The organism is Xenorhabdus sp. PR6a, assembly GCF_028599065.1.
Taxonomy (GTDB): domain Bacteria; phylum Pseudomonadota; class Gammaproteobacteria; order Enterobacterales; family Enterobacteriaceae; genus Xenorhabdus; species Xenorhabdus doucetiae.
Window position 1 is genome coordinate 1 of the sequence record NZ_JAQRFJ010000021.1, and the last position, 49874, is coordinate 49874.

42 protein-coding genes, 1 tRNA gene and 1 rRNA gene are annotated in these 49874 nt (G+C 44.8%); 25 read left to right on the top strand and 19 right to left on the bottom strand.

Translation table 11 applies throughout. The annotated features are described in order from the left end of the window. Nucleotides 1-191: 191 nt before the first annotated feature. A tRNA-Sec gene (locus PSI15_RS07855) sits at nucleotides 192-285 on the bottom strand. A 225-nt stretch (nucleotides 286-510) separates the two neighbouring features. On the opposite strand from PSI15_RS07855, the gene prlC reads away from it, so the two are divergent. Both prlC and rsmJ read left to right on the top strand, forming a co-directional pair. Further along, nucleotides 511-2553 carry an oligopeptidase A gene (gene prlC, locus PSI15_RS07860; protein WP_273583036.1) on the top strand — a complete coding sequence of 681 codons (2043 nt, stop codon included), beginning with the start codon at nucleotides 511-513 and terminating at the stop codon, nucleotides 2551-2553. Between the two features lie 6 nt (nucleotides 2554-2559). Then, complete coding sequence (gene rsmJ / locus PSI15_RS07865) at nucleotides 2560-3303, top strand: 16S rRNA (guanine(1516)-N(2))-methyltransferase RsmJ (RefSeq protein WP_273583037.1); 744 nt, start codon at nucleotides 2560-2562, stop codon at nucleotides 3301-3303. Between the two features lie 19 nt (nucleotides 3304-3322). On the opposite strand, the gene gdhA is transcribed toward rsmJ, so the two are convergent. Then, a complete protein-coding gene (gdhA, locus tag PSI15_RS07870; protein WP_273583038.1) occupies nucleotides 3323-4666 on the bottom strand; it encodes an NADP-specific glutamate dehydrogenase in 1344 nt (447 codons plus the stop codon). Nucleotides 4667-4925: 259 nt separating this feature from the next. After that, nucleotides 4926-5357, bottom strand: coding sequence for a universal stress protein UspA (uspA, locus tag PSI15_RS07875; RefSeq protein WP_045967803.1), 432 nt, complete (start codon nucleotides 5355-5357; stop codon nucleotides 4926-4928). A gap of 313 nt (nucleotides 5358-5670) precedes the next feature. Here uspA and uspB point away from each other — a divergent pair, with 313 nt between their 5' ends. Beyond that, entirely contained in the window at nucleotides 5671-6000 is a 330-nt protein-coding gene (gene uspB, locus PSI15_RS07880) for a universal stress protein UspB (protein ID WP_273583039.1), read from the top strand. A gap of 94 nt (nucleotides 6001-6094) precedes the next feature. Here the strand turns inward: uspB and pitA are convergent, their stop codons facing one another. Next, the gene (gene pitA / locus PSI15_RS07885; protein ID WP_273583040.1) at nucleotides 6095-7588 is read right to left on the bottom strand and encodes an inorganic phosphate transporter PitA; all 1494 of its coding nucleotides are present in this window, start codon (nucleotides 7586-7588) and stop codon (nucleotides 6095-6097) included. Between the two features lie 298 nt (nucleotides 7589-7886). Here pitA and PSI15_RS07890 point away from each other — a divergent pair, with 298 nt between their 5' ends. After that, nucleotides 7887-9089 (top strand): NAD(P)/FAD-dependent oxidoreductase, encoded by a 1203-nt coding sequence (locus PSI15_RS07890; RefSeq protein ID WP_273583041.1) that lies wholly within the window; start codon nucleotides 7887-7889, stop codon nucleotides 9087-9089. A gap of 90 nt (nucleotides 9090-9179) precedes the next feature. Here PSI15_RS07890 and PSI15_RS07895 read toward each other — a convergent pair whose 3' ends face one another. Continuing rightward, complete coding sequence (locus PSI15_RS07895) at nucleotides 9180-10121, bottom strand: LysR family transcriptional regulator (protein ID WP_273583042.1); 942 nt, start codon at nucleotides 10119-10121, stop codon at nucleotides 9180-9182. 279 nt (nucleotides 10122-10400) lie between these two features. On the opposite strand from PSI15_RS07895, the gene PSI15_RS07900 reads away from it, so the two are divergent. Continuing rightward, complete coding sequence (locus PSI15_RS07900) at nucleotides 10401-11603, top strand: MFS transporter (RefSeq protein ID WP_273583043.1); 1203 nt, start codon at nucleotides 10401-10403, stop codon at nucleotides 11601-11603. Nucleotides 11604-11805: 202 nt separating this feature from the next. Here PSI15_RS07900 and PSI15_RS07905 read toward each other — a convergent pair whose 3' ends face one another. The 6 genes from PSI15_RS07905 to PSI15_RS07930 form a co-directional block, all read right to left on the bottom strand. After that, nucleotides 11806-12507, bottom strand: coding sequence for a sterol desaturase family protein (locus PSI15_RS07905; RefSeq protein ID WP_273583044.1), 702 nt, complete (start codon nucleotides 12505-12507; stop codon nucleotides 11806-11808). Nucleotides 12508-12818: 311 nt separating this feature from the next. Then, on the bottom strand, nucleotides 12819-13829 hold the full coding sequence (locus PSI15_RS07910) for a Gfo/Idh/MocA family protein (RefSeq protein ID WP_273583045.1): 1011 nt from the start codon (nucleotides 13827-13829) through the stop codon (nucleotides 12819-12821). Next, nucleotides 13822-14115: a pyrimidine/purine nucleoside phosphorylase gene (locus tag PSI15_RS07915; protein ID WP_273583046.1), complete on the bottom strand. Its 294-nt coding sequence runs from the start codon at nucleotides 14113-14115 to the stop codon at nucleotides 13822-13824. Before PSI15_RS07915 ends, PSI15_RS07910 begins: the two co-directional genes overlap by 8 nt. Beyond that, the gene (locus PSI15_RS07920) at nucleotides 14108-14710 is read right to left on the bottom strand and encodes a hypothetical protein (RefSeq protein ID WP_273583047.1); all 603 of its coding nucleotides are present in this window, start codon (nucleotides 14708-14710) and stop codon (nucleotides 14108-14110) included. The genes PSI15_RS07915 and PSI15_RS07920 overlap by 8 nt, the downstream gene beginning before the upstream one ends. After that, nucleotides 14711-15460, bottom strand: a complete 750-nt coding sequence (locus PSI15_RS07925; protein WP_273583048.1) for a ferritin-like domain-containing protein — start codon at nucleotides 15458-15460, stop codon at nucleotides 14711-14713. Between the two features lie 5 nt (nucleotides 15461-15465). After that, nucleotides 15466-16632 (bottom strand): MFS transporter, encoded by a 1167-nt coding sequence (locus PSI15_RS07930; RefSeq protein ID WP_273583049.1) that lies wholly within the window; start codon nucleotides 16630-16632, stop codon nucleotides 15466-15468. A 1038-nt stretch (nucleotides 16633-17670) separates the two neighbouring features. Here PSI15_RS07930 and PSI15_RS07935 point away from each other — a divergent pair. The 5 genes from PSI15_RS07935 to PSI15_RS07955 all read left to right on the top strand — a co-directional run bounded on the left by PSI15_RS07935 (nucleotide 17671) and on the right by PSI15_RS07955 (nucleotide 24456). Beyond that, nucleotides 17671-18801, top strand: a complete 1131-nt coding sequence (locus tag PSI15_RS07935) for a LuxE/PaaK family acyltransferase (RefSeq protein ID WP_273583050.1) — start codon at nucleotides 17671-17673, stop codon at nucleotides 18799-18801. 1 nt (nucleotide 18802) lies between these two features. After that, the gene (locus PSI15_RS07940) at nucleotides 18803-21268 is read left to right on the top strand and encodes an acyl-CoA reductase (protein ID WP_273583051.1); all 2466 of its coding nucleotides are present in this window, start codon (nucleotides 18803-18805) and stop codon (nucleotides 21266-21268) included. A 15-nt stretch (nucleotides 21269-21283) separates the two neighbouring features. Continuing rightward, entirely contained in the window at nucleotides 21284-22525 is a 1242-nt protein-coding gene (locus PSI15_RS07945; protein WP_273583052.1) for a phenylacetate--CoA ligase family protein, read from the top strand. Between the two features lie 11 nt (nucleotides 22526-22536). After that, nucleotides 22537-23466, top strand: coding sequence for a GNAT family N-acetyltransferase (locus PSI15_RS07950; protein WP_273583053.1), 930 nt, complete (start codon nucleotides 22537-22539; stop codon nucleotides 23464-23466). 294 nt (nucleotides 23467-23760) lie between these two features. Continuing rightward, nucleotides 23761-24456: a pirin family protein gene (locus tag PSI15_RS07955; protein ID WP_273583054.1), complete on the top strand. Its 696-nt coding sequence runs from the start codon at nucleotides 23761-23763 to the stop codon at nucleotides 24454-24456. A gap of 60 nt (nucleotides 24457-24516) precedes the next feature. On the opposite strand, the gene pckA is transcribed toward PSI15_RS07955, so the two are convergent. The 4 genes from pckA to PSI15_RS07975 all read right to left on the bottom strand — a co-directional run bounded on the left by pckA (nucleotide 24517) and on the right by PSI15_RS07975 (nucleotide 29832). Then, nucleotides 24517-26136, bottom strand: coding sequence for a phosphoenolpyruvate carboxykinase (ATP) (pckA, locus tag PSI15_RS07960; protein ID WP_273583055.1), 1620 nt, complete (start codon nucleotides 26134-26136; stop codon nucleotides 24517-24519). A gap of 222 nt (nucleotides 26137-26358) precedes the next feature. Next, the gene (hslO, locus tag PSI15_RS07965) at nucleotides 26359-27231 is read right to left on the bottom strand and encodes an Hsp33 family molecular chaperone HslO (protein WP_273583056.1); all 873 of its coding nucleotides are present in this window, start codon (nucleotides 27229-27231) and stop codon (nucleotides 26359-26361) included. After that, nucleotides 27218-27649, bottom strand: a complete 432-nt coding sequence (hslR, locus tag PSI15_RS07970; protein ID WP_273583057.1) for a ribosome-associated heat shock protein Hsp15 — start codon at nucleotides 27647-27649, stop codon at nucleotides 27218-27220. Before hslR ends, hslO begins: the two co-directional genes overlap by 14 nt. An 80-nt stretch (nucleotides 27650-27729) precedes the next feature. Continuing rightward, nucleotides 27730-29832, bottom strand: coding sequence for an IgaA/UmoB family intracellular growth attenuator (locus tag PSI15_RS07975; protein ID WP_273583058.1), 2103 nt, complete (start codon nucleotides 29830-29832; stop codon nucleotides 27730-27732). A gap of 354 nt (nucleotides 29833-30186) precedes the next feature. Here PSI15_RS07975 and nudE point away from each other — a divergent pair, with 354 nt between their 5' ends. After that, nucleotides 30187-30738, top strand: a complete 552-nt coding sequence (gene nudE, locus PSI15_RS07980) for an ADP compounds hydrolase NudE (RefSeq protein WP_273583059.1) — start codon at nucleotides 30187-30189, stop codon at nucleotides 30736-30738. 367 nt (nucleotides 30739-31105) lie between these two features. Here nudE and mrcA read toward each other — a convergent pair whose 3' ends face one another. Then, nucleotides 31106-33637, bottom strand: a complete 2532-nt coding sequence (gene mrcA / locus PSI15_RS07985) for a peptidoglycan glycosyltransferase/peptidoglycan DD-transpeptidase MrcA (RefSeq protein WP_273583060.1) — start codon at nucleotides 33635-33637, stop codon at nucleotides 31106-31108. Nucleotides 33638-33860: 223 nt separating this feature from the next. Between mrcA and pilM the strand changes: the two genes are divergently transcribed. The 11 genes from pilM (at nucleotide 33861) to trpS (ending at nucleotide 43657) form a co-directional block, all read left to right on the top strand. Beyond that, entirely contained in the window at nucleotides 33861-34754 is an 894-nt protein-coding gene (pilM, locus tag PSI15_RS07990; protein ID WP_273583061.1) for a pilus assembly protein PilM, read from the top strand. Beyond that, nucleotides 34751-35302 carry a PilN domain-containing protein gene (locus PSI15_RS07995; protein ID WP_273583062.1) on the top strand — a complete coding sequence of 184 codons (552 nt, stop codon included), beginning with the start codon at nucleotides 34751-34753 and terminating at the stop codon, nucleotides 35300-35302. Before pilM ends, PSI15_RS07995 begins: the two co-directional genes overlap by 4 nt. Further along, on the top strand, nucleotides 35292-35921 hold the full coding sequence (locus PSI15_RS08000; RefSeq protein WP_273583063.1) for a hypothetical protein: 630 nt from the start codon (nucleotides 35292-35294) through the stop codon (nucleotides 35919-35921). Before PSI15_RS07995 ends, PSI15_RS08000 begins: the two co-directional genes overlap by 11 nt. After that, nucleotides 35918-37021 carry a secretin N-terminal domain-containing protein gene (locus PSI15_RS08005; protein WP_273583064.1) on the top strand — a complete coding sequence of 368 codons (1104 nt, stop codon included), beginning with the start codon at nucleotides 35918-35920 and terminating at the stop codon, nucleotides 37019-37021. The genes PSI15_RS08000 and PSI15_RS08005 overlap by 4 nt, the downstream gene beginning before the upstream one ends. A gap of 447 nt (nucleotides 37022-37468) precedes the next feature. Next, nucleotides 37469-37990: a shikimate kinase AroK gene (aroK, locus tag PSI15_RS08010; RefSeq protein WP_038237472.1), complete on the top strand. Its 522-nt coding sequence runs from the start codon at nucleotides 37469-37471 to the stop codon at nucleotides 37988-37990. A 45-nt stretch (nucleotides 37991-38035) separates the two neighbouring features. After that, a complete protein-coding gene (gene aroB / locus PSI15_RS08015; RefSeq protein WP_273583065.1) occupies nucleotides 38036-39130 on the top strand; it encodes a 3-dehydroquinate synthase in 1095 nt (364 codons plus the stop codon). Between the two features lie 143 nt (nucleotides 39131-39273). Next, nucleotides 39274-40260: an SPOR domain-containing protein gene (locus tag PSI15_RS08020; protein WP_273583066.1), complete on the top strand. Its 987-nt coding sequence runs from the start codon at nucleotides 39274-39276 to the stop codon at nucleotides 40258-40260. Between the two features lie 84 nt (nucleotides 40261-40344). Then, on the top strand, nucleotides 40345-41163 hold the full coding sequence (gene dam / locus PSI15_RS08025) for an adenine-specific DNA-methyltransferase (protein ID WP_273583067.1): 819 nt from the start codon (nucleotides 40345-40347) through the stop codon (nucleotides 41161-41163). Between the two features lie 58 nt (nucleotides 41164-41221). Next, on the top strand, nucleotides 41222-41896 hold the full coding sequence (gene rpe / locus PSI15_RS08030) for a ribulose-phosphate 3-epimerase (RefSeq protein WP_273583068.1): 675 nt from the start codon (nucleotides 41222-41224) through the stop codon (nucleotides 41894-41896). After that, complete coding sequence (locus tag PSI15_RS08035) at nucleotides 41896-42618, top strand: phosphoglycolate phosphatase (RefSeq protein ID WP_273583069.1); 723 nt, start codon at nucleotides 41896-41898, stop codon at nucleotides 42616-42618. Before rpe ends, PSI15_RS08035 begins: the two co-directional genes overlap by 1 nt. A 4-nt stretch (nucleotides 42619-42622) precedes the next feature. Beyond that, nucleotides 42623-43657 (top strand): tryptophan--tRNA ligase, encoded by a 1035-nt coding sequence (trpS, locus tag PSI15_RS08040; RefSeq protein WP_273583070.1) that lies wholly within the window; start codon nucleotides 42623-42625, stop codon nucleotides 43655-43657. 36 nt (nucleotides 43658-43693) lie between these two features. On the opposite strand, the gene yiiM is transcribed toward trpS, so the two are convergent. Both yiiM and sodA read right to left on the bottom strand, forming a co-directional pair. Beyond that, the gene (gene yiiM / locus PSI15_RS08045) at nucleotides 43694-44383 is read right to left on the bottom strand and encodes a 6-hydroxyaminopurine reductase (protein WP_273583071.1); all 690 of its coding nucleotides are present in this window, start codon (nucleotides 44381-44383) and stop codon (nucleotides 43694-43696) included. Nucleotides 44384-44511: 128 nt separating this feature from the next. After that, nucleotides 44512-45138, bottom strand: a complete 627-nt coding sequence (gene sodA, locus PSI15_RS08050) for a superoxide dismutase [Mn] (protein WP_273583072.1) — start codon at nucleotides 45136-45138, stop codon at nucleotides 44512-44514. Between the two features lie 373 nt (nucleotides 45139-45511). Between sodA and acs the strand changes: the two genes are divergently transcribed. The 3 genes from acs to actP all read left to right on the top strand — a co-directional run bounded on the left by acs (nucleotide 45512) and on the right by actP (nucleotide 49569). Further along, nucleotides 45512-47467: an acetate--CoA ligase gene (acs, locus tag PSI15_RS08055; RefSeq protein WP_273583073.1), complete on the top strand. Its 1956-nt coding sequence runs from the start codon at nucleotides 45512-45514 to the stop codon at nucleotides 47465-47467. A gap of 132 nt (nucleotides 47468-47599) precedes the next feature. Then, on the top strand, nucleotides 47600-47911 hold the full coding sequence (locus PSI15_RS08060; RefSeq protein ID WP_273583074.1) for a DUF485 domain-containing protein: 312 nt from the start codon (nucleotides 47600-47602) through the stop codon (nucleotides 47909-47911). After that, nucleotides 47908-49569 (top strand): cation/acetate symporter ActP, encoded by a 1662-nt coding sequence (actP, locus tag PSI15_RS08065; protein ID WP_273583075.1) that lies wholly within the window; start codon nucleotides 47908-47910, stop codon nucleotides 49567-49569. The genes PSI15_RS08060 and actP overlap by 4 nt, the downstream gene beginning before the upstream one ends. A gap of 79 nt (nucleotides 49570-49648) precedes the next feature. On the opposite strand, the gene rrf is transcribed toward actP, so the two are convergent. Further along, nucleotides 49649-49764: ribosomal RNA gene (gene rrf / locus PSI15_RS08070) — 5S ribosomal RNA — on the bottom strand. Between the last annotated feature and the right edge of the window lie 110 nt (nucleotides 49765-49874).

A 49874-nucleotide genomic window follows, 5' to 3' on the forward strand; every position in this document is an offset into this window, starting at 1 on the left:
CTACTTGACGGGCTGTTAATTTCATTTGGGGGTATCTCTTATAGGGGTACATTTTATACCCCTATAAGAGATACCCCCAATTGATAGTGGATTTCAATAGATTTAGTTAGACCAAATCAGACTAAAAACCCAATCAATTATCTGAATTTAATAGCTTTTATTGAAAGCAAAAGACTACACAGGACAACAAATGGCGGAGATCACAGGAGTTGAACCTGTCGGAGGTCGCTGGCGGCCCCATCTGGGTTTGAAGCCCAGCCGCCCCACCGGGGACGATGATCTTCCATTAACAACTTAATGATGAGCAGGGATTATAGCTCGTTCCTATGAATATCTAAACTTCCCCCGTGAGTTCACAGATCTCTGACAGAAAAAGAACCTAATGATTCGCATAAAAGAGCGGTATTCGCATTGAACTCACGGTATCTTATCCCCATCTATCGTCAACAACCCATTGGGCTATAGTGCCGGTTTGCGCCTATACCCAACTACACATATAAGGCGCTCATTATGACTAATCCGTTACTGACACCTTCTGCATTGCCCAAGTTCTCTGCAATCGAACCAAAACATGTCGTGCCTGCTGTGAAAGAGACGTTAGCCAATTACCGTCAAGTCATTGAGAAAATTTTATCCGAAAACGCCGCTTTTACTTGGGATAATCTGTGTCAGCCCATTTCAGAAGAGAAAGATAGACTTTCCCGCATGTGGTCGCCCGTCGGACACTTGAATGCGGTCAAGAATAGTCCAGAACTTCGCGAAGCCTATGAGCAAAGCCTGCCTCTGCTCTCCGAATTCGACACCTGGCTGGGGCAGCACAAAGGGTTATATCAAGCTTATAAATCGCTGAAAGAGAGTCAATCCTTCGAAGCCCTTTCCCAGCCACAGCGCAAGGTGGTTGAAGATACGCTGCGTGATTTTGAATTAAGCGGCATTGGTTTGCCAGAAGAGAAACAGCAACGTTACGGTGAAATTACCGCACGTTTGTCTGAGTTGGGTGCAAAGTTCGGCAATAATGTGCTGGATGCCACAATGGGATGGACTAAGCTGATTACCGATGAGTGCGAGCTGGCCGGCCTGCCCGAAAGTGCCAAGGCTGCCGCCAAAGCCGCCGCTGAGGCCAAGGGGCTGGCGGGATGGTTGCTGACGCTGAATATGCCAAGTTATCTGCCCGTCATGACCTATGCCGATGATCGTGAACTGCGCAAGGAAATGTATTACGCCTATACGACCCGCGCTTCCGGGCAAGGCTCCGATGCCGGCAAATGGGATAACAGTGACGTGATGGCGGAAATACTGGCGCTGCGTCATGAACTCGCCCAATTGCTGGGATTCAAAAGCTATGCTGAAAGCTCCCTCGCGACCAAAATGGCGCAAACACCCCAGCAAGTGCTCGATTTCCTGCATGATCTTGCCAAACGCGCCCATCAACAAGGTCTGGATGAGTTGGCCACACTCACCGATTTCGCCAAATCTCACTACGGTGTTGAAGTGCTGGACGCGTGGGATCTGACTTATTATAGCGAGAAGCAAAAACAGCATGACTTCTCTATTGATGATGAACAACTGCGGCCTTATTTCCCTGAACAACGGGCGCTGGAAGGGCTGTTTGAAGTGGTTCACCGCATTTATGGCATCACCGCCAAAGAGCGCCATGATGTGGAGACTTGGCATCCTGATGTGCGTTTCTTTGAGCTGTATGATGATCAACAGGTCTTGCGCGGCAGTTTCTATTTAGATCTTTATGCGCGTGAGCATAAACGCGGTGGTGCATGGATGGACAGCTATGTCGGCAGAATGCGTCACGCCTCTGGCGAACTGCAAAATCCCGTTGCTTATCTGACTTGTAACTTCAACGAGCCAGTCGGTGATCAGCCCGCTCTGTTTACGCACAATGAAGTCATCACGCTGTTCCATGAGTTTGGGCATGGCCTGCATCATATGCTGACCCAGATTGATGCCTTGGATGTGGCCGGTATCAATGGCGTACCGTGGGATGCGGTAGAGTGTCCAAGTCAGTTTATGGAAAACTGGTGTTGGGAACCAGAAGCACTGGCGTTTATCTCCGGCCACTATCAGACTGGGGAGCCTCTGCCAAAAGAGATGCTGGATAATATGCTGGCCGCCAAAAACTATCAGGCCGCCATGAAAATTCTGCGTCAGCTTGAGTTTGGCCTGTTCGATTTTCGCCTGCATGCGGAATATGATCCCACTAAGGGAGCGCAAGTTCTGGAAACGCTGCAAGCCGTGAAAAAACAGGTCTCTGTTGTGCCAACGCCAGATTGGGGACGCTTCCCGCACTCCTTTAGCCATATCTTTAATGGCGGTTATGCAGCGGGTTATTACAGTTATCTGTGGGCGGATGTTCTGGCCGCCGATGCCTATTCTCGCTTCTCAGAAGAGGGGATATTCAATCGCACAACCGGTCAGTCCTTCCTCGACAATATCTTGACCCGTGGCGGCTCAGACGATCCCATGACACTGTTTATCCGCTTCCGTGGCCGTGAACCAGAACTGGATGCTATGTTAGAGAGCTACGGCATCGGCGGATAATCACCTGTGAAGATTTGTTTGATTTGTGAAGAAGGCGCTGACCACAGCGCCTTAACGCGTTTGGCTGAACGTTGGAATTTGATCCACGATGAATCGTCCGTCATGGCGCTGGTATTGACTGCCGAACGGCTGGAATTACACAAGCGCGATGAACCTAAGCTGGGCGGGATTTATGTCGATTTTGTCGGCGGGACGATGGCACATCGCCGCCGCTTTGGAGGCGGTCGTGGCGAAGCCGTCGCGAAAGCCGTCGGCATCAAGAAAGATTATTTACCTGATGTCGTGGATGCCACCGCCGGATTGGGACGTGATGCTTTCGTGCTGGCTTCTGTCGGCTGTCATGTCAGGATGCTGGAACGCCACCCGGTGGTTGCCGCGTTGCTGGATGACGGTCTACAACGTGGCTATCAGGATGCTGAGATTGGTGGCTGGCTGAAAGAGCGTTTGACCCTGATCCACGCTTCAGGCATTACCGCTTTAGCTGATATCACGCCACCGCCGGATGTGGTTTATCTCGACCCAATGTATCCGCATAAACAAAAAAGCGCGCTGGTCAAAAAAGAGATGCGCGTTTTCCAGTCGCTGGTAGGGGCAGATGAAGATGCTGACAGTCTGCTGGCACCTGCCCGCGCACTGGCGAAACGTCGGGTGGTGGTGAAACGGCCGGATTATGCACAACCACTGGCAGACGTTAAGGCGTCAGCCGCCGTGACCACCAAAAACCACCGCTTCGATATTTATCCCTGTTGAGCGCGTTTCTTATCCAGGGCTATACAATGCCCTGTGATAACATCGCATCCGCGACTTTGACAAAGCCGGCGATATTCGCGCCTTGTACGTAGTTGGTTTGTTTCCCTTCTCCGCCATACTCTACGCAAGCCTGATGGATATCGAGCATAATGTGATGCAAGCGAATATCCACTTTTTCCGCTTTCCAGCTCAGGCGCGCTGCGTTCTGCGCCATCTCCAGCCCCGACGTTGCCACGCCCCCCGCATTGGCGGCCTTACCGGGTGCAAATAAAACACCTGCTTCAAGGAAAGCCTCAGTCGCCGCAATCGTCGCCGGCATGTTGGCGCCTTCCGCAACCGCTTTCACTCCGTTTTTAATCAGCGTGTTCGCCGCGTCCAAATCCAGTTCGTTCTGGGTTGCACAAGGCAGGGCAATATCAACAGGAACAGACCACGGATCTTGCCCCTTAAGGAAAGTCAGTCCACGCTCTTTGGCATACTCTTCCACACGGCCGTAACGCTGATTTTTGATCTCTGCAAGATGGGCCAGTTTCTCCGGCGTAAAACCGTCTTCATCCACTACCGTCCCGCCTGAATCCGATGCTGTAACCACTGTCGCCCCCAGTTCCAGACATTTTTCAATGGAATACTGGGCGACATTTCCCGCGCCAGACACAGAGACCCGCATCCCTTCAATCCCCATGCCATGACGCTTAAGCATTTCATGGGTGAAATAAACCAATCCATATCCGGTCGCTTCAGGCCGGATCAAACTGCCACCAAAAGACAACCCTTTACCCGTAAAAACGCACGCCGTATTGTTGGACAGTTTTTTCATCATGCCCGCCATAAAACCCACTTCACGACCACCTACGCCGATATCACCGGCAGGCACGTCGGTATCCGGCCCCAAATAGCGATAAAGTTCGGTCATCAAGGCCTGACAGAATCGCATGATTTCACCGTGGCTTTTCCCTTTGGGATCGAAATCAGAACCGCCTTTCCCGCCGCCCATCGGCAATGTTGTTAGCGCATTTTTCAAGGTCTGCTCAAAGCCTAAGAATTTCAGGATGGAAAGATTCACCGAAGGGTGAAAACGCATCCCTCCTTTAAATGGCCCAATGGCAGAATTGAATTGCACTCGCCACGCACGATTAACCTGTACTTTCCCTTGATCATCCACCCAGCAGACGCGGAATTGGATTACCCGTTCCGGCTCCACCAGACGTTCCAATAATCCCTGCTCACAATATTGCGGGTTTTGTTGCAGAAAAGGCCAGAGAGAGGTCAACACTTCTCGTACTGCCTGTAAGTATTCGACTTGATGCTGATTGCGGGATTGAACCGAATCGAGAAATGAGACTAAAGATGATGATACATTCATTTTGGGCTTCCTTTTTGTCATTCAGAAGTGATGACCCCCAGCCATTTTCCATATTATTCTGTTGTCGAAAATGTGAGGAAATTACGGTTTGCTTTCTGAATATATCACTATTCCATGCTTAAAATTCAACAACTATTTTTTATAGGTTTTCTCAAAAATAACTTTGACAGTTTCTAAAGCAGTTTCATCCTCTTTTCTGACGCCAAAAAAATCGCCTGCATAAGCAGGCGATTTTACGGAATAAAATATCAACCGAAGATTATTCTTCGTCACGCAAAGGTACGATCAACATATCAATATGAACGGTGTTAATAAGCTGGCGGGCAGAAGACATCAACTTGCTCCAAAAATCCTGATGATGACCACATACAACCAAATCCATATCGTACTTTTTAATCGCATCAACAAGGACTTGCCCTAAATCACCGCTGCCACTCAATGTTTCCTGAACGGGATAACCTGCACCAGCAGATAATTCTTTCAGGGAATTGCGCGTTTCATCCGCAATACGTTCCTGCATATCGCCAAGGTTTACGTCAATCAGGCCGGTATAAAGATCAGAGTAGTTAACATCAACATGGATCAGGGACACTTTGGCATTGTACGGTTTCGCCATTGACACTGCTTTTTCCACCAAAATCTGACTTTCTGGAGATAAGTCAACCGCAACAAGAATGTGTTTATAAGCCATAAGAACTCCTTCCATAACGTCGATTAAATGGATTGGCAACATTAAACGCCATGATTCGATGTTTATACTATAACTGCTCAATGTGCCTTTTGAGTGTTGTTTCGATCACAACTTATTGTTTTGCTTCCCGGCAGGCTATCCATAATAAAGAATAATACGCCCTACGATAATACCTAATGGACACTGTATTTTTACCAAAGATTTAATATAGTTATTACTCAAATAAAAACTTTTCCGCTGGGTTTCTTCTTTACGGTCAACATCAGACGGGCAGCCTAAGCAACTGTTGCTGCCGCGATCAGGAGGGGGAAGTATGTTCAATACCACTGCATTATTTTGGGCAGTTTGCCTTATCTGCATGATTAATATCATTCGCTATTTTTCTTCGCTCCGTGTACTTCTGTCAATTTTACGCGAGTCAGATCCCATGCTGTATCAAGCCATTGATGGAAATGGTTTTTTTAAAACTCATGGTCAGTTCAATAAACAGATTAGGCTAGTCCGTTATATCAACTCACAAAGTTATATCAACCATCACGATCCTGATGTCGTCTTGCTGTGCGAAAGGATGAGGAAGCAATTTATATTGATGGAAATGCTCTGTGGCGTTGTTCTGCTATGCCTGATAGCGATTGTGATTTAGCGTAAGTTTGCGAGATGAATATAAACCAAAAACCAATGAAAATAAAAAAGGTTGGCCTGCAATAGCGAGCAGCCAACCTTTTTCTAAAACGTCATCAGATCAGTTTCAAGGCGATCCAATACAGTACGCCTGACAATGCAATGGAAATCGGCAACGTCAACACCCACGCCAGCATGATATTTTTGATGGTCTTGCCTTGCACACCACCACCATCAACCAGCATCGTACCGGCTACCGCAGAAGAGAGCACTTGTGTCGTGGAGACGGGCATCCCCGTATAACTGGCAACACCAATAGAAACCGCAGCAGTAACCTGAGCAGAAACACCTTGCGCATAAGTCATGCCTTTTTTGCCGATCTTCTCACCGATAGTCACAGCAACACGTTTCCAACCCACCATGGTGCCCAACGACAAGGCAAGCGCCACTGCAATAATGATCCATAATGGTGCATATTCCACCGTATTTAGCAGATCTTTACGCAGTTTATTCAGGAAACGCGCATCTTCATGGCTGGTTTCTGGTAACTTAGCCACTGCGTTGGCCGTATCAGTGATACACATCAGCATACGGCGCATGCTGTTGCGTTGCTCCGGGTTCAACTCGCTGAAATGATGGATATTCGCCAGCATATTTTCAGTCTTGTTCAGCACCACTAAAGCGCGTGAGTTATCGCAATGGAACGTCATATCAGGCTGCTCTTCAACCGAAGAAGTCGCGGCTGGATACAGCTCAATGGCATGAGCCAATGCCGGGGCATGTTGCCCATAATACTGTTGCAAGTGGACAACGGCATCATGAGTGCGAGCAATGTCATAACTGGTTGAATTCATATTGACGACAAAACCCGCAGGCGCAACGCCAATCAGAACCAGCATAATCAAACCAATGCCTTTCTGACCATCGTTTGCGCCATGGGAGAAACTCACACCAACAGCCGAGAGGATCAGGGCAGTCCGTGTCCAGAATGGCGGTTTACGTTTACCATCCTGTTTTTCACGCTCAACCGGCGTCATGTGGATACGACGACGTTTTTTTGTACCGCTCCAATAGCGACGCAATAAAAACACCATCGCTCCGGCAATCACCAGACCGACAAGAGGGGACAGGATCAAGGACATGAAAATCTGTATCATCTTCGGAATATTCAAGGCATCAACCACCGAAGAACTGGTCACTATCGCATTGGTCAGGCCGATGCCAATAATAGAGCCAATCAACGTATGGGAACTTGATGCAGGAATACCGAAATACCACGTACCTAAATTCCAGATGATCGCCGCCAGCAGCATGGAAAACACCATCGCCAAGCCGTGAGCCGAACTGACATTGAGCAGAAGATCCGTAGGGAGTAGATGCACAATCGCATAAGCGACACTTAATCCACCAAGAAGCACACCCAAAAAATTAAAAACCCCAGCCATAACAACGGCAAGCTGCGAACGCATCGCCCGGGTATAAATAACAGTTGCTACTGCGTTTGCGGTATCATGAAACCCATTGATGGCTTCATAGAAAAGCACAAACAACAGAGCAAGCACTAACATAAGGCCGGTATAAAATTCCAGGCCAGTAAACAGATGTAGCATAGACGTTAAGCCAGTTAGTAGGACATGAACGCGCGCATTATCAGTGACAAACGTTAGCGGGAAAAGAGAAATATGACCTTTTTTTGATTTAATGCGGGTTAAATAGCATAAAAAACCTTGCATTTATTAAATATATCAAAGAGTTATTTAATTTTACTCTTTTGATATTTTTTTGATGAAAAATAACTTCTTACCGCAGAAAGTTAAACCAAATGTCTATTTTTCTCTGTAGTTCGTGAACAGAGCCCTCACAATGCAGTGAATTCCTACAATTAACTCGGCCGAAAGAGACAAATGAATGGAAAAATTTGATGTAGTGATTATTGGTGCTGGCGCTGCCGGCTTATTTTGTGCTGCGCAGGCAGGGCAAGCCGGATTAAATGTTCTGGTACTGGATAATGGCAAAAAAGCCGGCCGTAAGATTTTGATGTCTGGTGGAGGGCGCTGCAATTTTACCAACCTGTATACCGAACCGGCGGCCTACCTTTCTGCCAATCCCCATTTTTGTAAGTCAGCACTTGCTCGCTATACCCAGTGGGATTTTATTGATCTGGTCCAACGCCATGCCATTCCTTATCACGAAAAAACCTTGGGGCAGCTTTTCTGCGACGACTCAGCGCAACAAATTTTGGATCTGCTGTTGAAAGAGTGCGAAACAGGAAAGGTCACCATTCGGCTACGCAATGAAGTCACCCATGTCGAGAAGAAAGAGCCGGGTTTTGTTATTACCACAGCCGGGAAAGAAGTAAGTACGCACTCACTTGTTGTCGCCTCCGGGGGTTTGTCCATGCCCGGCTTGGGTGCCTCTCCTTTGGGTTACCGCATCGCAGAGCAATTTGGCCTCAATATCCTGCCTACACGCGCGGCACTCGTTCCTTTTACTCTGCATAAACCGCTACTGGAACAACTCCAAACGCTCTCCGGTGTCGCGGTGCCTTCTGTGGTGACCGCAGAAGATGGCACCCTATTCAGGGAAAATGTTTTGTTCACCCATCGCGGTCTTTCCGGCCCGGCTATTTTGCAGATCTCCAGCTATTGGCAGCCCGGTGAATATGTGAGTATTAACTTACTTCCTGATACCGACTTAGACCATTTTCTGGATAAAGAACGGGAATCCCATCCCAACCAGAGTTTAAAAAACACGCTGGCGAAATTACTGCCCAAACGTTTGGTGGAATGTTTGCAATCTCTTGGACAATTACCGGAACTGTCCCTGAAACAACTGAATCCGGCACAGAAAAAAACCTTGCTCACCACCCTGCAAGGCTGGCAGGTTCAACCCAATGGTACGGAAGGCTATCGCACGGCGGAAGTCACGCTTGGCGGCGTGGATACCCATGAGTTGTCATCAAAAACCATGGAAGCCCATAAGGTGAAAGGGCTGTACTTTATTGGCGAAGTGGTTGATGTCACCGGCTGGCTTGGGGGATATAACTTCCAGTGGGCATGGAGCTCGGCATGGGCTTGTGCGCAGGCGTTGGTATCCGGGAACCGGGAATAAAATAGCCGCTTGTTCACTTTGGCAGATGGCGTTGGTTGGCGACTAACACCATCTGTGTGTACGCTGAGAAGAAGACAGATACAGCATCGGTTAATTTTGAGGCTGTATAACAGGCTTCTCATTCAGCAAGCGGTTTAACCCATTGATGACCCCTTCTCGGGTTTCATTTTTCCTGATTGCCGCATAGACATCAATATTCAGGGATTGAGCCACATCATCCACTAATTCCCGGTAACAAAGCCCTTCTTGATTAAAGGTACACATGGAACGGGGCATAAGGGCCATGCCTTTTCCTTTTGCAATAGAGGAAAGCATCACCAGAGAATCATCGGGTTCCTTGCGCCTTTTCAATAAGAAAGGCAAGCGCTGAAAATATTTTTCACATTTGTCATAAAAAACAGGATTTGCATTCCTTGAAAACCAAAAGAGCGGAAGATCTGCAACATCGGTAAGCGAAATTTTTTCCTTCAGACTGCTGGGGTGAGATGATGGAATGGCAAGTAAAAGTGGTTCCCGATAAAGCCAGTGAAATTTAAAATCATGCTCACTATGCAGGCTCTGCTCTCCCGTAATCACAATATCCATTTGTCCTTTCGAAAGAAAATTCAAAAGTTGACTGGAAGTCAAGTGCTGCGTATCAATGTCGTCTTCAAACATGAGTGTTTTTATTTTATACCCAAGTTCTGGTATATTATCGAAATTCAGTGTCCTGGTCAGACCAATCCGTAAATGCGTTCTATCATTTTTAATTTCGCGCATAAACAACGTAAATCCATTGATAAGATATGTTGCTTTTTCAACCAGTATCTGACCAGCATCGGTCAGGTGAACCTCATGAGTATTACGAGCAAAAAGTTCACACCCAAGAATTTCCTCAAGACATTTTATATGTCGAGTCAGGGGGGGTTGCGTCATACGTAACCTCTCTGCGGCTCTTCTAAAATTAAGCTCCTGAGCAACGGCTAAAAAACATTGTAACTGTTTTATGCTGGGTAGCTTATTGTTAATGCTGTCCACAGATTCTCCATTCATTGAGTGACCTATTGGGTGACCAGTACATGGTCATCTTACTTTGTCACCTTATCTCACTCCAATTTTTTTGGCGGGTTATTGGTTTCTATCATTTTGAAACGCGATTTAACCCAGCCAGCGAAAAATGCCTTGATATAAAAAATGAATCACAAAATTAACAATTCTCATGAATTTTTATAATGCTAATTTTATACGCGGAATTCATAACCATTGCGTATTTAATATCTCTGCAAAATAAGTGATGGGATAATATTTAATACTTATTAAAGGTCGTAATTTATGGCTTCAGAAATTAAAAGTCCTGAAATGACATTCAGGACATGGTTAGCTTTATTTATTCTCTCTATCGCAACATTTACTATTGTGACAACGGAATTGGCTCCGGTCGGTCTGCTAACCCCTATTGCAGCAGGGCTTTCCACGTCAGAATCCAGTATTGGCATGACAGTCTCACTTTACGCCTGGGTGGGTGCACTGAGTGCCCTTTTTGCCTCCGTATTTCTGGGTAATTTACCCAAAAAGAGACTGTTGTTAACGCTAACCGTCATTCTATTCGTATCCAATGTCTTGTCTGCAACGGTTGATTCATTTGAAGTACTACTGATTGCCCGCGTCGTTGGTGCTCTGGCACACGGTGCGTTTTGGGCGATGATCGGCGCTACAGCCGTGGCAATGGTGCCACCAAAATATCTGGGTGCAGCGACGTCGATTGTCTTTGGTGGGGTATCCGCCGCCAGCGTATTTGGTGTCCCTCTGTCTAACTATATAGGATTGAATTTTGGTTGGCGTCAGGCATTCTGGTTAATGGCTGTGCTCAGTGTGAGTGCATTTATGGGTATTATGCTGATTGTCCCTAAGATCACCGCCAAAAGCACGATGGGTATTCACGCCTTAAAAAGCGTTCTGGGTTCAGCCACACTGTGGAAAATCTATTCCGCCACACTATTTGCTATCTCCGCACATTTTGCCGCTTTTACTTTTATCGAATCTTGGCTTCATTCACAACCCACACTGTCTAAAAATTTCATTCCTGCAACCCTATTCATTTATGGGATTGCAGGTCTGGCAGGTAATTTCCTCACGGGGATAATTATTGATAAATATTTAAAAGCGACTGTCGTCCTGTCGGCTTTACTTATCGGTATTGTGCTTTTGCTGTTAGGTAATAACCCAGAATCATTATCACGCGTTAATATCCTGATTGCTCTGGTTGTGTGGGGAGTTTCAATCTCAGGTGTCTTCGTTGGTTTTCAAACATGGGTTCTCCGTTTAGCAGGTGATGCAGCTTTTCCGGCATCGGCTGTGTACGTTTCATTTTTTAACGGGGCAATCAGCATTGGTGCTTCAGTGGGAGCCTGGATAGGCTCAGCATTATCACTTCAGGCGTTATTTATAATAGCGGGAATAACAATTGCGTTGTCCATACTTTTCGTCACGATAATCCCCTCAAATAAACCAACTGAAAGCGGGCTTCATCGATAAAATAACCCATCGCCCGGAATTCCGGGCGGGATTAAATTGATATCAGTTAATCATTAAAATGAGTTGAAGTTCATGAACCAGCAAGGATTATACCTATTTTGACATCCATTTAATAATACAATTCTTTAATGTCACTCTCCGGGAAAAATCAAGCATACTCGTCCGTCGATTAAATGACAATTTTAAAACCTGTATATCAACGTTAATTGGATATATATTTACGTTTTATTCTGATATAAGCCTTTTTGAATGGCACGAGATAAGTTTTTCGGATGCCAGAATAATCCTCGTATTTTTCACCACTAACACCGAAGGTAAGCCTATCTTCATTTGAAGGTTGTAATTGTGTCCTAAATAACTTATCCCAAAACGAAAATATAAATCCAAAATTAATATCATGATGTTTTTTGTCACTGCTGTGATGTAATTGATGATATGCCGGACTAATAAAAACACCACGAATTAACTTCGGATATCGAATAAAGACCCTGGAATGTTGAAGATTTAAACCAAGCAGCAGCAGTATAAACATAAATACATTTTGACCAGCAAATAGAATATATGCATGATTAGAGCCAAAAAAATATCCGACGACTCCTGAGTATGTCCCGGACAACAGGCTAACCATCAAGATAAAACAACATTGGTTAACCGGATGAGAACGATAAGCTGTTAGTGGATTTAGCTCTTCTGCAATATGATGGATCTTATGAAATTCCCATAAAAAAAGAACCTTATGTGAGATATAATGTTCAAAAAAAACAGCAAAATCAAAGATCAAAAGGGAACCAAGGGTCAGAATGATACTGAGCATTATGTCAGGTTTATAATGAATTGTCGGTAACCCAGAAAGACTTAGTAAATTTATAATCTCGCCCCTGAAAACAAAGGCCGCCCCTAACACAAAGGAATAAACAAATCCAAGAAGGATCTTATCGAATAAGAATAATAGAATATCATCCCTAGCAGAACGCGATTTAAATTATGTATCCTGTATACTTCCTTAGCTGCATATAGTAAATTCTTGGTTTTTAATTTATAAGCATAAAATATTATTGCGATAATTAATGCAGAAAGCAAATACCCTAAATAAAGACCATCAGCAGGTATAAAAAAACTGATGCACGTTGATATAATGGAACCAAAAATTTATCATACACAAGCATGCTGAAATCAGTCATGATATTCCCCCAAACTCACTCCACTTATTTAACGTTACCCCTGAGAGAGTTCTCTTATAAAGCCGGATAAACCCATTGTTCTTCTGCATTCAATCTGTAATGATTTAAGAATCTCAGAATCTGATGAATGTATGAATCGAGAAAAGTTTCTCAACATGGTAACGTGTTGCCGTTCCGGAAAAGAAATATTAATAATTTCACGATCTAACAAAGGTTTCATTCCGTGTTCAACTTCAATACACATACTCGGTAATAGGTTGCCATATACAAATGAGCCACAATAGGGCATAACAAAATCGTTCAATATTAACCTTCCAAGTGTTCCAGAAATTTCACACCGTTGTTTAACAACGGATCCACGATAAGAGGCCACTCCTATAAAGGTGATATTATCCTCAGTATGACCACTTACGTTCATTTCCACTATCGCATTATCATTATCATGCAATAATATACTTGAACTATGGGTGATGGATTCAAAAGGTATAAACTTACTAATCAATCGTAGCGGATACCATCCAAGGTCCCCCATTGCTCCATCAGGCTCGAGAAGAGGATTGAATTTAATCTGACCTTTGTTTTGATCAGGCCAGAAAAATGAGGCTTCAACCCTATCAATTATGCCTATATTTTCCATGATTAGAGAGTCAAGCATTTCATACCACGTAGTATGGATAAAATGTGCTGCATCTAACCATACCAGCCCTTTATTATCGGCTTCCTGGAGAAGTTCAAATATAGACGCGGTATTAGGTAACGGTTTTTCAATTAGAGCGTGCTTATTATATTGAAGACAGTATCTAAGAAACCTTTCTTTTTCTGAAGTTGGCGTAGCAATATAGACAGCATCCAGATTATGATCAGAAAAAAAGAGTTCTTCGTTTATCATTCCCTTTTTTTCAGGTATATCATGTTTCGCACAGAAATCATGAGCCGCTAAAATATTCCTTGAAAGAACTGCTAACACATTAATATCAACACTACGGCAACTGTCGGCTATAATCCCAGCCATCATACCTGTACCTATAATACCAAGATTAATCATAATAACACCTGTAATCAAGGGACTCTGAAACATTCACTGTAAAGGTTGAACCAGCAGGAACAAAAATTTCACTGCCTTGCTCTGCAATAAATCTATCACTACCAACAATAAATTCAGCGTTACCAGATAAAATATGAAATCGTTCTGGTTCTTCAGCTAACCACCGGAACTCTCCGGTAGCCATATATCCCATAGTTACCTTTACGCCATCTGATAGAAAGTTTCTCAACACCACCTTTCCATCAAAAAAAATATGCGTCTCTTTGAATTGAAAAAGCTCAGACATGTTCTCTCCTTAAACTTTCAATATAAGCATCATCAATATGTAACTCTCTTTTTAACGGGCTGGTTATGACCTCTGGAATGGGGTCATATCCAAGATGCTCTCTTTTATCAAATCGAAGTTCACGGTTTCGTGTATAACAAAGTATCAGTTGTAATCGATTGTTATAAGGACAAGACTCACGCCAGTGCTCAAATTTTTTTCCATCCAAAATCAATCCATCCCCACAGTTCATATCAAAAGCGTCACCATCTACATATATACTCCATTCATTCTCTTCAGATGGATGAATACCTATTGACATGATATAGTCGACCGAGTTTCTATCTTTATGCTTTGGTAGAGAATAGCCTTTTTTATAGTTCCAAAGAAAAGAATAACTTGGAAACACTTCTTCACCAACATGAGAAGACATTAGGCTGCAAAAATAGCTCAACATAGCCTCACTATATGGAACAGCAAAGTACATATGAGCATCTGCGCTATCCTTATTGCCTTTTAAATGGCCTAGATTCACTGAAATTGCCAAATAACGATAAATAATATCGACTTCTTGCTCAGTTATCACTGAGGGTATAACTTTGACACCATTAAACATTTATTTTTCCTCAGTAATTTTATTGATGAAATTATCGTGTCTTGCCTGAACACGACGCTCAATATCATCTGCAGGAATACGGCTTATTTTAGACAACCAAGCGATCCCCTCAGGATTAACATGCAGTATTTTTTTGAAAGTATTAAGATGATTTTCAACCATTTCATTTTTCAGCGGATCAGATGCAATCAGTTGCCGAAAATAGTTTATTCCCATCTGAACATGTCGGGCCTCATCATTCATGGCCCCCTTATATATTTGACCGATAAGGCTACCTTCTCCGAACGCATGGATAAAAAGGTTAAATTGCTCAAGAGCACCATTCTCCAAAAACACGTGACTGAGGAATACTTCATCAAAAGTATTCAGTTTTTGAAAATGATCTAAATAAAGCTCTCGAGTATTGGATAAATCAAGAATTTCACCATTAGCCATAATGGCATACCGGGAAAATAACTCTGCATGTCTTGCTTCATCATTTACAGCTTGTGCAAGACCAATTTTTAAAGAAAAGTCAGTAGACTGAAGCATAAGCTCCGCAGCATTTTCCATACCGATAAGTTCTACATGTGCTGAAAGGCTTGCGACGATTATTGCGTCTTTTTTTAATTCATTCGGAAAACTATCATTTATTGCCCGACTCCAGTCCAAATTAACATCCCAGGTCTGCTTTGATTTTCCTTTTACATAAAGGCCATAATGTTTATCATCTAGGAAATTTATCTCACTCATTTTCGGTGGATTTTGCATATTATTCAATCCTTTTGTTTAGAGAAATAAAATATATAGAAAAACGCCATCAATAGAACAAATAAAATAATACCAGTCAGTTTAAAGGTTATATCCAGAGAGTACAGACTGGCGATATATCCTCCTATAATTGGCATCGATATAGCGACCACTGAAGATAGTAACTGAATCATCCCTGTCGCCTTTCCCACATTTTGATATCCGACAATTTCCCGAACACCAAATTTTATGGCAAAAAAAGTAACACCAGATGATATTCCTATCAAAATTATCGCAGAATAGAACACATAAACTGATATCAATTCAGGATTCAAAAATCCGAATATAAAAAATGCTATTGTATTAATTATCATTGACGCCATCAGTATAATTACTGGTCGTAATGTTTTATTTAATAAGGATGCCAGCTTTGTGCCAATAATGCCACCAACGCCGAGTAATGAGATAATCATACCAATGCTGTTTTCACTCTCACCCGCAGATTTGAAAAATAGCCCTAGCATGTCATTGCTAAGAAAGAATGCAAAATTAGCAATAGTGTATCCTGTCACCAAGTAAAAAAGGTCTTTGTTCGCTCTTATTTCATTAACAAACGAGTACTTTGTTTCCACTTGTTCAGGATTATCAACTTCTTGATCGTGTGTACAATCCTGTAACTTGAGGCTTATCTGTGAGGTTAAAACACTAAGGAGATTCAGGCCGGATGAAAAAATAATAACCGCCCAAATCCCTATTAAATTATAGAGATAGACCACTGTCAGGGGAACTAATACTCTACTGAAATTAATCAAGTAACCATAAATTTCAAAAAATCTTTTGGCGTCATCATCATTTTCATTAAGTTTGACATTTGAAATGTTCAAACCACATCTGGACCAGGTTTTTACGAAGGCGATTATGAACAAGCCATAAACATTTCCTGTCAGAATGAACAGTGGAGTCGTTATGGTATTGATTGTAAAAAGAACGGTTCTCCATTGATGAACTTTTCCATTATCGAACAGTTTCCCAAAAAAATAGCTGGAAAATAAAAAAGGTAAGGCGAAACAGGCGCCAAGCCACCCCATCTCGGATGGAGTCGCATGATACATATATATCGCAACGATACTCAGGAGAGCATAATCAAGATATGTATCAAGTTCATTAGCGGCTATACCAATATATTTTAACATAATATATATTCCAGATCGTCCAGACAAACAGGCATAAGCTTAATTAACTTATGCCTGTTAGTTTACTTAATTACACAGCCAGCGGTTGATAGTCCATAAATCCTCCTGTCTAAATCTGAATGTTTGTTATTTAATTGTGTTTCCCTGCAAGGGATTTAAACATAATACCAATCCAAACCAGTGTAAATACATTGTTTCCAAGATGTTAGAAAAACGTGATTTATGTTAAGTTTTTATTCGCTAATTTTCTATAAATCAAAACGTTACTGCATTTTGATATACAACAGATGCTGTTAATCTTAGGTTTTGTATCTAAATCACACTGCTTGCACTATTTAATAACTTAAATTAGTAGTTATCATTGTTAATTATTTTTTGTATTCCAATAGTTGATTTAAGGGCCAAGACACCAGATTTAAGGCACCTATATCCCACTACTCTTTACTTATCCCACTCAACTCATCAAATATCTTCTCCATTATCACTTTTTATATTTCTTAGGAAGATTAAACTGTCTTTAATAACTCAATATCAATTTTCTCCCTTGATTATAAAAACCGATTTAATTTATTAAGTTAACTTCAAAACAGAGGTTATTCTCAGGCCATTCACGAACCAAAAAGAAACTTAAACCCATCACCACACAATAACAAATAATGAAAAAAATGTATTAAATAATGATTGTGTTAAAGACAAGAACCGGACGAAATATTAGAAAAACCGTTTGAATGTTCGCATTTGATTTGGAATAATACGCCCCGCAAACGCAGGACTGACATTAACTATAAAAAGACAAACAAAACCTATTATTATCCATAAAATCACAGTTTTTCCACAAAATAGGCTAATACACTGTCAGAATCCAACACATCATATTCCAACATCGCTCAAAGATTAAATAAAAACAGAGGCTTTAATTCATATGCCAGATAATGAATATCGCCTATTAAAAATGATTACTTTCAATCAAATAACAACAAACAATTAATTCTTTAATTAATCATATCTTGTCGTTGTTACTGAAAAATGAGTACTGATATGCAAAACTTACCTCACGTCGAAGCACTGTGTGCTATCGCACATCCTTACCATGCTTGTGCCGAATATGATGCCTTATTTAATCACGCCATGCGTGAATTGACGCTATACCATTGTGAACAGACACCGGGTTATGAGCAGTGGCTGGCCAATCAGGATCTGGATAAACAGGCGCTGATGACGCTGGATGATTGGTCAAATCTGCCTTTGCTATTTGCCAATTATTTCAAACGTAATCTGATCCTCAGTGAGAGTGCACAGAATGCGCTGGAACTGACTTCTTCCGGAACCACCGGCCAGAAAAGCCGTATGCGCTATGATGCTGCAAGTATCGCGGCAGCCCAGCATATGGTGGACTGTATTTTTGACTATTATGGCTGGAATACCCCGGATCAACCGTGTAATTACCTGCTACTTAGCTATGAACCCGCTGGCGCTGTCACGCTGGGTACGGCCTACACCGATCAGTTCCTGTGCAAATATGCGCCGGTCAATCGGGCCTACTATGCCTTGCGTCATAATGGGCAAGGTAATGAATTCGATCCCTTCGGGACGATTACGGCACTCCAGCAATTTGCTCAGGAAGGGTTGCCGGTGCGTATTTTCGGTTTCCCGGCCTTTTTGTGGTTTACCCTGCAAAGAATGGAACAAATGGGGCTGCCATCATTGGAACTACATCCTGAATCACTGGTTTTCCTCGGCGGAGGCTGGAAAACACATGCCGATAAATCCATTCCGAAAAAAGCGCTGTATCAACGGGTAACCGAACAATTGGGTATCCCTGATATTCGATGTCGTGATGGCTATGGTTCAGTTGAACACCCGGTTCCTTATGTTGAATGTTCCCACCATAATTTCCACGTTCCCGTCTATGCCAAAGCCTATGTGCGCCATACCGCCAACCTGACCTGCCAACCTTATGGTGAACCCGGTTTCCTGCATCTTATCTCACCTTATATCACTTCCTGCCCTGCCCACAGCATTGTGACCAGCGATCTGGCCGTACTGCATTCCGGTCAAAGCTGTGGTTGCGAACTCGACACCGATTGGTTTGAACTGCTTGGTCGGGCCGGTACGAGTAAAAACCGTAGTTGTGCGATTGCTGCTTCAGAATTGATTAAGAGAGCTTGATATGTCTTCCGTAAATACTGTTTCCATAAAAACTGTTTCTACAAAAACAACGAATAACCCGATTTCCTCAGAACAGTTGACTGAACAAAAAATCGCGAAATTACGTGAGCGATTACCTGAGTTGCTGGCTCGCCCCCATACTTCTGAACAAGTCCTTGATTGTGCACAACGCTTTGCGGAATATCTTACCAATCTGAGTGAGCACTCTCTGTTTGATCGCCAAATCCGGCAGGAACTTATCGCGTTTTGCCAACGTGAAGCGCTGGCGGCCAAACTGGAACGGGAACTTGGGCAAAACCCGTTTTCGCTACGTCGATTCGATTATAACCAGAATCGCTATGAGACTTGGAAGCCATTGGGATTGGTCGTCCATATTACCCCCTCCAACGCGAAGCTCCTGCCCTTTATGGCGGTGCTTGAAAGTTTGCTGGTGGGCAATATTAACTGGTTACGCCCAAGCAGCAGCGATAACGGGTTTAGTACGCGACTCTGGTCAGAATTTTTATCCCATGATATTTCAGGGGATTTGGCTGATCGGGTTGCCGTATTGCCGTTACCCGTCACCCAACTGGCAGAATTATTCAGTCAGGCCGATGCAGTTTCTGTCTGGGGCAGCGACGCTTCCCTCGCATCCATTCGTGCTCAACTGCCCGCCGGTTGCCGCTGGATAGATTGGGGACACCGCATCAGCATCGCCTGGCTAAGCCCTGAATCGGCCGATGATGCCCAATTGGATGCCTTGGCTGATGATGTCTGTTGTTATGACCAACAAGCCTGTTCCAGCCCACAGTGTTTATTAGTGGATAGCGATGATCCGCAAGTGTTACAACATATCGGGCAACGCATGGCTGCCGCCCTGCAACGCCGCGCCGGATTACATCCTGCCCTGCAACCGGATATTCAGGAAGCCGCAGAAATAACCACCCAAACCGCTTTCCAGCGACTTGATTTCGCTTTTGCACAATTACACGGTGAAAAAGTACAGGGTGAAATTTGGCAGGCCGATGGATGGCGGGTGATATGGCGACACGAAGAGGAATTAGCGGCGTCGCCTTTGTTCCGCACATTGCAGATACGCCCGGCTCCGCGCCAGCGCCTGTGCGCTATTTTACTGCCTTGGCGTAACCATCTGCAAAGCTGTGCGTTGATGACCCGTCAAGCACATATCAGCGAAATGAGCCATATTCTGTTTGCTGCGGGGATCAGTCGTATCACGCCGGCGGGTCAGATGCACGACGGCTATAGTGGTGAGCCTCACGATGGGGTCTACGCACTGGCACGCCTGACCAAACGAGTCTCGGTCAGCCTTGCGCCGGATTTAATGGCGGGCTGTGCCCATCTTGATGTTCCTCCCGCCCGTCCAAACGGGTTAGACAATCTGCCTGTGATGGATAAAACCGATTTTCAAGCGCTGATTCCCAATGATAAAGCCCGTCTGTTTTTCCGCAGTGGTGGCAGCAGTGGCATACCGAAACTGGCCGCTTTTAGCTACCGTGATTACCACAGGCAGATGCAGGCCGCCGCCGATGGCGTGTTTACCTCCGGGCTTGAACCTGCAACCGATCGCGTCATGAATCTGTTATATGGCGGGAAACTGTACGGCGGCATGCTGAGCTTCTTCACCATTCTGGATAAATTGGGCGTGACGCAATATCCCATGGGCGGGCCGACTGACAATGATTTTAGTGAAATCGCTGATTTTATCGTGCAACAACGCATTAATACGCTGGTCGGCATGCCAAGCACGTTGCACCGGTTATTTTTGAATGAAGGAACTAAATTACGTCAATATGGCGGCATTCGTAAGCTATTTTTGGGTGGCGAACACCTCAATCTCAACCAACGGGATTTTCTGACGGGTTTTGGTGTCACCCTGATACGTTCAACCATTTACGGTTCCGTCGATGCCGGACCTGTCGGCCATGCGTGCGCCGCCAGCGAAGACGGGGTTTTCCATTTAATGGAGGATACCCAATGGCTGGAAATTCTCAATCCAGAGAATGATCAGCCCGTGGCAGAGGGCGAAACCGGGCGTCTGGTATTTACGTCCCTCCACCGCGAAGCCCAACCCATCCAACGCTACGATTTAGGCGATCTCGGTTGCTGGGTCAATCAACCTTGTTCTTGTGGCCTGACTTCACCGCGTTTCCGGCTGAAAGGGCGTCATGGCTCCCTGCTACGCATAGGCAGTATCTTTTTCAATCTTGCTGATTTATCTGAGCAACTGGCACTGCCCGTGCAATGGATCATCGATCATAACCGTGAGGGTATCGATAGCATTCAGCTATTCGTTGATCATGCCGATCCCTTCACCGTGCGTCAGAACTTATTACAAGATCCCAAAATTGCTGAAGTGGTTAGCGGACATCTGCTGAATTTAGACGTGATTTCCACATCAGCCACTGAATTTCGCCGTAATGAACACAGTGGGAAAACGCCCTTGTTCATCGACTTGCGTCAATATTAATTGGGTAAAATTAAGATGACCAGAACGACACTGATTGATTTGCTCCATCATGCACGCGAGCATTCTGCTTATTACCGGGAACGCTATAAATCCATTCCCGATAACTGGACGCTGGAAGATTTGCCCCTCGTGGAACCCAGTCATTACTGGGCTAATTCAAACGATCTATCAACCTGGCCGGTGCTGACTGCACCGCTGGAAGGTGGTCATGTGTTTAAAACAGGTGGCTCCACCAGTGATGGGCGGTTATCCGTTTTCAGCCAACAAGAGTGGCAAGCCTTTATTGCTGCCTTTGGCCAAGGTATTGCCCGCCAATTAAAGCGTGGGGATCGGGTGGCTAACCTGTTTTTTGCCGGCGATCTTTATACCAGTTTTCTATTCATCCACGGCGCATTATCGAATGCGCCGCTCCCGATCATAGAGTTTCCTTTCACCTGCAAGGTTGAGGATGAATTGCTGATTAACACTATCCGCTTGCATAACATCAATGTGCTGGCGGGTGTACCGGTGCAATTAATCCGTCTGGCGCACTCTTTGAAAGAGAGGGGACAAACATTGCCGATGGTGGAGACCATTCTTTACGGCGGGGAAAGTCTGTTTGATGCGCAGATCGCTGTCATACAACAGGTTTTTCCGCAGGCTCGTTTAGGCTCCATTGGGTGTGCCAGTGTCGATGCCGGTTTGATTGGCTTTGCTGATCCCGAATGCCGACAGGGAGAACACCGCGTATTCAGTGATGACACGATTATTGAGATCGTGGATGAAATCACTCATCAGCCCATTACGGTGCCGGGGAAACACGGCCTGCTGGTTGTCACTAACCTGCAACGACGCCTGATGCCGGTGATCCGCTATCCTACCGGCGATCTGGCCTGCTGGTGCGAACCTGAACAGCCAAGCCGTAAATTCGCCCTGCAAGGACGCGCTAATCAGGGCTACCGCATACGATTTGGCACGATGTCATTATTCCCTGACGACTTAGCCACACAGCTATCCCAGCAGACGGAACTTTTGGCCTGGCAATTGGAGTTAAGCCAGAAGGCGGGGCAAGATCAGATCCGGTTGTTGGTGGCAAGCCTGCAAACGGTAGATATCGACAAAATACGCCATCGTGTCATGACCGCCTTCCCCAATCTGGCAGAAGCGTGCCGGCACCAAAACATGCTGGAGATCGTGCAAACCCATATTGATGATATGTATACGCACCCACGATCAGGCAAATTGCAGCGAGTTGTGGACCTGCGTCGTTATAACTAGGGTTGAAATCAATGACTATCTTCCAATCCGCGACTCAGATCCGCAGCTATCAGTCAGGCGATGATAAAAAAATCAGCCAGTTATTCCGCGAGGTTTACGGCGATGCCTATGTCTATCCTGACATCTATCTGCCAAGACTGATCAATGGCTACCAAACATCAGGGCAATGGCACTCGGCCCTGGCTTTCCATCAGGGGCGGCTTATCGGTCATGCTGCTCTAGTTAAAGATACGGTGCAGGGAAATCAGGCAGAGCTGGCACTGATTGCGGTATATCCCGATTTTCAAGGTCATGGCGTGGCGAAGTCTCTGGGCAGTTATTTATGCGGTTATGCGAAAGAGCAAGGTTATAATTTATTGACGATAAAACAGGTCTGTTCACACCCCAAGAGCCAGTACATCGCCCGAAATTTGGGGTTCTATTCTACGGCACTGATGCTGGATTATGTCGATTCACCCTTTGGCTTACCCAAACCTGAAAGTATTGTTCAGGGCATCTTGCCGCTTAAATCTTTGCCACTGCCTAAGCTGAACTGGCCCCGGCCTTGGCAAAATTGGGTCTCCCGGATTAGCCAATATGTGGGTGAAGCCCCACAAAATGCCCAATCCGCGTATCAGCGCGCCATGATCCCTGAACCCTTTGCCATTAAAAAATCCGGCCGGCGTTTAGAGATCACCCTATACGAGGTTCATTCTGACTTTTTATCGGAGGTCATCGATTTTCCTGCCGGGCAGTTAATCTATTTGAAACTGCCTGCCTGTGAAGAGGCGCTGGGGTTGTGCCCGTTGCTGAAAAAAGGCGGATTCCGCTTCGCCGGACTTTGCCCAGACACCCATGATGGATGGTTTTTGCTGTGGCTACGCGGCTACCAATTAACGCCCTATCAATTTCACGACACGGGTACTCAACATCTCTATCAAATGGAATTGGGGGTGAGCTGATAACATAACTACACTTTACAAAATTGGTTAAAAAAACACTTTACAAATGATACTGAGAACGATTATCATTCTTATCACTTTCAGTGCACCACCTTCAGGGTCCATGTGAAAGTACGACATTGCTCACATTGCTTCCAGTGTTTACTTTTATAGGCCAACTTTTATGTTGGCTTTTTTTTTGCCCAAAATTGCCTCATTTTCATTCAAATATTTTGAATCCTAAGATTAAATTTCCCATCTTTTATATTTTAGTCCTTCAACTAGACTACCAAAAAACATTGAGGGATTTTGAAGATGCTCTACTTACGTCGGGCTTCAGAACGCGGTCACGCCAATCATGGCTGGCTGGATAGTTGGCATACTTTTTCGTTCGCTAACTATTATGATGCGAATTTCATGGGATTTTCTGCTCTCAGGGTGATTAACGAAGATGTGATTGACGCGGGTCAAGGCTTCGGCATGCATCCGCACAAAGATATGGAAATCTTGACCTATGTGCTGTCTGGAGCGGTTGAGCATCAGGATAGTATGGGGAACAAAGGGCAAGTGTCGGCGGGAGAATTCCAGATTCTGAGTGCCGGTACGGGTATCCGTCACTCAGAATATAACCCACAGCATGATAAGCCATTACATCTTTACCAGATCTGGATCATGCCGGAAAAAACGGGACTCACTCCCCGTTATGAACAACACCGTTTTGATACGACCGAAGGGCGTCAATTGGTTCTCTCTCCTGATGCCCGTGCCGGCTCCCTGCAAGTTTTTCAGGATATGACATTATGGCGTTGGGCATTGAAAAAGGGCGAACAGGGTGAATATCCGGTGGAAAAAACGCGAAATATCTGGATTCAGGTTGTTCGCGGTGAAGTGATGATCAATGGAATACGGGCTGCCACCAGCGATGGGGTCGCTATCCGGGACGAATCCCATCTTCGATTAACGGCAAACCAAGAAAGTGAGATCTTACTGTTCGATTTACCGCCCAGCTAATATAGGCATTAAAAAAGAACGCTATTCAGTAGAATAGCGTTCTTGCATGGAAAAGTTACATTACAGTTTAGGCCCTGCTTTCACCAATGCCGCGCCCGCTGCGGTATCCGTATATTTATCGAAGTTATCAATAAAGCGCTGTGCCAGATCTTTTGCTTTCACATCCCATGCGGATTTATCGGCATAGGTATTGCGTGGGTCTAAAATGTTCGTCTCGACGCCCGGCAAGGAGGTCGGTACGGCCAAATCAAAAATCGGCAGTTGAATGGTATCCTCATCTTCAATGTCGCCATTGAGGATCGCATCGATAATGGCACGGGTATCTTTGATGGAAATACGTTTACCTGTGCCATTCCAGCCGGTATTAACCAGATAAGCTTTCGCCCCCGATGACTGCATTCGTTTAACCAGAACTTGCGCATATTGGGTTGGATGCAGTGACAGGAATGCCGCTCCGAAGCAAGCAGAGAATGTGGGTGTGGGTTCTGTGATACCGCGTTCAGTGCCCGCCAATTTTGCCGTGAAACCAGACAGGAAATGATATTGGGTCTGTTCCGGGGTTAAACGGGAAACCGGCGGCAGGACGCCGAAAGCATCAGCGGTCAGGAAAATGACTTTAGTCGCGTGCCCGGCTTTGGATACCGGCTTAACGATGTTTTCAATGTGGTAAATCGGATAAGAAACACGGGTATTTTCTGTTTTGGAGCCATCATTGAAATCAACGGTACCATCCGCCAGTACAGTGACGTTCTCCAGCAGCGCATCACGGCGAATGGCGTGGTAGATATCCGGTTCCGCCTCTTTGGACAGATTGATGGTTTTCGCGTAGCAACCGCCTTCAAAGTTAAACACGCCGTCATCGTCCCAGCCATGTTCGTCATCACCGATCAACTGACGTTTCGGATCCGTGGAAAGCGTGGTTTTCCCTGTACCAGAAAGGCCGAAGAAAATAGCAACATCCCCCTCTTCACCCACGTTGGCAGAGCAGTGCATAGAAGCAATCCCTTTCAGTGGCAACAGGTAGTTCATCATTGAGAACATCCCTTTTTTCATTTCACCACCGTACCAGGTTCCCCCGATCAACTGCATACGCTCTGTCAGGTTAAAAGCCACAAAGTTTTCAGAATTCAGCCCTTGCTCTTTCCATTGTGGGTTCGTGCATTTGGCCCCGTTCATCACAATAAAATCCGGCGTGAAGCCAACTAATTCTTCGTCTGACGGGCGGATAAACATATTTTTCACAAAATGTGCCTGCCACGCCACTTCCGTAATAAAACGCACTTTCAGGCGGGTATCCGCATTGGCGCCACAGAAAGCATCAAGGACAAACAAACGTTTGCCTGAAAGCTGCTGTGTTACCAAGCCCTTAAGATGAGACCAGGTTTCCTGACTAAGCGGTTTATTGTCGTTCTTGCCTTTGCCCTGATCCGCCCACCATACGGTATCGCGGGTAACATCATCGCGGACAATGTATTTATCTTTCGGGGAGCGCCCCGTGAAAATCCCCGTATCGACAGAGACAGCACCAAGGTCAGTCAATGTGCCACGCTCATAGCCTTGTAATGAGGATTGAGTTTCTTCAGAGAATAACAGTTCATAACTTGGGTTATAAACAACTTCACTCACACCGCGAATACCATAAACCGCAAGTTCCTGCTCAGTAATGCCTGTAACACTCATTTGTTGCTCCTGGTCAGTTATACTTTCTCTCTGCGGGGGATAATAAATAATTATGACTAATTAACAGCGATTGTTATCAAAAAATTGAAATTACATTACTTTTTTTAAGTTTATATGAGACACAGAACACGAAATGAGGGAATAATTCAGCGTAAAAAGGGCGTATGTCACGCCCGATGAATTAACAATTAGTGCAACCCTATAAGCAACGCAGCCGCCTAATCAGTGCAACTGCTCTTTTTTTGCCGCATTTATTTCACTGATATCTTTCTCGTTAAAAATATAGTGCATACCACAGAATTCGCATTCCATATCGATTTTGCCATCGTTATGCAAAATGTCCTGAATATCGGCTTCCGGTAACGTCACCAGCGTGTCAGCACAGCGTTGATGGGAGCAAGTGCAACGGAATTCGACTTGCTGAGGTTCATACAGCGTGACATCTTCTTCATGATAAAGGCGATGCAGAATCTCTTTCGCATCCAGCGTAAACAGCTCTTCTCCCTTAATGGTTGCGGTCAGTTGCACCAGATGGTCAAGCATATCTTCACTGCTTTCCTGCGCTCCCGGCAAGATCTGCAATAACATGCCGCCCGCTGCCATTTTTCCATCCTGCATCCCGGTACGAATAAACAGGCGGGTGGGCAACTGTTCTGACTGTTTGAAATACGCATCCAGGCATTCTGCCAAGGTATTACCTTCCAGCGCCACTACGCCCTGATAACGCTCACCTTCTGTGGGTGTCACGGTGATGACCATATAACCCTTGCCAACCATGTCATGCAGGCTGCTTTCGGCACTCACTTCACCATCAATGCGAGCCGTTCCACGCATCTGTTGTAGGTTATTGCCATTAATCACCGCCAGTTTGACCGGCCCGTCACCCTGAATCTGTACCGTAATATCGCCATTGAATTTCAATGTGGCGGTCAACAGGCTAGTTGCGACCAACAATTCACCCAGTAGTTGCTGCACAGGTTGAGGAAAATGATGATTTTCCAGCATCCGTTGGTAAGTTTCACTGACGGAAACGAGTTCCCCCCTGACAGAATGGCTTTCAAATAAAAAGCGGTGTAATTGGTCATGTCTGGTCATAAGTCTCTTCCGGCTCATTTAATTTTGTGTTCTTGAATTTTATTAATGTACGCCGTTCTTTTTTATCTGGACGGCGGTTGGGATGCGGCATGGTGAGCGCATTCATTTTACGCGCCAATGCCATTTTTTCCCGATTGATAATACTTTCTGCTGTCTCCTGATAAAGTTGCTGGGCTTCGGTAGCGCTCCGTCTGTGACTGCTCAATGCCAAGACGGTTACCGTTTTTTCATCATCACCCTGACGCAGTTTGATCTTTGCATCCAACTCAACCAGCTTACTCGGCTTACTTCGCTGCCCATTATAATGGACTTTTCCCCCTTCAATCATTTCACGCGCAATGGAACGGGTTTTATAAAAACGGGCAGCCCACAACCATTTATCAAGGCGGATAGCCTGATCAGTGTCTGAATTCTGCATGAATATTCTCCCGATGATCTCATTCACATGCTTAATCGGTGCTGACCAAAAACGGGCAGAGGGTAACACAGCCCGTTAAGTCATCGCCAATCCATCGGCGGTGAAGGCGAATTGAAACAATTATCGTAGTATTGCGTGATATGTTGAAGACGCCGCTGGTTCCTCTGCTTTTTCTTGATAACCAATACGGTGTTGATGATCGACATGGCCAACAAGATTGCCCCCAGCAGACAGCTTCCCAGATAACGAATGACAGACGTAGTATCTGGCTCACGGTGCAACATAATATGACGAGTCCCATTGGGATCTTCTGACAGTTTTGTCACAATCCCTTCGGTTTCAAAGGGGGTCTTCATCAACAGTTCTAAAAGCCCCTGTAATTCCCGCCATCGCTCTAAAGCAGAGTGCTCATAGATGTATTGTGTCCGCATCGGGTATTCAACTAATGCTTTCCCCTCATCACTCAGCAATAAAACTCCCCCTGGGGAGGGACTGTTTATCAGAATGACCATCCTATCGATCTCCCGATAAATAAATGATGCCGTCGTGATATCAACCAACTTTTCCAACGCATCAACACTGATAGAACGTAACAACACTTTCGCCCCATCCAGCTTTCCGCTCTCTGCATCTTTCAACAACTTGTCCCAATTTTTGGCATTGCCCAAATTAACCAACGCATTTTTCAAGCGATCACAATCCGCATCGTTCTGGCACAATTTTTGGGTTTTCAAGATGATTTGTGAAAAATTATCGAGCAGGGTCATACCCGATTTAGCGATCGCGTCATTCAAGCTAGGATTAATCTTACGTTCAACGGGATGTAATTGCTCACCAACAGTTTTCAGCAATGAGGTCGCATTTTCGACAACTTCAGACTCCAGCATAGGCAATGGAATTTCACTATTCCAGTAGATACCCACACAATCAAATGGCGCGAATATGGTAATGTTGGCTTTGGGCAGGAGATTAGGGGGAACATAGCACATCCCTAAGCCTTTGACCTTTAACACATCCCCTTCCTTCAACGGCATATTTTTTAGATCATTGAAACTGGTAATAACCTTGGTATTACTGCCATATAACCAAGCAAAACTCAGCCGTATGGATAAGTTCACTGGCTGGTAAAAATAAAGCAACAGCATAGCAAGTACAGAGAAGACCAGCAGTATCACATTCTTTCTGCTACGCTGATAAGGATGGTGTTTCTCTTCTTCATGCAAAGAGAGATAGCGCCCCTGCCGTACAACATGGCAGTTAGTGTATATGTCGATATCGGTATTCTGATCAAGATAATGGGAAATATAAGGCTCCCAATGTACGGGATAAACCAGATCAATACCGCCCAGAGAGATATTCTTTTTTTGCTCTGGCTCAAACTCGCTAAATACGCCCCAACGTTTGGGAATGCCGTTAAAGCAATGGATATTGGCTAGTTTTCGCCCAGGTGGCAACCGAACATGCAGCCAGAAACTCCCCATAATAAACAGAAACGCCGCCAGCATTAACCACGGTAACATCGGAATGGGCACGAAAAGAGCCGCAAACCACAACGATAAACCCAAACACATCAAAATACTTTCCTGAATGCCCGTTGATTTCCGCAGGCGATATTCTTCTAATGTTTCCTTACGGACATGCAGTAAGTTAGCGCTCGAATTGCCATTTTTTTGAATGGAAGCCTGCTCGGTTTTTGCCGCAACTCTCGTGATGGGCAAATCTTGCTGATAATCTTGCAGAAAGTGGCCGTTAACCGCGATAACCAGCGGCATTGATGCGGTTTGAACAATCTCAATCGTATTCTGCTGCTTAATAAATGGCTCAAGCAACACGGGCAAATGTATTTCCGTTTCACCAAGATAATAGCGCCAATGGTGCACCCCATCCATTGCGGAAGAAAAACGGGTAATAGGATGAGTGATGGTATAGACATTCCCCTGTTTAACAGGTAGCACCGAATAATCAGCCCTGTGACTGCTATTCGGCTTCATCAGAAGACGGGTATTGTGCAAATAAGATTCTATGGCTTGATATTCATCGGTATTCAGTTTGCGGCAGGCTGTTTTAGTTATCGATTGCAGATAACGCGCGTTATCAAGCCGCTTCCATCTGAAAATCAGAAAGGAAGCCATTATAATCAGGCTAATGATAAAAATAGCCAATATAATGACCAATGAGCTCATTTTTTCCCCATGCTCACGCCAGCAGTACCGAGATCAGCAGAATAACAATCTCATGAAACACACAGAATCAGGCTATTCCTATTCTTGCCTTCTATTTTAATTTTATTTACAAAAGGTTATATAATTTTTCTCATACCTTTCCATAAAATAAAGTCTTTTTGCAAGGGTAAGATAGCAACAAAAATACATTCAAGCGATAATCGCTATCATTTACTAACATAATCAGCCATATTAAAGCAAAGCATGGATGCGTATCCATTTCGTTATAACACTTAAAAGATACAGTAATATTTAAGTGACTGGCCGCATTATTGTTTTCAATTATCCGGCACATGACAACCATCAGGGGCAAGCATGATTGATCTAAAAAAACCTAAGATACTGAATATAAATGACGTTGCCCGCTCACGCTTATTCAATATTCAATCTGTTGATCTTGAGTTCAGCAATGGTGTAAAACGCGTTTATGAACGAATGAAACCGGCAAATCGTGAAGCAGTTTTAATTATTCCAATTATCGGGGATGAATTAGTGCTTATTCATGAATATGCGGTTGGCATTGAACAATACGAATTAGGTTTTCCCAAAGGTGCCATTGATGCTGGGGAGAGTGTTTTTGACGCCGCTAATCGCGAATTGAAGGAAGAAATTGGTTTCGGTGCAGGAAAATTGGCGCTGTTGACGACATTGACGATGGCACCGTCCTATTTTTCCAGCAAGATGAATATCATGATTGCTCACGACCTTTATCCGGAATGCCTGGAAGGGGATGAACCTGAACCGCTTGTGCAGAAACGATGGCCTATCTCTGACATGATGTCATTGTTGGAGCATCCCGATTTCAACGAAGCCAGAAATGTCAGTGCGCTATTTTTTGCCCAGCGATATCTGCAAGCAAAGAAATAATGGGAAACACTAATCCGTTCATTCTTTAAAAACGGTATAAAATAGGTATTACAATACCCATTTTATACCTGTTTTAAGTGAAATACAGCGGTCAACAATAAACACGCAAATAGAGTAAGGTTTACATTTATGCGTGTAATTATTTTAATAATATTGATGAAAAATAATTTTGTTTATTAAAAATAATAAATAAACCCTTTAACTATATTCTTAAAATTAATTCGTATCATAATCATATCTTTTTGTTAAATAAACTTTCATCATAGTAATAACAAAAGAATAGTGATAACAAAAGACCTTGCCGATTTCCCGACAAGGTCTTTTTATCTTTCATTTTAGTTAGTGATATTTACGACGGGAAAATCAATCAGAATAACTCATGGCTTTCCCCATTCTCAGTGACTGTCGTCCCCACATCAGGTACGGCATACTCCGTCGGCTGAGTACCATCAATGAAATACTCTTTGCGGGTATTGCTACCACCGTTAGATAACTTGCCCGTTGCCCGATCAATCGTGACAGAAACAATGCCGGCAGGGGGTTCCATTATTTTCACAGGAACCCCTTCCAGCGCGGCTTTCATAAAGTCATCCCAAATGGGTTGAGCCGTTTTCGCTCCCCCTTCACCTTTTAATACCGGAGTGCGCCCCAAACTTCTGCTGTGCTCATCGAAACCAATCCAGGCCGTTGCCACTATATCCGGGCCATAACCGGAGAACCACGCATCTTTTGAGCTGTTGGTTGTCCCGGTTTTGCCACCAATATCACGGCGCTTCAAATCACGGGCAGCGCGCCAGCCTGTCCCCATCCAACCCGGTTCACCAAAGACATTGGTATTCAAGGCATCATGGATAAGGAACGCCAACGGTGTACTGATAACGTGAGGCGCATACTGTTGGTCTTGCGCATTAACATTTCCCGATACGCTCTCTAATTCCGGTTGCGGCGGCAAGGCCATATTTTGCACAACGTCAGAATGAGCCACGTTCTCAATGGAATCTTCAGACAATTCGATAGAACGTGCTGTTTCACCATAAGTCACCGGAATGTTTTCACATTGTGGACAAGCAATTTTAGGTTTCGCTTCAAACAGCACTTTCCCTGCATCATTTTCAATTTTGCTGATGAAGTAAGGATCAACCAAATAACCCCCGTTTGCCATCACTGCATAGCCGCGTACTAACTGTAACGGAGTAAATGAAGGCGATCCCAGCGCCAGAGATTCTGTGCGCACCACGTTTTCACCCGGCAAACCAAAACGCTTCAAGTAATCTGCGGCGTAATCAACACCCATCGCGCGCATGGCACGAACCATCACAACGTTTTTAGATTGCCCCAACCCTTGACGCAAGCGAATGGGTCCATCGTAAGTCGGTGGTGAGTTTTTTGGTCGCCAATCCGTTCCGGCACCGGCATCCCAACGGCTGATTGGCGCATCATTCAGTAACGAGGCCAACGTCAGCCCCTTGTCCATGGCGGCGGTATACAGGAATGGCTTGATATTGGAACCGACCTGACGCAGTGATTGCGTCACCCGGTTAAATTTACTCAGTTCAAAATCAAATCCACCGACCAATGCTTCTATCGCACCATTGATCGGATTGAGAGAAACCAGTGCCGCATTAACTTCGGGAAGTTGGGCCAGCCACCAAGTCTCATTGACTTTTCTGATCCAAATTTGTTCGCCTGCCCGAATGACTTCATCGACACTACGGGGTGCCGCCCCTTGCAGGCTGTCGGTTTTAAATGGGCGCGCCCAACGAACGCCGGCCATCGTCAACTCAACGTGACTGCCATCCACCAGCACAACTTGCGCTTGGTTAGCGCTGGATTTCGTCACAATCGCCGGCACCAGAGGACCATATTTGGGCAAGGTTTTCAGCTTATCGATAATCTGCGCCTGGCTCCATGCTGGCTGATTCGCTTTCCATAACACTTCCTGAGGGCCGCGATAACCGTGGCGAACATCATAATCAATCACATTGGCACGAACCGCATCAACCGCCGCCAACTGAGTTTTGCGTGTGATAGTGGTATAGACTTTATAACCATCTGTATAGGCATTTTCACCATAACGATTAATCATTTCCTGACGAGCCATTTCCGTCAGATAAGGCGCAGAGAAAACAATTTGTGGCGCGTGGTAACGGGAAACCAGTTTTTCTTCTCTGGCTTCATCATACTGACGCCGGGTGATATATCCTTCTTCCAACATCCGCCCCAGCACCACATTGCGGCGGCTGACCGCTCTGTCATAGGAATAAAGCGGGTTAAACGTTGAAGGCGCTTTTGGTAAACCGGCAATCATCGCCATCTCACTCAATGTCAACTCATTGACGTTCTTGCCAAAATAGACATGAGCCGCCGCGCCAACCCCATAAGCACGATAACCGAGATAGATCTTGTTGAGATATAACTCAAGGATTTCATCCTTAGTTAACAATTGCTCGATCTTAATCGCCAGAAATGCCTCTTTCGCTTTACGTACCAATGTCTTCTCTCGGCTGAGAAAAAAGTTTCTCGCAAGCTGCTGAGTAATGGTACTTGCCCCCTGAGAAGCATGACCAGAGGTTATTACCACTGAAACCGCACGGATAACCCCGATGGGATCAACACCGTGATGTTCATAAAAACGGCTATCTTCCGTGGCAATAAAGGCTTTCACCATGAGAGGCGGTATTTCTGACAAGGTTAAGGGTAAACGACGTTTTTCACCATATTGGGCGATTAATTCGCCATCAGCACTGAACACCTGCATCGGTGTTTGGAGTCGGACATCCTTTAAGGTCGCAACGTCGGGAAGCTGTGGCTCGATATATTTGTACAAACCAAAAATCGAGGCGGTTCCCAATAAAATGCAAACGACAATAAGGATCAAAAAATACTTTATGAACTTCACCTGAAATTTCTCACGCCATGTTAATCGGGCAGTTTATAAACGATCAGTACGTAGTATAAAAGGCTTGGTGTAAAAGGCTTAGTATAAAGGGATTAGTATAAGGGCTATACAGCGCGATAGATATCACCTTTACCAATACCTCATTCATGTATAACAACGTTTCATTCGATTTTCGTTAACTTGATGTTTTTGTTGAATTGACAGTAGATAAGGAGATCGCTACATGTATCCACCTAAATGGTATATCGGACTGGATGTCCAAGATCATGACATTCGCGCCCTTGCCGCTATTAAACGCCGTGACGGTTGGCAACTTCGGCATTGCTGGCAATATCGCTTATCCAGCGAGACTATTTCAGGAGGACGGTTACAAGATCCTGAAAAATTACTTCACATTTTAATCCAATGGCGAAAAATATTACCCAAGAATCTTAGTCTAAGATTCGCCCTGCCTGTTCAACAAACTTTGCAGAAACAAATTGCCTTACCTGGTCAAACTGCCTTGCAGGAACCGGAACTTGGCTGGTTTGTACATGCCAGTGCTGGAAAACAATTTCCTGTCAGCGATCTGGCGCTGGATTATCGTGTTCATGGTCAGCAGATTTGCATTAGCGCAACCCGTCAAAAAGACCTCAATCTCTGGCTGAACCTGTTCTCAGAGATCAATTTATCCCTTGATGCTATTGATATTGCACCTTGTGCACTGCGTTATGCCGCCAAACTGGCGGGCGTACCTGACGACAGTTGGTTAGTTCACAAACGTATGACAGACTGGCTATGGGTCGCCCCTGCCGACCGACCTTTCAGCTATGGTTTGATAGCGGCACAACCGGATCGCCATCTGGTTCAGGTCATCAATCAACTCCCCATAACCCCAGAAACAGAAAGTTATACCCTTTATTACAGTGATGAAGCGCAACCGACATCAATCAAAGCGATATCAGTAAAAACAACATCAACACCGACATTAACATCCGTATCAACAGAATCGGCTAATGAATCGGCTAATAGCTGGCAACTCTTGATGGCGTTTCGCCATTATCATCCCCCGCTACCAGACAAAATGAATGCGTTTATCATTGCCGCTGGTTTAGCGCTCAGGCCGAGTGATCAATGATGTATCAGGTCAACTTCTTACCTTGGCGGCAGAAAAAGCTGAAACGCCGGTCTCGAATATGGGGAGCACTGCTTTGCTTACAACTGATATTGTGGGCAACAGTATTGGTATTTATTTCCACGCTACAAACCAACCAGATTAGACAATATCGCGGACAATTAACGGAGATCACTCACCAATCGGCTCAATTACAACAAGCAATCAGAACAGCAGACCACGCGGTGCAACAACATCATCAATTGTCACAACAATTACGGAAAAAACGCATATTCATGGAACAGAATCAACGCTATTTACAGCTATTTCGTCAACTTCCCCATTTGTTACCTGAGAACAGTTGGCTGACTGCATTTAGTGACGACAGTGGGCAATTAATTTTTACTGCCCGCAGTCAGGACTATACGGATATCTCAGATTTGTTGGATAGCCTGACTGACGATACTTCGCTTATCAATGTGCAACTGAAAAAAATGATCACGACGGAAGATCATTTCAAGGTTTTTACCATTGATGCCAATTGGTTGATGGGAGAGCCAGATGAGAAATAATTACCTTGAATGGTTTTATCGGCCGGTCTGGCAACAGCTTACCTTGCAGCAATTACTCATCATTTTACTGCTGTTGGGATTCTACTTTTTGGTTTGGCAGAAAAATCGGCATGAAATCCATGCCCTCCAGAGCAATATTAAGCAGCAACAACACAACACGATACTATTTCAACAAAAGCTTGCTGAACTGCCATCCCTGCCTGAAACTCAGCAGCAGATTCGGCGCATGGCCGCAAACCTTGCTCAAAACAGTGACCTGTCACTCAGGAATACCTCCTCAGACAATATTCCTGCGCAAAATACGCCAATACTCAAACGCCTGCATATGCCACTGATCCGCTCTGGCAGTCAGCTCATGGAGTGGAAAAGCCATAAAGAAAACGAACAAGTTTTCTGGCATATCCGACTGTCACTCAATTATGGCCAATTTCTCCATTTCTTGCGTGAAATTCAAAAACTGCAACCCCCGTTACTGATTAAGCACATCGCGATTACGCCTGTTGATACACCTGCCGACGACAATCTGACGGTTCGCATGGTTTTTTCAGATGTCGCTTTGTCAGATACCACCTTACCCAATATTTCACTGCCTGATCCTGCCGATAAGGAGAAATCATGAACCGCCATCCTTTGATTCTCCTAAGCTGTCTCTTACTGCTTTTATTACCTCTATTGGGTTTTGCCGGAGGAACGTTTACCGAAAAAGCGGTTACCGAAGAAGAATCCAATTTCGACATGCCGATAAGAGATCCGTTCCAGCCTCCCAAAGACCCGGTAGAATACGCAACGGAATTTTCTCCCACAGAGCAAAATGAGCCAGAACCAGAGATCGAATATCAGGCAATGACCCTGCAATATGCCGATGCAGGGCAAATAGCCGAACAATTACAGAAAAATCGTCCCGCACTACTGACAAAATGGGGAAAAGTTGAACACGATCCCTTGACCAACAGCCTGATTTTGGAAGATAAATTTGATGCCATTACCCGGATCAAAAACTGGCTGAAAGAAGTTGATACTCCGCAGCAACAAGTGCAGATTACGGCTCATATCGTGACCAGCAGCAAGGAAGCCCTGCATGAATTGGGGATTCACTGGGGAGTGAACGCTGACCCACATAATCAAGCTCTAGGATTAAACCGCTTAAATCTACATCAACCTGCCGGTAACCAGCGCCACAAGTTGGTACTGAATACCGCCCGCATTCATGCAAACTTGCTGGAGCTGGAACTCAGTGCATTGGAACAGGAAAGCCAGCTTGATATTATTGCCAGCCCACGGCTAACCGCCTCACACCAACAGACAGCCAGTATCAAGCAAGGTTCTGATATTCCTTATATTGTTCAGGACAAAGACAAAACCACCGTTCAATTTAAAGAGGCGGTATTGGGTATGGAAGTGACCCCTCATATTTTGCGGCAGGGGAAAATCCGGCTTGCGCTGAAAATCAGTCAGAATGCCCCCGGTTTTCCCATCAACCAAGGCGGAAATGAAAATCTGGCCATCGATAAACAAGAGATCATCACCCAAGTGACGATTAGAAATGGGGAAACGCTGATCCTTGGCGGGATCTTCCAACAGAAAAAAACCTCAAGTTTACAAAAAGTTCCTTACCTGTCAGACCTTCCCCTGTTGGGATCATTATTTAACCAAAAAGGAGAGCAACATAGCCGAAGGGAACTCGTAATTTTTATTACACCTCAACTGACTGATATTTAATCAAAACAAAAAATATCACATAAAAATCAAACTATTATTAACGATAATTGTATTTTTTCTGCCAGATCACTCACTGTTTTTCTTGGTCTGGCCTGTTTATGGATTTGACGCTGAGAGCAATTTAGCATACAAGGATTACCTAATTGAGTGAGCAGATCTAACATCACAAGCAGGAGCCTATATCCAATAGATTGCAAATTGCAGCACAACAGCGATTTGAAAGATGGAAGATAAATACAATAGGTTCTCAATCGGTCAGCAAAAGCATAAACCCAGTGATTCAAGTTCGTGCGAAATTTATATAGTTGCAATACAGGCTGATGTGCTGAGATAATTTTCCCATCTGATCTCACATTCTCACTCATGAGGTTTCAGTTTAGGTCCCGTGGCTAATCTGATTGGCGGGGCGGGTTATCATTAACAAACAGTCTTAGTAATACCAAAAACATGGCAGAGAAACGCAATATCTTTCTGGTTGGGCCTATGGGTGCCGGCAAAAGCACTATTGGTCGTCAGTTAGCTCAGCAACTCAATATGGAGTTTTACGACTCTGATCAAGAAATTGAGCGACGTACCGGAGCTGACGTGGGCTGGGTATTTGATGTGGAAGGCGAAGAAGGCTTCCGCGACCGCGAAGAAAAAATAATTAACGAACTGACTGAAAAACAAGGCATCGTATTGGCTACCGGAGGGGGTTCTGTTAAGTCGAAAGAAACCCGCAATCGCCTGTCTGCCCGTGGTGTGGTCGTCTATTTAGAAACAACCATCGAAAAACAGTTAGCTCGTACCCAGCGCGATAAAAAACGCCCTTTACTTCAAGTTGATGCACCAGCACGAGAAGTTTTAGAAAACTTGGCTGATGAGCGCAATCCTCTTTATGAGGAAATTGCTGACGTGACTATTCGCACGGATGAGCAAAGCGCCAAAGTCGTCGCTAACCAAATCATTGAACTACTGGAAAAAAACTGATTATATCGCGTCCGCACAGCGGCAAACGATAAGGCGAAAGCTGATATGGAACAAGTGACTGTTACGTTAGGTGAAAGAAGCTATCCAATTACCATAGCCAAAGGGCTATTTTCTGACAGTGAGGTATTCAAGCCCCTGCAAGCCGGTCAGCAGGTCATGATAGTGACCAATGAAACGCTTGCTCCCCTGTATCTTGAACAGGTGAAATCCACATTGCAGAGAATGGATCTTCGGGTAAATGAAGTTATCTTACCTGACGGTGAACAGCACAAATCACTTTTCGTGCTCAATGACATTTTTTCCGCCTTGTTGGAAAATAATCATGGTCGTGACACAACACTTATCGCCCTTGGTGGTGGTGTAATCGGTGATATGACGGGGTTTGCCGCGGCTAGCTATCAACGCGGCGTTCGTTTCATCCAACTACCCACCACACTGCTTTCTCAGGTTGACTCTTCCGTCGGTGGAAAAACAGGGGTCAACCACCCTCTCGGCAAAAACATGATAGGCGCTTTCTACCAGCCTGCCTCAGTTGTTGTCGATCTCAATTGTCTGAAAACATTACCGGTTCAAGAGTTGTATTCAGGTCTGGCTGAAGTCATTAAATACGGCATTATTCTGGATGGCGAGTTCTTTCACTGGCTTGAGGAAAATATTGAGAAATTACTGGCCCTCGACAGCCAAGCCATGGCCTATTGCATCCGTCGTTGCTGCGAACTTAAGGCGTTGGTTGTCGCGGCTGATGAGCAAGAGCGCAGTGGGATGCGTGCGCTGTTAAACCTCGGTCATACCTTTGGGCATGCGATTGAGGCTGAAATGGGTTATGGCGTCTGGCTGCATGGTCAAGCTGTTGCTGCGGGTATGGTGATGGCAGCCAGGGCATCCGAACGGGTCGGCACATTCTCAAAACAGGATACCCAACGTATCATTCACTTGCTGGAGCGGGCAAAATTACCGGTGAATGGCCCTGAAGCCATGTCCCCCGATGTCTATTTACCTCATATGATGCGTGACAAAAAAGTGTCTGCCGGAAAACTGCATCTGGTTCTGCCGACCGCGATCGGGGAAGCAAAACTTCGCTCTGATATCGGGAAAGAAGTGATATTGGATGCCATCCGTCTATGTCAGACATCAATATGATGAATTATTCTCTATCTGTTATGCTATAAAATAGCGACATTATTAAATAAAACATTATCGGTTTTAGTTAGGTCAGACTGCCAAACCGCTTAAATAACAATTGGCAGTTCTATCTCTGTTGAGTGGCTCTGTCGGGAGGGTATATGGACGAATTAAAATCAGAAAACAAACAAAAAACAGAAAATGAATTAAAGCCGGATACTTCTGATCGCAGCCCTCAGCGCTCCAGAAGTCCCTTCAATCAATCTAAATTCGCCATCTCCCGCCAGCAAATGATGATCGGTATTGGCATTCTGGTGCTTTTGCTTCTAATTATTGCTATCAGTTCCGCATTAAAATCACCCACTGAGCATGAAAAACAGCAATCTTCAAATGCAGCAGAAAAGAGTATCGACCTGTCTGGCTCTTCTTCACTTTCTTCCAATCCCTCTGACGGTGAACAAGAAAAACCGTCAGAACCGACAACGCATGGCGCTCCTCGTGAAATTAGTCCGCCCCCCATTAGCAGCACCCCAAGCAAAGATCTTCCCCCTGCAACCGGAACAGGCGGCTATAACCAGCGCATAGAGTTACCCGGCGATATTACTGATGCTTTGAATCAACAGCAAAGTCAGATTAATCATTCGGTGCAAAACAATCTGACGCAACCGCAGGTTAAACCCACTGAACCGACGGTAACGCCACCTTCTGGGCAAAATAAACCGGAACAGGTTGCACCGTCAAAAGTTACACCACCGAAAATAGAAAAACCCAAAACAGAGAATAAGAGTAGAGAAGATAATCACGCCAAAACAACGACTAACACAACGAATAGTCGTCATACCGATAGAAAGGGTGCCGCTGATACTGGTGGTGATCTGCTGAAAGCATCTGCAAATCGATTCACACTACAATTGAGTAGTGCCAGCCGTTCTGATACCTTAACCGCTTTCGCGAAAAAAAATAACCTTGCTAATTACAAGGTTTATGAAACCAAACGCGATAGTAAACCTTGGTTTATCTTGATCCACGGTAATTATGGTTCTGTTTCTGAGGCTAAAAGCGCCATTTCCTCACTGCCGGCAGAAGTTCAGGCCAAAAAACCTTGGGTCAGAAAACTACAACAAGTTCAGCAAGATCTGAAAAAATAAAACTATTTTGATTAGGCGCTGATATGCTGTCCTAAACAGAGTACAATCTGCGGCTCTGAAATTATTGAATAACTATTTGACGGCATGAAAAAAAAACGCGCTTTCTTAAAATGGGCCGGTGGAAAATATCCCTTGGTAGATGATATTAAACGTCATCTGCCAGAGGGCGATTGCTTGATTGAGCCATTTGTTGGCGCAGGCTCGGTATTTCTCAATACCGATTATGATTCTTACATTTTGTCAGATATCAATAACGATCTGATCAATCTGTACAATGCCGTAAAATCTCGGGCGGATGAATTCATTACTCATGTCCGTCCATTATTCTCACCGGAGTTCAACACTGCCGAAAACTTCTATCGCCTGAGGGAAGAGTTCAACAAAAGCAAAGATCCCTTTCGTCGCAGTATGCTGTTTCTTTACCTGAACCGTCACTGCTATAACGGTCTTTGTCGCTATAATTCACGCGGTGAGTTTAACGTTCCTTTCGGGCGTTATAAAAAACCTTATTTTCCTCAAGATGAACTTTACTGGTTTGCAGAAAAGTCCCAAAAAGCCACTTTTGTCTGCCAGCATTACGAAATCGCATTGAACAATGCCTCAAAGGGGTCGGTAGTTTATTGTGATCCCCCGTATGCCCCGCTTTCGGCCACAGCTAATTTTACCGCCTACCATACAAATAGTTTTAACCTTCTCGATCAGGAAAATCTGGCGAATATCGCCTATCATCTCTCGTCGCAAAAAGGTATTCCAGTGCTCATCTCCAACCATGACACGCCAATGACACGGGAATGGTACTATCAGGCTTCCCTTTACATTGTTAAGGCCCGCCGGACAATCAGTAGAAATATTCTTGCCCGAAGTAAAGTTGATGAGCTTTTGGCGTTATACTGCCAGAAGTGATTGAGGTTTCTGGCCCCTGAAATAACGGGGATAAAACAATGAATTGGAGAAGATAACAATGAAGAAAGACTTTCTGATTGCCCCATCCATTCTATCCGCAGATTTTGCTCGCTTAGGTGAAGATACCGCCAAGGTTTTGGCAGCCGGTGCTGATGTTGTGCACTTTGATGTCATGGATAACCATTACGTGCCCAATTTGACGATTGGCCCGATGGTCTGTCAGGCTCTACGCGATTATGGCATCACTGCGCCCATTGATGTTCACCTCATGGTAAAACCGGTTGATCGCATTATTCCTGATTTTGCCAAGGCGGGTGCAACCTACATCACTTTCCATCCTGAAGCGAGTGAACATCTCGATCGCACATTGCAACTTATCAAGGAACATGGCTGTAAAGCGGGCTTGGTCTTCAATCCAGCAACCTCCCTTAGCCATCTTGATTACGTATTGGATAAACTGGATGTGATCCTGTTGATGTCCGTCAACCCTGGTTTCGGCGGCCAGTCTTTTATTCCAGAAACACTGAAAAAACTGCGTCAGGTACGCAAAATTATTGATGACAGCGGCTATGATATCCGTCTTGAAGTTGATGGCGGCATCAAGCCCAATAATATTGCTGAGGCTGCTCAGGCCGGTGCGGATATGTTCGTTGCCGGCTCCGCTATTTTCAGTCAGCCAGATTATAAAGCGGTTATTGATGAGATGCGCCGCGAATTATCGAAGACAGCATAATGAAAAATAACGTCGTAAAAGGGATTCGGGCCATTGCATTTGATTTGGATGGCACTCTGGTGGACAGTGCGGGCGGTCTGGCTGAGGCTTTGGATCAAGCCCTGAATACCAAAGGCTTACCCGCTGCGGGTAAAGAACGCGTTGCTGTCTGGATTGGCAACGGCGCTGATGTCATGGTTGAACGTGCATTAACGTGGGCGGGGGCAGAACTGTCTCCCGAATTGCATAATGAAACACGCAAGCTGTTTGATAAATATTATGAAACCAGCGTAACCACGGGCAGCCAACTGTTTCCTCACGTCAAAGAGACTTTAGCAGAACTGGCAAAATACCCTTTGCCAATGGCGATTGTGACAAATAAACCAACCCCCTTTGTTGCGCCATTGCTGGAATCATTAGGTATCAGTGAATACTTTTCATTGGTACTGGGCGGTGACGATGTTAAAGAGAAAAAGCCTCATCCCGCACCACTTTATCTAACAATGGGGATGTTTGGTCTGCATAAAGAAGAATTGCTTTTTGTTGGTGATTCCCGTAATGATATTTTGGCAGCACAAGCCGCGGGTTGCCCTTGTGTTGGCTTAACCTATGGATATAACTACGGAGAATCGATAGCATTGAGCCAGCCAAATTATGTATTGGACCATTTTTCGGATTTACTCCCAACTATTGGGCTATCCACTTTGGAACCCTTATCTACTCTGAAAATACAGGACGCTTAATAAAATGAATGAACCCACTGTCATGAAACCAAACTCCCAAAAACCTATTGTATTCAGCGGCGCACAACCCTCCGGTGAATTAACCATCGGTAACTATATGGGGGCGTTACGCCAGTGGGTTCAAATGCAAGATGAATATGATTGCATCTACTGCATCGTTAACCAGCATGCTATGACTGTGCGTCAAGATCCCAATGAGCTGAAAAACCGCACACTGGATACGCTGGCACTTTATCTTGCCTGTGGCATTGATCCAAAGAAAAGCACTATTTTCGTTCAGTCGCATGTCCCACAACATGCCCAGTTGAGCTGGGTGCTGAACTGCTATACTTACTTTGGTGAACTTAGCCGTATGACTCAGTTCAAGGATAAATCAGCCCGTTATGCAGAAAATATCAATGCCGGTTTGTTTGATTATCCGGTCTTAATGGCTGCTGACATTTTGCTTTATCAGGCCAACCAGATCCCTGTAGGCATTGACCAGAAACAACATCTTGAATTGACCCGTGATTTGGCACTGCGTTTTAACGCTTTATACGGTGATATTTTCACGGTTCCAGAGCCATTCATTCCACAAGGCGGCGCCCGCGTGATGGCATTGCAAGATCCGAATAAGAAAATGTCGAAATCGGATGATAACCGCAATAACCTGATTGCCCTGTTGGAAGATCCTAAATCTGTCGTCAAGAAAATCAAACGCGCAGTTACCGATTCTGATGAACCGCCTCGTGTACGTTATGATCTGGAAAACAAACCCGGTGTTTCCAATTTGTTGGATATTCTTGCTGGTGTAACCGGTAAAACAATCCCTGAATTAGAGGCTGAGTTTGAAGGTAAAATGTACGGCCATTTGAAAGGCGCTGTTGCAGATGCTGTAAGTGAAATGCTGACTGGCTTACAGGAACGTTTCCACCATTTCCGTAATGATGAAGCATTACTGAACCAAATCATGGCAGACGGGGCAGCTAAAGCCCAGGCTCGTGCTCAGGCAACGTTGGATAAGGTTTATGAAGCGGTAGGGTTTATCGCTCATCCATAACTATTTATTCTTATGTGAATGCCAAAGGGTATTAATTTATTCTTTGGCATTATTTTTATTCCCAAATAAGCGACGATTAAAATCTTCAATTTTTCCATACAATATCCTTTTTTGCATTGTCAGATTCCAACTTGCAGACAATCCAGCAGCCCCCATTAAGCGACGATACAGCTCTTCATCAAAGGGGTTATGAAAAGCAATGGATAAGGCTTCCTTAACCGAAACATCACTATTGCGGCTTAACAATTTTATCGGTTCACCCGCACTGACCAACCCCGAAGAGATAACCCGGTATAACCAGCCACAACGACCATTATTTTGCATCATCGCAGCAAAATCACTGATATTTGTAACAAGATTGAGTTTATAACAAGGAGAACGCGGCTGAGTGACTTGAATCAAAGCTTCACCCCATCGGAAAATATCACCAATATAGACATTATCTTCTGTCAGACTTTCTGTGGATATATTTTCTCCAAACAGAGGGGATGCAAACAATTCGGTCAATTCAGGGAATTGCCTCCGCCAAAATAGGTAATGCTCTCTTGGATAATGACAAAGTGCCCGATCAGGCCCACCGTGAAAACGCGTTTCCGCTTGCTCATCCCCTTCCAGCCCAAGAGAGGTTAACTGTAAACGGCCATTCACCACCAGCTTATTGATCGCACTAAAACCCAGCGTTTCTGACGATAATATTTTGCCTCGATATACTTGTGGGTAATACATTTTTGTTTCCTCTCAATGAGCGGGTGAAGATGAGCCAGCATTCCCTTGGCATAATAGCCAAGATTACGCGCAATAAAAATGCTGGTCACAGCGATGACCAGCATTCTTGCGTAAACTCATTGAATGGATTACTTAATTTTTTCTTCGTAACGCCTTGCTGCTTCGTCCCAATTGACTACGTGCCAAAATGCTTTGATGTAATCAGGACGGCGATTCTGATATTTCAGGTAATAAGCATGTTCCCAGACATCCAGACCCACTATCGGGTAACCAGAGGCACCTGCGACTTCCTCACCCATAAGCGGGCTATCCTGGTTGGCGGTTGAAACAACAGCAAGCTTGCCATCTTCTTTCAGCACCAACCATGCCCAGCCAGAACCAAAGCGCGTTGCTGCTGCTTGCTCAAATTTTTCTTTGAAACTGTCAACACTGCCAAAATCACGCTCAATCGCAGCCTTTAAAGCACCATCCAATACTGTGCCTAATTTTAGCCCTTTCCAAAACAAGCTGTGGTTTGAGTGACCACCTGCGTTGTTGCGAACAAAAGTGCGTTTGTCGGCTGGAATTTTATCAAGCTGCTTGATCAGATCATCAATATCAAGTTTGCTTAATTCCGGGAAGGCTTCCAGAGCATTATTCGTGTTAGTGACATACGTCTGATGGTGTTTAGTATGATGAATTTCCATCGTTTGTTTATCGAAATGAGGCTCTAGTGCATCATAAGAGTAAGGTAGAGAAGGCAATGAATAGCTCATATCATATCTCCAGTTGTTTAGAATATATAAAGCTCACACCTTGTGAACGGCATGATTATTATAGTGAATTGAGCAATAATGAAAATGATTATCAATTCCATGATATCTCTATGGTTTCCTTTCATACCTTCACGTTTCACGCATTTGTTTAGATAAAAGTATCAATAAAAACAAAAATAATAAGATATTGATCCAGTTAAAATAATAAACTCACTACTTAGTCTTGCTGAAAGCAAAAGCATTAAATGATCATTCCGTGAAATTCATTCTCTTTATTGCGTGATCTTCCGCGCAAAAAAGAAACAAAAACTCTTCTTACACTTTAGTTAACCTTGTTTTGACATAGTATTAACAATTGCAAGGAGATAAAAATATGACTCAAATAATCAAGCATCTTATTCCTGCTGATATTGCAGATACGGCCCTGATAAACAAACAACAGTACCTGAAAGACTACCAATGGTCATTACAAGATCCAGAAGGCTTCTGGGGTGAGAAAGGTAAAATCGTTGATTGGATTAGGCCCTACACCAAGGTCAAAAATACTTCTTTTGATCCTGGGCATATCAGCATCCGCTGGTTTGAAGATGGCACACTGAACTTAAGTGCCAACTGTCTTGATCGTCATTTGCAAGAGCGTGGCGATCAAACGGCCATTATCTGGGAGGGCGATAATCCCGCAGAATCACGACATGTTACCTATCGAGAATTACATCACGACGTTTGCCAATTCGCCAATGTGTTGAAAAAATTGGGGATCAAAAAAGGCGATGTTGTTGCCATCTATATGCCCATGGTGCCAGAAGCGGCGGTTGCCATGTTGGCCTGTGCCCGTATCGGAGCGATCCATTCCGTGATTTTTGGTGGCTTCTCGCCTGATGCCATCGCTGGGCGGGTTATCGATTCCAATGCCAAGCTCGTGGTTACTGCGGATGAAGGTTTGCGGGCAGGCCGAACAATTCCATTGAAAAAAAATGTCGATGAGGCACTGAACAATCCAGACGTCACTGGCGTGACTAATGTAGTTGTTTTCAGGCGTACCGGAAATACTAAAAACTGGCATCACAGCCGGGACTTATGGTGGCATGAACTGATCGAGAGTGTTGATGACGAGTGCCCCGCCGAAGAGATAGGTGCCGAAGATCCCTTATTCATTCTTTATACTTCAGGCTCTACAGGTAAACCTAAAGGCGTCCTGCATACGACGGGCGGTTATCTGGTCTACGCATCTTTAACGTTTAAATACACGTTTGATTATCGCTCCGGTGAAATTTACTGGTGTACCGCCGACATCGGCTGGGTAACAGGGCATAGCTACCTGCTGTATGGGCCTCTGTCTTGTGGTGCCACAACATTGATGTTTGAAGGTGTGCCCAACTATCCTGATGTTAACCGTCTCTGTCAGGTCGTTGATAAGCATCAAGTTAATATTCTTTATACTGCACCAACCGCCATCAGAGCATTAATGGCCGAAGGGGATAAGGCCATAGAAGGGACTCAACGCACATCGTTGCGCATTATGGGATCGGTTGGTGAACCCATTAACCCAGAAGCATGGGAGTGGTACTACCGAAAAATAGGCAATAGTCAATGTCCTATCGTAGATACATGGTGGCAAACTGAAACGGGTGGGTTCATGATCACACCGTTGCCCGGAGCTACCGACCTTAAAGCCGGCTCCGCTACTCTGCCATTTTTTGGTATTAGTCCGGCCTTAGTGGATAATTCCGGGGAAATTTTGGCCGGAGAGAGTGAAGGTAACCTTGTTATCACGGATTCCTGGCCAGCACAGGCGCGAACTTTGTATGGCGACCATGAGCGTTTTGAGCAAACTTATTTTTCCACGTTCAAGGGAATGTATTTCAGTGGCGATGGCGCCCGGCGTGATGAAGATGGCTATTACTGGATCACTGGCCGCGTTGATGATGTCCTGAATATTTCAGGCCATCGTTTGGGTACCGCGGAAATTGAATCAGCCTTGGTCGCATACCCCAAAATCGCTGAAGCGGCTGTTGTTGGCATCCCTCATCATATTAAAGGGCAAGCTATTTACGCCTATGTCACGCTAATTCATGGTGAAGAGCCTTCCCCTGAACTTTATACCGAGGTTAGAAACTGGGTTCGTAAAGAAATCGGCCCCATTGCAACCCCCGATATTCTGCATTGGACAGACTCTCTGCCCAAAACGCGTTCCGGAAAGATCATGCGGCGTATTTTGCGCAAAATTGCTTCTGGTGATACCAGCAACTTAGGAGATACCTCCACGTTGGCCGATCCGGCTGTTGTTGAAAAACTGCTGGAAGAAAAACAATCTATCAACATGTCGTAAACCATTTCGTAAAACATAAGGGCCGCCGCAAGGCGGCTTGGCTTAGATAACGTAGCACCAACAAAAGGACAAGCCGTGCAAGGATGATGTGACTGATAGTGTGCCGTTTAAAACTAACACGGAGATACTCCAATGAGTGACGACATTTATCAAGAGATTGAAAATAATCCCCGCTTTAAGGAGTTAGTTAAGAAGCGAGGACGTTTTGCCTGGCTGTTATCTATCATCATGTTATTGATTTATGTTGGTTTTATTTTCCTGATTGCTTTTGATCCTGAATGGCTTGGCACACCACTTTATGAAAACACCAGTATGACGAGAGGGATCCCCGTCGGGATCGGGATCATCTTTATCTCTTTCATACTGACAGGGATCTATGTAATCAGGGCGAATAGTGAGTTTGATCGTCTGACATCAACGATTCTCAACGAGGTGAGAAAATGAAAAAAATCGTATTGTTAGCAATACCTCTATTTTCCTCCCTCTTTCCTCTCCTGGCTCAAGCTGATGCCCTTTCTGGTAATGTAGAAAAACAACCCTTGAATATTCAGGCAATTATCATGTTCCTGTTATTCGTTGGGTTAACGCTTGGTATCACTTATTGGGCTTCCAAGCGGACTATTTCACGCTCAGATTATTATACCGCTGGCGGGCGTATCACTGGATTCCAGAATGGTATGGCGATAGCAGGTGACTATATGTCAGCAGCCTCTTTTCTGGGAATTTCAGCGTTAGTTTATACCTCTGGCTATGATGGACTAATCTACTCCATTGGCTTCCTCGTTGGCTGGCCAATTATTCTGTTCCTTATTGCCGAAAGATTAAGAAACTTAGGGCGTTACACCTTTGCAGATGTCGCTTCTTATCGGCTGAGGCAGCGCCCCATCCGTACCTTATCCGCAATGGGTTCATTGGTTGTTGTTGCATTATATTTAATCGCCCAGATGGTTGGAGCAGGGAAACTTATCGAGTTGCTATTCGGACTGAATTATTACATCGCTGTTGTTTTGGTCGGTATCTTGATGGTGCTTTATGTCTTGTTTGGTGGAATGCTGGCGACGACATGGGTTCAGATTATTAAAGCGGTTCTGTTGCTGGCCGGGGCAACATTCATGGCCCTGATGGTCATGAAAGCCGTCAATTTCAATTTTGATACCCTGTTTAAAGAAGCCATTGCGGTGCACTCTCTAGGGCCTGCCATCATGAGTCCTGGGGGATTGGTCTCTGATCCTATCTCTGCACTCTCTTTAGGATTGGCATTGATGTTCGGTACTGCGGGATTGCCACATATTATCATGCGGTTTTTTACTGTCAGTGATGCTAAAGAAGCCCGTAAAAGTGTTTTCTATGCAACTGGCTTTATCGGTTATTTTTATATCCTGACGTTTATTATCGGATTCGGGGCAATTTTACTGGTCAGCGCCAATCCTTCATTCAAAGATGCAACTGGGGCATTAATTGGTGGTACCAATATGGCTGCCGTCCATCTGGCAAATGCTGTTGGCGGTGATTTTTTCCTTGGCTTTATCTCGGCTGTTGCTTTTGCCACTATTTTGGCTGTGGTCGCGGGGTTGACACTAGCAGGCGCTTCCGCCGTATCTCATGACCTCTATGCTAATGTGATTAAACAGGGGCAAGCTAATGAGCAAGATGAACTAAAAGTTTCCAAAATCACCGTTGTTATTTTGGGATTAGTTGCTATTGGTTTAGGCATTTTGTTCGAAAAGCAAAATATTGCCTTTATGGTCGGTTTGGCTTTCTCCATTGCTGCAAGTTGTAATTTCCCTATTATTTTATTATCAATGTACTGGAGCAAGCTGACTACACGTGGAGCGTTGGTTGGTGGATGGTTAGGGTTACTGACAGCGGTTATATTAATGATCCTGGGGCCTACGATTTGGGTCAGCATTCTTGGTCATGAGAAGCCCATTTATCCTTATGAGTATCCGGCCCTGTTTTCTATGTTTATCGCATTTATCGGAGCCTGGTTAGTCTCGATTACGGATACATCGGAGCAAGGAACACGGGAAAAGGCACTGTTTCGTGGTCAGTTTATTCGTTCACAAACGGGTATTGGAATCGAACAAGGGAAAGCGCATTAACTTATAGTTAATTATTTCGATTTTGTCCCAAACGCAAAAAAGCCATCCGGTGACGGACGGCTTTTTTGGCTAAAGTGATGTCTGGCAGTGCCCTACTCTCGCATGGGGAGGCCCCACACTACCATCGGCGCAACGGTGTTTCACTGCTGAGTTCGGCATGGGGTCAGGTGGGACCACCGCGCTATTGCCGCCAGACAAATCCTGTTTTCAATCCCGAACAAGCTGTTAAATTTTTATTTGAAACTTTTCGTCTTTCTCTCAATCACCCCAAAACACCTTCGGTGTTGTCAGGTTAAGCCGCACGG

Excerpts from the sequence above, each read along its gene's own strand:
- actP (WP_273583075.1), top strand. The coding sequence starts at position 47,908 with ATGAAAAAAATCGTATTGTTAGCAATACCTCTATTTTCCTCCCTCTTT.
- PSI15_RS08035 (WP_273583069.1), top strand. The coding sequence starts at position 41,896 with ATGAAAAATAACGTCGTAAAAGGGATTCGGGCCATTGCATTTGATTTG.
- acs (WP_273583073.1), top strand. The coding sequence starts at position 45,512 with ATGACTCAAATAATCAAGCATCTTATTCCTGCTGATATTGCAGATACG.
- PSI15_RS07935 (WP_273583050.1), top strand. The coding sequence starts at position 17,671 with ATGCAAAACTTACCTCACGTCGAAGCACTGTGTGCTATCGCACATCCT.
- aroK (WP_038237472.1), top strand. The coding sequence starts at position 37,469 with ATGGCAGAGAAACGCAATATCTTTCTGGTTGGGCCTATGGGTGCCGGC.
- hslO (WP_273583056.1), bottom strand. The coding sequence starts at position 27,231 with ATGACCAGACATGACCAATTACACCGCTTTTTATTTGAAAGCCATTCT.
- PSI15_RS07950 (WP_273583053.1), top strand. The coding sequence starts at position 22,537 with ATGACTATCTTCCAATCCGCGACTCAGATCCGCAGCTATCAGTCAGGC.
- nudE (WP_273583059.1), top strand. The coding sequence starts at position 30,187 with ATGATTGATCTAAAAAAACCTAAGATACTGAATATAAATGACGTTGCC.
- gdhA (WP_273583038.1), bottom strand. The coding sequence starts at position 4,666 with ATGAATGTATCATCATCTTTAGTCTCATTTCTCGATTCGGTTCAATCC.
- PSI15_RS07955 (WP_273583054.1), top strand. The coding sequence starts at position 23,761 with ATGCTCTACTTACGTCGGGCTTCAGAACGCGGTCACGCCAATCATGGC.
- PSI15_RS07995 (WP_273583062.1), top strand. The coding sequence starts at position 34,751 with ATGATGTATCAGGTCAACTTCTTACCTTGGCGGCAGAAAAAGCTGAAA.
- PSI15_RS07945 (WP_273583052.1), top strand. The coding sequence starts at position 21,284 with ATGACCAGAACGACACTGATTGATTTGCTCCATCATGCACGCGAGCAT.
- pilM (WP_273583061.1), top strand. The coding sequence starts at position 33,861 with ATGTATCCACCTAAATGGTATATCGGACTGGATGTCCAAGATCATGAC.
- PSI15_RS07890 (WP_273583041.1), top strand. The coding sequence starts at position 7,887 with ATGGAAAAATTTGATGTAGTGATTATTGGTGCTGGCGCTGCCGGCTTA.
- PSI15_RS07925 (WP_273583048.1), bottom strand. The coding sequence starts at position 15,460 with ATGCAAAATCCACCGAAAATGAGTGAGATAAATTTCCTAGATGATAAA.
- hslR (WP_273583057.1), bottom strand. The coding sequence starts at position 27,649 with ATGCAGAATTCAGACACTGATCAGGCTATCCGCCTTGATAAATGGTTG.
- PSI15_RS07915 (WP_273583046.1), bottom strand. The coding sequence starts at position 14,115 with ATGTCTGAGCTTTTTCAATTCAAAGAGACGCATATTTTTTTTGATGGA.
- PSI15_RS07975 (WP_273583058.1), bottom strand. The coding sequence starts at position 29,832 with ATGAGCTCATTGGTCATTATATTGGCTATTTTTATCATTAGCCTGATT.
- aroB (WP_273583065.1), top strand. The coding sequence starts at position 38,036 with ATGGAACAAGTGACTGTTACGTTAGGTGAAAGAAGCTATCCAATTACC.
- PSI15_RS08000 (WP_273583063.1), top strand. The coding sequence starts at position 35,292 with ATGAGAAATAATTACCTTGAATGGTTTTATCGGCCGGTCTGGCAACAG.
- uspA (WP_045967803.1), bottom strand. The coding sequence starts at position 5,357 with ATGGCTTATAAACACATTCTTGTTGCGGTTGACTTATCTCCAGAAAGT.
- PSI15_RS07910 (WP_273583045.1), bottom strand. The coding sequence starts at position 13,829 with ATGATTAATCTTGGTATTATAGGTACAGGTATGATGGCTGGGATTATA.
- pitA (WP_273583040.1), bottom strand. The coding sequence starts at position 7,588 with ATGCTACATCTGTTTACTGGCCTGGAATTTTATACCGGCCTTATGTTA.
- sodA (WP_273583072.1), bottom strand. The coding sequence starts at position 45,138 with ATGAGCTATTCATTGCCTTCTCTACCTTACTCTTATGATGCACTAGAG.
- PSI15_RS08060 (WP_273583074.1), top strand. The coding sequence starts at position 47,600 with ATGAGTGACGACATTTATCAAGAGATTGAAAATAATCCCCGCTTTAAG.
- PSI15_RS08020 (WP_273583066.1), top strand. The coding sequence starts at position 39,274 with ATGGACGAATTAAAATCAGAAAACAAACAAAAAACAGAAAATGAATTA.
- trpS (WP_273583070.1), top strand. The coding sequence starts at position 42,623 with ATGAATGAACCCACTGTCATGAAACCAAACTCCCAAAAACCTATTGTA.
- PSI15_RS07930 (WP_273583049.1), bottom strand. The coding sequence starts at position 16,632 with ATGTTAAAATATATTGGTATAGCCGCTAATGAACTTGATACATATCTT.
- PSI15_RS07895 (WP_273583042.1), bottom strand. The coding sequence starts at position 10,121 with ATGAATGGAGAATCTGTGGACAGCATTAACAATAAGCTACCCAGCATA.
- PSI15_RS08005 (WP_273583064.1), top strand. The coding sequence starts at position 35,918 with ATGAACCGCCATCCTTTGATTCTCCTAAGCTGTCTCTTACTGCTTTTA.
- pckA (WP_273583055.1), bottom strand. The coding sequence starts at position 26,136 with ATGAGTGTTACAGGCATTACTGAGCAGGAACTTGCGGTTTATGGTATT.
- rpe (WP_273583068.1), top strand. The coding sequence starts at position 41,222 with ATGAAGAAAGACTTTCTGATTGCCCCATCCATTCTATCCGCAGATTTT.
- uspB (WP_273583039.1), top strand. The coding sequence starts at position 5,671 with ATGTTCAATACCACTGCATTATTTTGGGCAGTTTGCCTTATCTGCATG.
- yiiM (WP_273583071.1), bottom strand. The coding sequence starts at position 44,383 with ATGTATTACCCACAAGTATATCGAGGCAAAATATTATCGTCAGAAACG.
- dam (WP_273583067.1), top strand. The coding sequence starts at position 40,345 with ATGAAAAAAAAACGCGCTTTCTTAAAATGGGCCGGTGGAAAATATCCC.
- prlC (WP_273583036.1), top strand. The coding sequence starts at position 511 with ATGACTAATCCGTTACTGACACCTTCTGCATTGCCCAAGTTCTCTGCA.
- PSI15_RS07920 (WP_273583047.1), bottom strand. The coding sequence starts at position 14,710 with ATGTTTAATGGTGTCAAAGTTATACCCTCAGTGATAACTGAGCAAGAA.
- PSI15_RS07940 (WP_273583051.1), top strand. The coding sequence starts at position 18,803 with ATGTCTTCCGTAAATACTGTTTCCATAAAAACTGTTTCTACAAAAACA.
- PSI15_RS07900 (WP_273583043.1), top strand. The coding sequence starts at position 10,401 with ATGGCTTCAGAAATTAAAAGTCCTGAAATGACATTCAGGACATGGTTA.